The following is a 57,671-nucleotide window of genomic DNA, read 5'->3' as shown; positions in this document are numbered from 1 at the left end:
AGGGGACGAGCGGGAGGTGTCGCACCAGCCGGACCAGGTGCGCGCCGACGTGGGCTCCTGGCCGACCGGGCGACTGCTGTCGGTGGCCGCGCGGGTCGTGGAGAGCCGGTTCGACGAGGTGCTGAACGAGCTGGGCCTCACGCACGCGGGCCTGATCGTGCTGCACCACCTGGCCGACGGCCCGCTCGCCCAGCGCGAGCTGGCGGCGCTGTGCCGGGTGACCGACCAGACGATGAGCCGCACCATCGACCGCCTGGACCGCTCCGGGCACGTCACCCGCTGCCCCGACACCCGCGACCGCCGCCGCACGCTGGTCGAGATCACCCCGGCGGGCCGGGACGTGCTGGCCGTCGCCCGCCGCGAGGAGCAGGAGTCCGAGTCGCTGCTCGGCGCGGTGGAGGACTACGACCACTTCCGCCGCCAGCTGATCACCCTGATCGCGGCGGCGACCCGGACCCGCTGAGGCCGGGCCGGCGGGACCTCCCCGGGCTGGAGCAGCAGCGGCTACAGCAGCAGCGGCGTGCTCGGCTCGACGCCGCACAGCGCGCGGCCGTAGTGCTCGATGCCGGTGGTGGGGATCAGGACCGCGTGCGTCGCCAGCGCCTGGACGTCCCTGGCGATCCGGTGGATGGGCAGCGTCGTGGTGATGCCCGACGCCCCCGAACCCAGCCGCAGCGTTTCGACCGCCTCGACGCAGAGCCTCGTCGCGTAGGCCACCTGACCCCACACCCTGGCCCGGTCGTCGCGGTCGCACCCCGTGCCCGTGGCGACGCGCTCGTCGAGCAGGTCGGCGGCCTGCTCGGCCAGCAGGCGGGCGGAGTCGATCTTCATCCGGGATTCGGCCACCTGGTGGTGGGTGATCGCGGCGTCGCGGTGGAGCACGTTGCCCGAGTAGGCGATCGGCCCGCGGCGGGGCAGGCGCTCCAGGTAGAACTCGTACGCCGCCTCCGCCATGCCGATGAAGGCCGCGGCGGCGCTGGTGACCAGGTAGGCGAACGGCGGGTGGCGGAAGAAGGGCGAGGCCGCGTTGCGCTCGCTGCGGTGCTCCTGGTCGAGCAGTCGCGCCGCCCCGACCACGTGCCGGTGCGGCACGAAGACGTCCCGGGCGGACGTCGTGTTGCTGCCGGTGCCCTCCATGCCGCTGACGTGCCAGTCGTCCTCGATGGTCACCTCGCGCGCGGGGATGATGAAGTGCGCGAGCTCGCCACCCTCGACGACGGCCGGGTGGAGCAGGTAGGAGGCGTCCAGGCAACCGCTGTTGAACGGCCAGCGACCGGACACGAGGTACCCGCCGTCCACCGCCACCGCCCGCCCCGGCACGGCCAGGGTGGCGCAGTGGAAGGCCTCGGGGTCGGCGAAGACCTCATCCTGCACCTCGTCGGGGAACTTGGAGAGCAGGAAGGCGGAGTCCAGGTAGATGGTCGAGACCCAGGCGGTGGAGCCGCAGCCCCGGCTGACCTCGGCGAGCACCGAGAACTTCGTGCGCACGTCGCACTCCAGGCCGCCCCGGTGACGCGGCAGGGACATGCGGAACAGGCCCGCCTCGCGCAGCGCGTCCAGGTTCTCGCGGGGGACGCGGCGGTTCGCGGTGCAGCGCTCGGCGTTGGACCGGAGCAGGGGGACGAGGGCGCGTACTCGTTCGATGAGATCCGGCATGGTGTCCCCCCGTGCTCGTGACCTGGGCCTCGATCAAGGCCACTGTGCCACAGGAGATCATCGGTTCCGGGCGCGAGAAGGACATGCACTCGAACGGGATCGGCCCACTCACCGCCAGTGCCGCGCCGGGCCGCGTCGTTGGGCTGATCGGGCTGATGGATGCCCTGAGAGAGGGAACGGGGAACGTGCGTCGCCGCGCCGGCTCGCCGCCGCACGGCCTGCCGGCTCGCCGCCGCACGGCCTGCCGGCTCACCGCCGCACGGCCTGCCGGCTCACCGCCGCACGGGCCACCGCCGTCCACCGCCCGCACCCACCCCGGCAGGCCGTTCCGCGCGACGACCCGCCGGGAGCAGTTCCCGATCATCCCACCGGCAACGCCGTGCAAGGCGCTCCACCGCACACGTCGACCACCACCCCACCGGTCAGGAAAGCGGCCTTCTGCCGGCGCGCGTCGACCGACGAGCGCGGGTCGGAGTGCGGGTCGCGCCCGTGTTCCGGTTCGGTCGGCGGGGTGTTCGTGGTCGGCGGGGCGGGCGTTCCGCTGTCCCACACCACCATCGCCGAGCCGGCGTGCGGCAGCCGCGCCGGCTCGATCCCCCAGTGCGGCACGCGGTCCGGGCCGCGGCCTGGCGCCAGGGCGGGCGAGGCGAGGCGGGCGCCGATCGTGCGCGCCTGCACGTCCGCCGCGACGTTCGCGACCTGGTGGTCGCCGAACGCGATGTGCATCAGCACGCGGCGGTCGCGGAGCCCGTTGGCGTAGCCGTTGGTCTCGCCCCGGTCCCACAGCAGCTGCAACAGCTGGATGACCACCTGCTGGCGCAACCGGTCCGGGTAGGACAGGTCCAGCACCTGGTGGAACGGCGCGAAGTCGCTGCTGCGGTTGAGCAGCAGGCCGTAGTTCATGCCGGTGACGCCGAGGACCGCGGCGCCGATGTCCGGTGAGGCCGCGACCAGCGCGCCGCCCAGGATGCCGCCCTGGCTGTTGCCGTCGAAGACCAGCGGGCGGGTGGTGTCGACGAGCGGGCGGTCGTCGTCGGTGCGGAACGCCCGGTGCGCGACGAGGCCCTGCGGGTGCGCGAGCGCCCGGCCCAGGAACAGGGCGTTGACCATGCCCTGCTGCGAGCGCTCCGGGATCGCGGCGAACAGGGTGACGTCGGCGAGCGCGGCCAGCACGACCGGGATGTCGTCCTGCGCCATGCCGATCCAGTCGGTGGCGCAGAAGGTGAACCCGTGCTCGGCGGCCATCGCCTTCACGTTGCCCGCGCCCACCTCGGAGCGCGAACCCAGCAGCCCGTGGCCGTACAGGGCGGGCCACGACGGTTCGGTGAACGCCGATCGCGGCACCTCGCAGCGGAACTGCGCCTCGACCGGGCCGAACAGCGAGCGGCGCGGTGTGCCGTCCGCGCGGCGCCGGAGGACCGAGCCGGGCAGGCCGCCGGGCAGGGTCAGGTAGCTCGGCACGGTGACCCGGCCGGTGACCTCGCGGGCGATGCGGGCGTCCTGCTCGGGGGTGAAGTCGGTGACCCCGGTGACGGTCGACGCCGGCGCCCGCGAACCCAGGGAGCGCAGGGCGTCGTCGCGCATGGTGAACAGGTCGCGGGTGAGGCTGTGCGTGCTCGCGACCGTGAAGTCCCACGCCAGGTGCAGGGAGAGCGGGTCAACGCCGTGCGCGGCGAGCGTTCCCAAGGAAGGGCGGAGCTGCCGCTGCCGCGCGCTCAGCGGGTCGTGGTCGGGCAGGGGCGCTCCGGCGACCTTCGCGTACGCGGCGTTCGGCGGGACCGGGTCGCCGGCGGCGTCCCGCAGGTCGCGCAGCGCCACGACGTACCGGTGCCCGTCGCGGAAGTTGCGGGCGGGGTGGACCAGCAGCGCCCGGCGCTGCGGGTCGTTGGAGTCGATCTCCGCCCAGTGCGGCCACCGCTCGCCGGTCGCCGCGTCCAGCAGCACGACGGGCGAGCCCGCGTCGAGCGAGCGGCCGATGTCGGTGACCGGGGCCATGCCGCTCGCCACCGGGTCGAGGCCCGGCACGTGGGCGATCAGCGCGGAGCCGGGGGAGAAGCCGTCCGCCCGGTTCCACGCGGTCGGGTCCACCGCGCTGCCCAGGGCGTTGCGCGGCAGCACGTCCCGGGTGAACGCGAGCCGCCGCCCGGTGGGCGTGGTCGGGTCGGGCCGGGTGTGCCAGTCGCTGGGGAAGGGCAGCAGGCACTCGGAACCGCCGCCGAGCGGGTCGCAGCCACCGGCTCGGTCCGCGGCGGTCGCGGTCGGCGCGGGCGCGACGAGGGTGAGGGCGATCAGGGTGACGACCAGGGGCAGCCTCACGTCACGCCCCCAGGTGGCCGGCGATGATCCGGGCGTAGTTCGCCTCACCGCGCCGGTTGGGGTGCAGCGGCGCGGCGAGGTCGGTCGGCACGTACCCCTCGACCCACTTGTCGGTGGGGAGTTGGCACGCGTCGTGCCCGGCGCTCGGCGTCCTCAGGTCGACGTACTCCGCGCCGTGGGCCGCGCTCTGCTCGGCGATGACCAGGTTGAGCCGGTCGACGCCGCCCTGGAGGAAGTCCGCGTCCGACGGCAGGACCGGCTGGAGCGGCCAGCAGCCGCCTGCCTTGATGTAGAGGCCGTAACCGGTGGTCACCACGCGCGCCCGCGGCGACCGCGCGCGGATGCCGTCGAGGGCGGCGGCCAGCCTGGGCGCGAACTCGGCCAGGCGCTGGGCGAGGCGCGCCTCGTGCTCGCCCCGGCACGGCGTGGCCGCGGGGTCGAGCCGCACGCAGTCCTCCGCGATGCCGACCAACCCGACGTCGTTGCCGCCCATGGTCAACGTGACCAGGTCGGTGTCCGGGCGCAGCGCGTCGAACTGCGGCGGCGCGACGCCGGCGGGCAGGTCGAGCAGCGACAGCTCCTGCGGTTCGGTCAGGTGCCTGCTCGACGCGCCGCTGCACGTCACGTCGGTCAGCGACGCGCCGAGCCCGGCCGCCAGCTCGTGCGCGTAGTTGTGCGTGGACCGGCCGCAGGCCAGGGGACCGGTCGGGAGCGGGATCAGCGGCCCGGACGCCGCGGAGTCGCCGAGCGCGACGTACGACAGGGGTTCCGCCGCCGCGGCGGGCGAGCCCGGCGCCGCCACCGGCAAGACCAGGGCGACCACCCCCGTGGCGGTGGACAGGGTGCGGCGAAGGCGGGTGTTCATCGGGGACCTCCGGGTGCCGGGTGCGATCGGGGTCACTGCGCACCTCGCAGCGTGCCGGACGACAGGCGGTCCTGACCACCGCCCCGGGAAATCCCACCCCGGGCGCCGCACGCGAAAGGCGGGAAGACCACTGTCTTCCCGCCATGTTCAACATATAGCGCACAGGGGGTCTTGCGGCAAGACCCCGGTTGTGTCGCAGAATGTGCGGCCGAAGCCAGGACCTGCGAAAACGAGAAATTCGCGACGTACGCGCACCCGGCCGGAACGCGCGGAGCGACCGGCCGGAAAAAATCCAGTGAATGGGCGGTTCATGTTTGACGTGATCATCGCCGGCGGCGGGCCGACCGGCCTGATGCTGGCCGGCGAGCTGCGGCTGCACGACGTGCGGGTGCTCGTGCTGGAACGGGAGGCGGAGCCGACCCCGGTGGTCCGCTCGCTCGGCCTGCACGCGCGCAGCATCGAGGTGATGGACCAGCGCGGCCTGCTGGACCGGTTCCTCGCGCACGGCACGCAGCACCCGATCGGCGGTTTCGCCGCCATCCCCAAGCCACCGCCGGAGCGGCTGGACACCACGCACCCCTACGTCCTGGGCATCCCGCAGCCGACCACCGACCGCCTGCTGGCCGAACGCGCCACCGAGGTCGGCGCCGAGATCCGGCGCGGCCACGAGCTGGTCGGGCTGAGCCAGGACGACGACGGGGTGACCGCCGACCTGGCCGACGGCACGCGGTTGCGCGCGCGCTACCTCGTCGGCTGCGACGGCGGCCGCAGCACGGTGCGCAAGCTGGTCGGCGTCGACTTCCCCGGCGAGCCGACCACGGTCGAGACCCTGCTGGGCGAGATGGAGGTGACCACGCCGCCGGAGGAGCTGGTGGCGGTGATGACCGAGGTCCGCAAGACCGAGAAGCGGTTCGGCATCGGGCCCGTCGGCAACGGCGCGTGCCGCGTCGTCGTGCCCGCCGAGGGCGTGTCCGAGGACCGCGCCGCCCCGCCGACCCTGGAGGACTTCCGGCGCCGGCTGCGGGCGGTCGCCGGCACCGACTTCGGCGTGCACTCGCCGCGCTGGCTGTCCCGCTTCGGCAACGGCACCCGCCTGGCCGAGCGCTACCGGACCGGCCGGGTGCTGCTGGCGGGCGACGCGGCGCACATCCACCCGCCGACCGGCGGCCAGGGCCTCAACCTCGGCCTCCAGGACGCGTTCAACCTGGGCTGGAAGCTGGCCGCCGAGGTCCGCGGCTGGGCGTCGGACGGGCTGCTGGACACCTACGGCGCGGAACGGCGCCCGGTGGCCGCCGCCGTGCTCGACAACACCCGCGCGCAGATGGAGCTGATGTCCACCGAACCGGGGCCGCAGGCGGTGCGCCGGCTGCTGTCGGAGCTGATGGACTTCGAGGAGGTGCACCGGCACCTGGTCGAGAAGGTCGTCGCGATCAACGTCCGCTACGACTTCGGCGAGGGGCACGACCTGCTCGGCAGGCGGATGCGGGACGTGGGGCTGAAGCGGGGGCGCCTCTACGAGCTGACGCGCGGCGGGCGCGGCCTGCTGCTCGACCAGACCGGCGGGCTCTCGGTCGAGGGCTGGGCGGACCGGGTCGACCACGTCGTCGACGTCAGCGAGGAGCTGGACGCGCCCGCCGTGCTGCTGCGGCCGGACGGCCACGTGGCGTGGGTCGGCGACGACCAGCGCGACCTGCTCGACCACCTGCCCCGCTGGTTCGGGGCCGCCGGCTGAGCCAGGGGGTGGCGGGGCCCGCGCGGGGCTCGCACAGGGCTGTGCGGTGCCCGTGCGGTCCCCGCCACCCGGCTCAACGGCGCAGGACGGTCTCCCGCTCCATGTGCGACAGCTTCTCGGGGTTGCGCACCGCGTAGAGCCCGGTGATCAGGCCGTCGTCGACGCGCACCGCCAGGACGGTGTCGACCTCGCCGTCCAGCCGGAGGACCAGCGCCGGGTGGCCGTTGACCTGCTCCGGCCGCAGCGACCCGAGCGCGGCGAGCCTGCCCACCCCGGCGGCCAGCAGCCGGGCCACCCGGTCGGCGCCGACGACGGGCCGCGGGACGGCCTGCTTGATCCCGCCGCCGTCGCCCAGGAAGACGACGTCCGGCGCGAGGAGGTCGAGCAGGCCCCGCAGGTCACCCGTCTCGGTCGCCCGCCGGAACGCGTCGAGCGCGTCCCTGGCCTGCTCCGCGGGCACGGCGCCGCGCGGCCTGCGCGCCGCGACGTGCGCCCGCGCCCGGTGGGCGATCTGCCGGACCGCGGCCGGGCTCTTGTCGACGGCCTCGGCGATCTCGCCGTAGGCCAGGTCGAACACCTCGCGCAGCACGAACACCGCCCGCTCGGTCGGCGCGAGCGTCTCCAGCACCAGCATCATCGCCATCGAGACGCTGTCGGCCAGCTCGACGTCCTCGGCCACGTCGGGCGAGGTCAGCAGCGGCTCGGGCAGCCAGGGTCCGACGTAGGACTCCTTGCGGCGGCCGAGCGCGCGCAGCCTGCCGAGCGCCTGGCGGGTGGTCACCCGGACCAGGTACGCGCGCCGGTCCCGCACCTCGCCGAGGTCGACGCCCACCCACCGCAACCATGTCTCCTGGAGGACGTCCTCCGCGTCCGCCGCCGAACCGAGCACCTCGTAGGCGACGGTGAACAGCAGGTTGCGGTGGGCGAGGAACGCCTCGGTGGCGGGGTCGGGTCCCCGGTCGTGGTCGCCGGGCGCGGTCCGCGGCATGGGTGGCTCCTCTTCGCTCTCGGCCGTGTCGCACACCAGACACCGGCCACGGCCGCCGTGTGACACCGGGGCCCTGTGCCGCACGTCACCCGGCCGTCCTGTCACGGGAACCGCGCCGCCGGCACCTGGTGTTCGCCCGATGCGGCACGACGAGTGAGGAGCAGACCGTGAAAACCCGTTTCGCCCTGTTCGACAACGAGATCGCGGCCAGGTTCGCCAAGCGGTTCGCCAACGCGGGCACGGTGATCCACCGGTCGCCGCTGCCGAGGTCCACGCAGGAGCTGGTGTCGTTGCGCGCCAGCCAGATCAACGGCTGCGGCTGGTGCGTCGACATGCACACCAAGGAGGCGACGGCGGCCGGCGAGACCGCGCTCCGGCTCAACCTGGTCGCCGCCTGGCGCGAGTCGACGGTGTTCACCGAGGCCGAACAGGCCGCGCTGGCGCTCGCCGAGGAGGGCACCCGGCTCGCCGACGCCCACCAGGGCGTGTCCGACGAGACGTGGGCGCTGGTGCGCGAGCACTACGACGACGACCAGGTCGCCGCGCTGGTCGCGCTGGTCGCCCTGATCAACGCGGCCAACCGGCTCGCGGTGATCGTGCACCAGCGGGGCGGCTCCTACGAGACCGGCGCGTTCGCCGCCGCGCTCGACTGATCCAGGGACTGAGCGGGGAAGGAGGGGGAGGGGGCGAGCCGTCCGGTCCGGGACCACGTGGTCCCGGACCGGGCGGCTCGGTGTCGAGCGCCGGTGGCCGCCCCCGACCGCCATCGACCGCAGTCGGGCGCTGTTTCCCGCCACCCCCGCCACCCCGCTGCGCCTGCCGCGCTCCCCGCCACCCCGCTGCGCCTGCCGCGCTCCCCGCCACCCCGCCGCGCCTGCCGCGCTCCCCGCCATCGCCCGCGCACCGGCTGGGGCCGGGACGGCAGCAGTCCGGTGCCCAGAACCGGTCCCCGAATCCCTTGACTCCACCCGCCAGGTGAAGTTCTCTTCTGGGAGAGCGCTCTCCCACCGTGTCCTCGCCCCACCGCGGCCAGCGCCGCGGTGCGCACGCCCCTGCCTGGAGTCGCCATGCCCGTTGCGCTCACCCGGCAACGCCGCCGGGTCCTGCCCCTGCTCGCCGTGGTCGCCGCGCTCGTCGCCGGTCAGTTCGCCGCCACCCGCGCCGACGCCCAGAGCGCCCTGCTCTCGCAGGGCAAGCCGACCACGGCCTCGTCCGCCGAGAACGCGGGGACGCCCGCGTCCGCCGCCACCGACGGCAGCACCACCACCCGCTGGTCCAGCGCGTTCAGCGATCCCCAGTGGCTCCAGGTCGACCTGGGGGCCACCGCCGCGATCGACCGGGTCTCCCTGGTGTGGGAATCCGCCCACGCCACCGCCTTCCAGGTCCAGACCTCCGCCGACGGCGCCACGTGGAGCACGGTCCACACCGCCACCAACGGCACCGGCGGCACGCAGCACCTCGCCGTCTCCGGCTCCGGCCGGTACGTGCGGCTGCTCGGCACGGCCCGCGCCACCGGCTACGGCTACTCGCTGTGGGAGTTCCAGGTCTACGGCACCGTGGGCGGGCCGCCGCCACCGGCGACGCCGATCTCCCAGTACAAGCAGGTCGCCGCCTCCAGCTGGGAGGGCGGCAACGCGCCCGCCGCGGCCCTCGACGGCCGCACGAACTCCCGCTGGTCCAGCCAGTTCGCCGACGACCAGTGGATCCGGGTCGACTTCGGCGGCGTCGCCGCGGTCAACCAGGTCGTGCTCAACTGGGAGGGCGCGTACGCCCGCGGCTACCGGATCGAGCTGTCGAACGACGCGACCACGTGGACGCAGGTGCACGCGACCACGACCGGCGCGGGCGGCGTGGAGCGCCTGACCGTTTCCGGCTCCGGCCGGTACCTGCGGCTGTTCGCCACCGCCCGCGCCACCGGCTACGGCGTGTCGCTGTGGGAGCTCCAGGTCTTCGGCACCGTGGACTCGTCGGCCACGACCCCGCCGCTGCTGTCGCCGCCCACCAGGGCGCCGGCGAACACCGGCCGCTTCGCCCTCAGCGCACCGGCCGACAACGCGATGGTCACCAACACCCGCCGACCGGCGTTCTCGTGGGCGGCGTCGCCCGGCGCGGTCCGCTACCAGGTGTGGCTCAACCTCAGCCGCGGCGACTACGACTTCACCGCGTCCGGCAACCTGCTCGACCTCTACACGAAGGTCGCCGAGACCACCGCCACCACCTACACGCCCACGTGGGACATCGCCGACCGGTGGACCTACCGGTGGTTCGTCGTGGCGGTGGACGGCGCGGGCGCGACCAGCGCGTCGACCATCCGCACGTTCAGCCTGTACCGGCCGACCCTGTCCACCGTGGACGACGGGGTGCGGGTGGTGAACGGCAGCCGCGACCTCAACAAGAACGGCGCGATCGAGCCGTACGAGGACTGGCGGCAGCCCGTGGAGGCGCGGGTGGACGACCTCGTGGGCCGCATGACCGTCGAGGAGAAGGCGTACCAGCTGTTCTACAACGCGCAGGCGTTCCCCCGGTCGGGGTGGCACTTCGGGCCCGCCGAGGCGCAGGACCTGCACAACGCCCTGCTCGCCTCGTCCGGCACCCGCCTGGGCATCCCGTTCGTGTCGGCGGGCGACACCATCGCCGGGTACAAGACCACCTACCCGTTGCAGAGCGCGCTGGCCGCGGCGAAGAACTACCCGTTGGCGCACAGGCTGGGCGACGTGCAGCGGCGCGAGCAGCTGGAGGTCGGCACGCGCGGCGTCCTCGGGCCGCTCGCCGAGGTCGGCACGAAGGTGCTGTACCCGCGCATCCAGGAGGGCAACGGCGAGAGCGCCGACGTCGCCTCGGCGCAGGTCCGGGCGCTGGTGACGGGGTTGCAGGGCGGGCCGGAGCTGAACCCCGCGTCCGTGCTGGCCACGGTGAAGCACTGGCCGGGCGAGGGCGCGGGCGGCGAGGCGGTCATCGTGTTCGACGAGGTGACGGTCAAGTACCACACCGCGCCGTTCCGGGCCGCGATGGAGGCCGGCGCGGTGAACATCATGCCGGGCTACGCGGGCAGCACCCTGCTCGACCCGGGCGGTCCCGGCGCGGGCGACAGCGCCAAGATCCTCGCCTACCTGCGGCAGAACCTCGGGTACACGGGCCTGATCACCACCGACTGGCTGCCGTCGGGCAGCTGGATCGGCGCGGCCAAAGCGGGGTCGGACGTGATGGGCGGCGCCGACCCGGGCGCGACGGGCTTCAGCATGGCGCAGTTCACCGCGGCCGTCCCGGCGGCGCGCATCGACGACGCGGTGCGGCGCGTGCTGCGCATCAAGTTCAAGCTCGGCGTCTTCGAGAACCCCTACGGCGACCCGGTCAACGGGCCGTACCGGTTCCACAAGCCGGAGTACGCGGCGCTGGCCAACCAGGCGTCGCGGGAGGCCATGACGCTGCTGCGCAACAACGGCGTGCTGCCGCTGCGGCTCAACCGGGGCGACAACATCGTCGTGGCGGGCCCGCGCGCGGACGACACGGCCGCGTGCTGCATCTGGACCAGCTTCTTCCACCAGGAGTACGGCTCGCGGACGATGTACCAGGCGATCCGCGACCGCGCCGCCGAAGCCGGCGTGAACGTCCACAAGGACACCGGCCCGTCGCCGAAGCTGGCGGTGGTGGCGGTCGGGGAGGCGTCCTACACGCACGCGACGAACTGGGTGAAGGAGCAGCCGTACCTGCCCCCGGACCAGCTGGCGCTGATCCGGGACTTCAAGAGCCGCGGCATCCCCGTGGTGGTCGCCCTGGTGCTGCCCCGGCCGTACGTCATCACCGAGTGGCACGAGCAGGTCGACGCGATCGTCGTCACCTACCGGGGCGGCGAGGAGATGGGCCCGGCGCTGGCGTCGCTGCTGTTCGGCGACTACGCGCCGAGCGGGAAGCTGCCGTGGCAGCTGCCGCGGGCGCTGTCGGACGTGCTGCGACCGGGCGGCACGGACGTGCCCGCGGACGCCGTGGAGGCGTGGGACGTGCCGTACGACCTGGGCGCCACGGCGGCCCAGCGGCAGGAGATCAAGGCGCGGATCAACGCGGGCCTGCCCGTGCCGACCACCTACGGCAACCCGCTGTACCCGTACGGGGCCGGGCGCACCGGCTGGTGAACGCGGTGGCGGCCCCGTCCCGGCGGGGCCGCCCCGTCCGCGCACCGCGGGCCGTCAAGGGCGGAGGTCGCCGGCTCCGCGCCAGTGGGCCAGGTTGGCGCGGGTGACGCTCGTGTTCGGGTGCTCCGGGCCCAGCACGCGGAGGTGGTCGGCCAGCAGCGCCTCCAGCTCGGCGACCGCGCCGCCGACGTCGCCCGTCCGGCCCAGCCAGTGGGCGAGGTTGCCGCGGGCGATGAAGGTGTCGGGGTGGTCCGGGCCCACCACCCGGACGAAGTCGGACACCAGCTCCCGGTAGCTGCGGACCGCGCCGGCCGCGTCGCCCGCTTCGCCCCGCCGACGCGCGAGGTTGCCGCGCGTGACGAGGGTTTCGGGGTGGTCGGGCCCCATCACGCGCCGCTGGTCGGCCAGCAGCGCCTCCAGCTCCGCGACCGCGCCGGCGGTGTCACCCGCCTCGCCCCGCCAGTGGGCGAGGTTGTTGCGGGTGACGAGGGTGTGCGGGTGGTCCGGGCCCAGCACGCGCAGGCGGTCGACCAGCAGGACCTCGAACCCGGTGACCGCGCCGGCCACGTCACCGGCCTGCCCGCGCAGGTCGGCGAGGTTGTTGCGGGTCCCGAAGGTGTCGGGGTGGTCGTCGCCCAGCACGCGGAGGTGGTCGGCGAGCAGCGCCTCCAGCTCGGGGACCGCGCTGCGGGCGTCACCGGCCATGCCCCGCCAGTGGGCGAGGTTGTTGCGGGTGACCAGGGTGTCGGGGTGGTCGTCGCCCAGCACGCGCAGGCAGTCGGTCAGCAGCGCCCGGTAGTCGTCGAAGGCCCCGGCCACGTCACCGGCCTGACCCCGCCAGGACGCGAGGTTGTGGCGGACGACGAGCGTGTCGGGGTGGTCGGGGCCGAGGTGGGCGAGGGCCTGGCGGTGGAGGTCCCGGAAGTAGGCGATCACCGCGGCGACCTGACCGCTCTCGCCGAGCGACCGCCCGGCGAGGAGCAGCAGCTCGTGGGCCTGCCCGTGCCAGAGCGCCGGGGTGGTGCGGGCGTGCAGGACCTCCGCGGCCGAGCGCAGCGCCTGGGCCGTGCCCGGGGTGGTGGTGTCGATGTCGGGCCAGGTCGAGAGCAGGGCGTCGGCGGCGGTGTGCGCGAGCCGGTGGAGGTGGTCGGGGGCGAGGGTGTCGCGGACGGCGCGCTGGACCAGGGCGTGCGCGGTGACGGTCCGGGAGGGCCGGGTGCGGTCGAGGTCGATCAGGTGCAGGCGGTGCAGGCACCCGAGGGCGTCCTCCACCGTGCCGCCGTCCACCTCGCGGCCGGTGGTCGCGGCCAGGTGCGAGAGCACGGGCGGGCTGGTGAACAGCGCGCGCGGCGTGCCGTGGGGGTCGAGCAGGCTCACCAGCTCCAGCAGCGGCCGGGCCAGGCCCGCGGGCGGCAGCCGGTCGGCGCGCTCGATGGACAGCGACCACGTCGCGGCCACGGTCGCCTGGTGCTCGTCGGGCAGCTCCTCGGCCGTGGGCATGACCTCGGCCAGCGTGCGCCGCCGGTCGGCCAGCCTGCGGCGGTAGCCCCGGACGGTCAGCAGGGGCCGGTCGGAAATGAACGCGGCGGCCTGCGCCAACGCCAGCGGCAGGAAACCCAGGTCCGCCCCCAGCGCCCGCACCTGCTCCTCGCCCGCTTCGGCGACGACCTCGCCGGGCAGGGCCCGCGCCAGGTAGCGCGTCGCCTCCCGCTCCGTGTAGACCCCCAGCTCGACCACGCCGCGCCCGCGCGCGAAGAGCACGTCACGGCGGCGGGTGGTCACGACCGTCCGGCCCAGGGGGTGGCGCGGCGGCCACAGGTCGCGGAGGTCGTCCGGGTCCTGGACGTCGTCGAGCACCACCAGCCAGCGGCGTCCCGTGGTGGCCAGCCAGGACCGCAGCGACCGCGCCGCCTGCTCCGGCGTCCGCGAGGAGATGCGCGGGTCGTCCTCGCACAGCACCTTGCGCGCCGCTTCGGCGTACGCGGTCAGCACGCCGTCGCGGGTCAGCGCCGACGCCCACACGGCCAACCCCACCGAGGCGTCCGGCCACACCGACCACGCGTGGCGCGCGGCGACCTGCGACTTGCCCACACCGCCCAGGCCCAGCAGCGTCACCCCGCCGGCCCCCGACCCGTCCTCGAACACCGACTGGGCGTCCCGGGGCTGGTGGGGCTCGGCGGGCTGCGGCGGCACCCCGACCCGCACCGGCCACACCACGCGGTCGGGTCCGCCGCGCCCGCCGGTCACCAGGTCGCCGCCGATCACCGTCACGTCCCGCCCGGCCTGGAACAGGACCGCCGACCCGGAGGCCGCGCCGACCTGGTGACCACCTCCGCGCTCGCCCACCGCCACCGCCCATCCGCCCGACACCGGCACGTGACGACCGGGCCGGGTCGACCCGGCCCACCACCGGAACCAGAACCCACATCCGCCCGGGTTGCAACGCACTATTGCGGTGTGCGCGCTTGTTCGGTGTGCTGACGACTCCCGCTAGAACGCGCCGAGGTCGTCGCTCCTGCTGTCGTCCCGCACGAAGTGCGGCTCGTAGACGCCGGAACGGGCCGCGCGCCGCCACCGCCGTGCCCGGTCGTCGGGGTCGGCGTCGAGGTCGACGACCGCTATCGCGGGATTCCCGCCGGCGGGGCAGCGGGCGGCCCACTGACCCGCCGGGGAGACCACGCCGGACGGCACGCCCCGCGCGGGTCCCGCGTAGGCGACCCAGTAGCCGTTGGTGGCCGCGTGCGCCCGCGCTTCGGCGGCGAACACCCCGTCGTCGGTCGGCGTGCCCGGCCCCGCCGTGGAGAACAGGACGCAGTCGACGTCGAGCCCCTCCTGCTCCAGGAACAGCTCCGGGAAGTGGACCTCCATCCCCAGCAGGAGCCCGAACCTCAGACCGCCGAGGTCGAACGTCGCCGGGCCCGACCCGGGCGCGTACATGTGGGTGACCTTCGTGCTCGACAGCATCCGCTCGTCGTACCGCGTGACGAGCCGTCCCCGGTCGGAGATCACGTACAGGCTGTTGTGCGGTCGGTTCGGCGGTGTCAGGCGGTGCACCGAGCCGAGGACGGTCCAGAGCCCGAGTTCCCGGGACAGGTCCGCGATCGCCGTCAGCTCCTGCCGCAGCACGTCCCACTCGAACCGCTCCCAGTCCGCCGGCCCGACCACGTCGGGGCCGGCGACGGACATGACGTGCTTGTCGGGGGAGCAGGTCGCGCCCTCGGGGAAGTGCACGAGCGTGGCACCCGCCGCGTGCGCCTCGCGCATCAGCCCGCGCACGTCGTCCCCGCTGTCCCGCAACCCGTCCCCGCTCGGGTTCCCGCGGAGCGCGGTCTGCGCCACGGCCGGCCGTACGCGCCCGGTTCCCGGCACGGGGTCCACGGCCGGAGCCGGCCGGAAGTGCCGGAGCGAGGTCGTGTAGGACTGACCTGTCTTGGCCGCGCGGGCGCGAACCCTGCGCTTGAAGTTCCCGTTCGTCGTCATGAGGCCCTCCCGCTGCTCGGGCGGAGTCCCCCGGCGACCACCACGCCCGAGACGGGCGGACAACGACAGCGACCCGAGACGGGAAGTCCCTTTGCCCCCGCGAGGACCGAGCCGGGGGCGGTCGGTGGGGGTTGGGCGTGGGCCACGCCGGAACCGACGTTAGACGCCGCGGTGCGGCCGGGTCAACACTCCGCCTTCGGCGCGGGAGGCGCGCTCACCGGCACGGCCCCGCTGCTCGACCGGTCGCCCTCCGGCCGCACCGAGCCCGCTTCCCGCGCCCCACCGGGAACGGCATGATCACCACATGACCGACGCGATGTTCAGCCCCGCCTACCTCCGCGACCCCCACCCCGCGTTGAGGGCGTTGCGGGAGGACGGGCCCGTGCACCGGGTCGTGCTGCCGAACAAGCTCCCGGCGTGGGTGGTCGTGGACCACGAGGCGGCCAAGGCGGTGCTGGCCGACGAGCGCGTCGCCAAGGACTACCACCGCCTCGGCGAGATCATGTCCGCGAAGCTGGAGGCCGCCGGCGGCGACCCGCGGCTGTCGGCGCTGTACCGGGGCAACATGCTGGTGATGGACCCGCCCGACCACACCCGGCTGCGGAAGCTGCTCGCCAAGGACTTCACCTCGCGCCGGGTCGAGCAGCTGCGCCCCCGGGTCGAGCGGCTCACCGCCGACCTGCTCGACGCGATGCCCGCCCACGACGAGGTCGACCTGGTCGAGCACTTCGCTTTCCCGCTGCCCATGACGGTGATCTGCGAGCTGCTGGGCGTCCCCGAGGGCGGCCACGCGCGGATGCGGACGTGGTCGCAGCACCTGATGGGCGAGGCGAAGCCCGGCGACGCGCTCACCGCCTCCGAGGAGATCACCGCCTACCTGACCGCGCTGATCGCCGAGAAGCGCGCGAACCCCGGCGACGACCTGCTGTCGGCCCTGACCCGCGCGAGCGACGACGGGGACCGGCTCACCGAGGCCGAACTGGTCGGCACCTGCCTGCTGCTGGTGGTGGCGGGCCACGAGACCACGGTCGGCCTGATCGGCTCCGCCGCCGAGTGGCTGGTCCGCGACGAGCGCACCCGCGCGCGCCTCGTCGGTGACCCGGCCCTGATCCCCCGCGCGGTCGACGAGCTCCTCCGCCTCACCAGCCCCGTGTCCCTGACCACGCCGAGGTTCACGGAAGCGCCGGTGCGGGTGGGCGGCACCACCATCCCCGAGGGCGAGGTCGTCCTGGTCAGCCTCCCGGCGGCCAACCGCGACCCGGCCCGCTTCGACGCGCCCGACACCTTCGACGCGGACCGCGCGAACAGCCACCTCGCCTTCGGCCACGGCGTCCACTTCTGCATCGGCGCGCCCCTGGCCCGCCTGGAGGGCGAGATCGCCCTGCGCCACCTGCTGGCCCGCTTCCCCCGCTACGCCAGGGCCGTGCCCGCCGACGACCTCCGGCCGCGGCGCTCGCTGACGGTCACCGGCTGGCGCTCCCTCCCGGTGGTGCTCGACCCCGCGCGCCCGAAGGCCTGACGCGGCACCGGTGTCAGGCCCGGGTCGCGCGGGTGCTCGCTCCCGCGCGACCCGGGCCTGACGACCGGCGGGCCCCGGTCCCGGAGCCCGCCGGCCGGGACCCGGCCGGCGCCCTGCACACCGCCGGGCCCCTCGCCGGTCAGTTCACGGCGATGACCCGCTGCGCGATCACGTCCACGCTCTCGGCCTGGAGCACCCCGCCGGTCGGCAGGTTCTGGTCGTGCAGGCAGTAGATGTCGACGTAGTCGGGCGCGGTCAGGGTGACCGTGGCGCTGATCGTCAGCGTCCGGTGCCAGCCGCCCGCGCCACCCCAGTCCTGGAGCTGCCCGCCGAGGACGGCCTGGTTGCTCCACTGCTGCGCGTAGCACCGGAACGAGGTGGGCGGGTCCAGGCTGTTCGCGATCAGGACGTCGGCCGTGACGACCCACGCCCCGGCGGCCAGCACCTTGGCGTACGGCTGCGAGGCGACGAGGCGGCTGACGCCGCCGGCGCGCGGCAGCTGCGAGATCGCGCCCGTGCTCCACCGGGTGGCGGTGATCACCGTGCCGTTCCACTCGACCCGGGTTTCCGTTGCGGCACAGGCGTTGCCGGCCTGCGCGTCCACCACGCGCAGCGCGCCGGCACTGGTGTAGCAACCGGTTATGGCGCCGGTGGACGAATGGGGGATGGCGGCCACCGCCGTCGACGCCGTGGACGCCAGGACCACCGTCGCCAGCACCGCGAGCAGGGCGCCGAGGCGTTGTCGCCAGGTCAGGTCTTCCATGGGGTTCCCTTCACCGGGATCGGCCGGGGCGGCTCCGGAATGGCAGGGGGCAGCTCCGGGGAGGGGGAGTGCAGGTGCGTCCCAGTGTCGGGCGCGCCCGATCCCGCTGTCCAAGACGCAGTGACAATGACCCGATAGGCCGTGACCATCCCCGGCCCCCTCCCACTACCGTTCGGTACCGGGCCGCACCCGCAGGGGGGATGACCATGGTCGAGCTCCGTCACCTGCGCTACTTCCTGGCGGTCGTGGAGGAGAAGAGCTTCACCCGGGCCGCCGTCCGGCTGCACGTCAGCCAACCCACGCTCAGCCAGCAGATCCGCGCCCTGGAGCGCCTCGTCGGGCACCCGTTGTTCGACCGGCTGCCGGGCGGGCCCCGGCTGACCCCGGCCGGGCACGTGCTGGTCGAGCCGGCCGGTCGGGCGATCACGATCGTCACCGACGGCGTCCGCGCCGCGAGGGAGTCCGCCCGGGGCGCGACCGGGGACCTGCGCGTGGGCATGATCTACGCGGCGGCGGGCGCGATGACCCAGTCCGTGCTGAGCGCCTTCGCCGAGGCGTTCCCGGACGTGCGCCTGCACTTCCGCGCGGAACTGCCGGTCGCCCGCGCCTACACCGCGCTGTCGCGGGACGAGGTGGACGTGGCGTTCACCCGGCTGCCGCTGGACCCCGCGCGGCACGCGTGGCACGCGCTGTACCGGGAACGCCGGGTGGTGGTCGTGCACGAGGCGCACCCGCTGGCCGACGCCCGAACGGCCTCGCTGGCGGACGTCCTGCCCCTGCCGATCCTGTCCGCCCGCCCCGCGCGGACCCCGCCGGAGGTGGGGGACCACTGGCTGCTCAACGACTTCCGCAACGGCGCGCCGCCCGCGCAGTACGTCACCGAGGCGTGGACGGTGCCGGAGATAGCGCAGACCCTCGTGCACAACCCCGGCGTGGTCGCGATGTGCTCGGAGATCGCGCGGAGCCGCCCCCCGGTGCCGGACGCGCCCCTGCGGTTCCTGGACCTGCCGGAGTCGGGCCTGAGCGAAGCCGTCATCGCCCGCCGCGAGAGCGACCACCGGCCGCACGTGAAGGCGTTCTGCGAGGTGGCCGCCGCGGTCGCGCTGAGCCTGCCGGTGGCCTCACCGCGCTGATTCACGTCCAGGTGGTGGCCAACCACGCGGTGACCGCGGCGGTCACCAGCAGGACGGCGTTGAGCCAGATCTGCCCGACCTCGCCGCGGGACAGGTGGACGACGACGCCGCCGACCTGGACCAGCGCGAGCCCGACCGCCGCGGCGATGGCGAGCACGGGCGCGATCCCGGTCAGCGGCGGCAGGAGCAGGCCGACGGCGCCGAGCACCTCCAGCACCCCGATGGTCCGCACCAGCGGCATGGGCACCCGGTCGACCCAGCCCATCATCGGGCGGAGTTCTTCCTTGCCCTGGACGACCTTCTTGCCGCCGGCGTAGAGGTAGAAGAGCGCCAGCAACGCGGCGACGATCCAGTAGGCGATGTCCACGAGGTCCCCTTCGGCACCGGTGGCCGGGATGGCCACCGGAATTGAGGAGGCTCATGATGCGTCACTGTTGAAGGGCTTACAAAAGGCACACGCGTGTGCCTTACGCACAGGGAGTTGTCATGCCGCAGCAGGAGCACACCTGCATGATCCGGGGCGATGGCGGTCGCACGCTCCGGGCGATCCTCGACCGGATCTGCAACAAGTGGACGCTGCTGGTCGTGGCGACCCTCGACCAGGGCACGCTCCGCTTCGGCGACCTGCACGAGCAGGTCCCGGGCATCTCCCAGCGGATGCTGACGCTGACCCTGCGCAACCTGGAGCGCGACGGCCTGGTGGCCCGGACCGTGCACGCCGAGGTGCCGCCGAGGGTCGAGTACGCGTTGACCCCCGAGGGCAAGAGCCTCATCCCGCCCGCGCTCGCCCTGGCCGGGTGGGCCATCGAGCACGTGCCGCAGATCGAGGCCAGCCGGGCGGCGTACGAGGACCGCGCCGGCTGACGGGGCCACCGCGCCGGTGCGGGCCGAGGCCGAACAGCACCGGCGCGGGCCGACGCCGAACACCGCCGGCGCGGCGAGCCCACCCCCGTGCGCGGCTCAGGATTCCCGGCGCGCGCAGAGGAACGCCTGCGGCGCTTCCCCGCCCGGGTCGAGCAGCAGTTGGGCCTCGACCTCGAACCCGGCGTCGCGCAGCCATCCGGCCACCCGGTCGGGCGGCCGGCGGTGGACGTGGACCTTCATCGGGTGGCCGCCGTAACCGCTGGTCTTCAACCGCGTCCCGTCCCCGACGTGGAACAGCAGTTGCAGCGGGCCGCCGGGGCGCAGGACCCGGTGGAAGTGCCCGAGCACGCCCGCCACCCGCTCGTCGGGGACGTGGATCAGCGACTGCCAGGCGAGCACACCCGCCACCGAGGCGTCGGGCAGGTCCAGGTCGGTCATGGAACCCACCTCGAACCGCAGTCCGGGGTGGTCGCGCCGGGCCCGGTCGACCATGCCGGGGGACAGGTCGACGCCGAAGGCGTCGAGGCCGAGCGCGCGCAGGTGGGCGGTGATGTGCCCGGGTCCGCAGCCGATGTCGACCACCGGTCCGCCGCCCGCGTCCCGGACGCCGTCGGCGAACAGCGCCAGGGCCGCGCGGAGGTACCGGTGCCCGGCCACGGAGCCGCGCACCAGGTCGGCGTAGCCGGCCACGACGGCGTCGTAGGAGGTGCGGGTGTCGGCCAACCAGTCGTCCACGACCGGCACGGTAGTCCGCGGCCGTCGCCGCCACGTCACCTGCCCGTGGCCACGGCTCTCAGCTCGTCGAAGGACTCCCGGACGAGCCGCGGCAGGTCGTCCCGGTCGACCTCGGTGAGCCAGCGCTCGAACGCGACCTTGAACACGGCGATCCCCGCCTCCGCGGCCAGGGTGGCGGTCGGCCGCGGGACTCCGCGTGCGCGCAGCGCGCAGGCGATCGTCGAGGCGAGGGACGCGAGCTTGATCAGCTCGCGCTCCCGCAGCTCGGGGTTCGCGTCGATGACGGCCTGGCGCCGCCGCGAGCGCTCGCGGCGATCCCCCAGGGTGGCGCCGGCGGCCTCCAGTGCGGCGGACACCGCCTCGATCGGCGTCACGTCGCCCGGCGCGGCGGCGACGGTGCGTTCGAGGAGGGCGTGCAGCTCGCCCGAGCCGGCGAACAGGACCTCGCGCTTGTCGGCGAAGTGCCGGAAGAACGTCCGCTCGGTGAGCCCGGCCCGCTTGGCGATCTCCGCCACGGTGGTCTGCTCGAAGCCGCGCTCGCAGTACAGCTCCAGCGCGGCCCGTTCGAGCCGGCCGTGCGCGTTCGGCTCCCATCGACCCATGTCGGGAGCATAGTTGATGACAGTGACTGACATCGCTGCTACGTTGATGTCAGTCACTGACATAACCCGTTCCCCGATCGCCGGGGACGGGGTCACCAGGAGGTTCTCGTGCGCGTTTTCGTCACCGGCGCGTCCGGCTGGATCGGCTCCGCCGTCGTCCCCGAGCTCATCGGCGCGGGTCACCGGGTCACCGGGCTGGCGCGCTCCGACGCCTCGGCCGCCGCCCTCGTCGAGGCCGGGGCGGAGGTGCGCCGCGGCACCCTCGACGACTTCGACGACCTGGCCGCCGCGGCCGCCGAGTCGGACGGCGTGCTCCACCTGGCGTTCAAGCACGACATCGCGTTCGCCGGCGACTACCGGGGCGCGGTCGCCGCGGATCGCCGCGTCATCGAGGTGCTGGGCGAGGCGCTGGCGGGCTCCGACCGGCCGCTCGTCATCGCCTCCGGGCTGCTCGGCGTCACCACGGGGCGGGTGGCGACCGAGGAGGACGGGCTCGACCCCGCCGAGTACCCGGACGGCACGCTCCAGGGGCGGTTGGCCACCGCGCGGGCGACGCTCGACCTCGCGTCGCGCGGCGTCCGCGCGTCCGTCGTGCGCCTGGCCCCGACCGTGCACGGCGACGGCGACAACGGCTTCATCGCCGCCCTCGTCGGCATCGCCCGCGCCAAGGGCGTTTCCGGCCACCTCGGCGACGGCGCCCACCGCTGGCCCGCCGTGCACCGGCTCGACGCCGCGCACCTGTTCCGCCTGGCGCTGGAGCGGGCCGAGGCGGGATCGGTGCTGCACGCGGCCGCCGACGAGGGCGTGCCGCTCCGCGCCGTCGCCGAGGTGATCGGCCGCCACCTCGACCTGCCCGTGGCCGCCGTCCCCGCCGAGGGCGCGGGGGAGCACTTCGGCTGGCTGGCGGACTTCCTCCGGGTCGACGGCCCGGCGTCGAGCGCGCTCACCCGAGAGCGGCTGGGGTGGCGGCCGACCGGCCCCGGCCTGGTCGACGACCTCGACGAGGGCCACTACTTCCGCGCGCCGTCGGCCTGAACCCGGCGCGGTGCGGCCGGCCCCGGGACCGGCCGCACCGGTGGCCCTTGCGCCGGCGGCCCTCAAATCGTTGGACACCCGGCGATCCCGTGGGGATCGTTGAGCCCATGCGCCAAGAGGACATCTGGGACGTCGACACCGCACGCGGCTACGACACGCCGGGCACCGGGATGTTCGCGCCCGAGGTCCTGACCCCGACCGTCGACCGCCTCGCCGAGCTGGCGGGTGGCGGTCGGGCGCTGGAGTTCGCCATCGGGACCGGTCGCGTGGCCGTCCCGCTCGCCGGGCGCGGGGTGCCCGTCACCGGCATCGAGCTGTCGACCCCGATGCTCGACCGGCTGCGGGAGAAGGCGGACGAGTCGGAGATCCCGGTGGTCGTCGGCGACATGGCGAGCGCCGTCGCACCGGGCTCCTACTCGCTGGTCTACCTGGTCTACAACACGATCTCCAACCTGCTCACCCAGGCCGAGCAGGTCGCGTGCTTCCGCAACGCCGCCCGCCACCTCGAACCGGGCGGCCGGTTCTCGGTCGAGCTGTGGGTGCCGGAGCTGCGCAAGCTCCCGCCGGGTCAGCGGGCGTCGGTGTGGCACGTCGAGCCCGGCTACATCGGCCTGGACGTCTACGACGTCCTGCGCCAGCACGCCGTCTCGCACCACTTCCGGTTCGACGAGAGCGGGCGGACCCGGCTGTTCCGCAGCCCGCACCGCTACGCGTGGCCCGCCGAACTGGACCTGATGGCCCAGTTGGCGGGGTTCGGGCTGGAGAGCAGGCACGCGGACTGGAGCGGCGCCGAGTTCACCGCCGAGTCGCGCTCCCACGTGTCCGTCTACCGCCTGCCGGATCACCGCTGACCGGATCACCGCTGACCGGGCGGTCGCCGACCGGTTCCCCACCGGCCGACCCATCCCCGCCGACCGGCCCCCGTTGACCGGTCAGCGCTCGAACTGCCAGACCAGCAGCGCGGGCACCCCGTCCCCGGCGGCCCGCGCCGCGTCCGGCACCAGCCCCGCCAGGCTCCACGGCCACAACTCCCACGGCCCCGGCTCCTCGGCGGCGGCCGCCCCCTCGCCCCGCACCGGCAGCAGCGGCTCCTCGCAGCGCCGCACCTGCAACCCCGCGGGCAGGGCGGCGCGCAGGTAGTCGCCGACCAGGTGCTGGTAGGAGGCCACCCGCCGCGCCCGCCCGTCCGGGCCCCGGTGCGACGGGATCGAGCCGCGCCCCACCGACTCGGGGTGCACGTCGGCGACCACCAGCCGGCCACCGGGCCGCAGGACCCGGGCGAACTCGGCGAACACCGGTCCCAGCGCCGGCACGTGCGTCAGCGCCAGGCCGCAGGTGACCAGGTCCACCGCCGCGTCGCCCACCGGCAGCCGGCCCAGGTCGCCGAGCATGAACCGGCCCTCCGGCACGCGCGTGCGGGCCCGCGCGAGCATGTCCGGCGAGCTGTCCACGCCGACGACCCGGTGACCCCGGTCCGCGAGCATCCGCGCGTACCGGCCGGTGCCGCACGCGGCGTCCAGCGCGTCGCCCGCCGGCAGCGCGTCGAGGAGTTCGCCGACCACGGGCTCGTCGAGCGCGAACGCGCCGTTGCCCGGCTGGTCGTAGGTCCGCGACCACACCCGGTACCCCTCGACCGGGCCCACCGGGTCGACGTCCACCCCGGCGTGCGCCAGGGACTCGTCGTCGAGCAGTCGGCGCACCTCGGCCAGCCGAGCCGCGGTGAAGTCGCGGTCGTGCCGCCCGGTGAACGCCCGGAGCAGGGCGATGCCCTCGATGCCGATCAGGTAGGCCAGTGGGTGCTCGTGGTGCACGGCGCGACCGTAGCGGGGGAGCGATCCGCCCGGCCAACGGTTTCGGCTCTCGCGGAACCGGGTAAGTGTCTGTTACCGTTGGTATCAGTAACTCCGGGTAACAGCTATATGTCATCAGGGAGCCCCCATGACCAGCGTCGACACCCATGACCACGCGGGCGCGTCCGACCGCCAGGCCGTCGCGCGCCGGTTGCTGGACTCGTCCGAAGCGCTGTCCTACGACCCCGTCCAGGAGGTCGACTGGGAGACCCCGCTCGACACGGGCTACCACGGCGCCAGCCCGGAGTGGAGCACCCTCTACGGGACGGCGTACTGGGACGAGATGACCCCCGAGCAGCAGCGCGAGCTGACCCGCCAGGAGGCGGCGTCGGTGGCGAGCACCGGGATCTGGTTCGAGATGATCCTCCAGCAGATGGTGTTGCGGGACTTCTACGCCAAGGACCCGACCGACCCCGCGTTCCAGTGGGCGCTGACCGAGATCGCCGACGAGTGCCGGCACTCGATCATGTTCGCCCGCGGCGCGGCGAAGCTGCGCGCACCCGCGTACCGGCCGCGCCGCGTGGTGGTCGAGCTGGGCCGCGCGTTCAAGACCCTCGCGGTCGGCGAGGCGGCCTACGCGGCGATCCTGGTCGCCGAGGAGGTCCTCGACGTCATGCAGCGCGACTGGATGCGCGACGAGCGGGTGGTGCCCTTCGTGCGCACCATCAACAACATCCACGTGGTCGAGGAGTCCCGGCACATGAAGTTCGCCCGGGAGGAGACCCGGGAGCGGCTCAAGGGCGCGGGGTGGCTGCGCCGGCAGTTCAACGCGATCGTCGTCGCCGGCGCGTCCTACGCCATCGTCAGCAGCATGGTCAGCGACCAGGTCTACGCCAACGCCGGCCTCGACCCCGAGCGCGCCATCCGCGAGGCCCGCGCCAACGAGCACCACAGGTCCATGCTGCGCTCCAGCTGCGCGGGCCTGATGGAGTTCCTCGACTCGTGCGGCCTGCTGACCAAGGCCGCGACCCGGCTGTACCAGCGCGCGAACCTGATCTGACGCCATGGCCTTCGCGATCACGCAGACCTGCTGCAACGACGCGTCCTGCATCGCGGTCTGCCCGGTCAACTGCATCCACCCGACGCCGGACGAGCCGGACTTCGGCACCACGGAGATGCTCTACGTGGACCCGCGCACGTGCATCGACTGCGGCGCGTGCGCGGACGCGTGCCCGGTCGACGCGATCTTCCCGGTGGACGCCCTGTCCGCGCCGCTCCAGGTCTACGCGAAGATCAACGCCGACCACTACGCGGACCGCGACCCGATCGCGGAGGCGGCGGACCCCGCGCCGAACTTCCACGCCTGGGGCCCGCCGGTGTTCAGCCGCACCATCCCGGCCGACTTCGCGCCGCTGGACGTCGCGGTCGTCGGCACCGGCCCCGCCGGCATGTACGCCGTCGAGGACCTGCTGCTGCACACCAACGCCAGGGTCACCCTGATCGACCGGCTGACCGTCGCCGGTGGCCTGATCCGCTACGGCGTCGCGCCCGACCACCCGTCCACCAAGAAGATCGGCGAGTCGTTCGCCCGCTTCCACACCCACCCCCGGCTGCGCCTGCGGCTGGGCGTCGAGGTCGGTCGCGACGTCACCGCCGCGGAGCTGGCCGCGCGGCACGACGCGGTGGTCTACGCAGTCGGCATGTCCGACGCGCGCCGGCTGGGCGTCCCCGGCGAGGACCTGCCCGGCAGCCTCGCCGCGACCACCGTCGTGGCCTGGTACAACGGGCACCCGGACGTGCCCGCGGACGCCGTCGACCTGTCCGCCGAACGCGTCGTCGTGGTCGGCACCGGCAACGTGGCGCTGGACGTCGCGCGCGTCCTCACCACCGACCCGGCTGCCCTGGTGGGCACGTCCATCGCGTCGCACGCCCTGGCCCGGCTCCGGTCGGGCAAGGTCCGCGAGGTGGTGCTCCTCGCGCGCCGGGGCCCGGACGACGCCGCGTACACCCGGTCCGAGCTGCTGGCCCTGCTGGGGCGCGACGACCTGGACGTGGTGGTCGACGCGCGGGACGAGCGCACCACCCGGGCTATCGAGGACGCCGCGCCCGGCGCCAAGGCGGGCCTGCTCCGGGGCGTCGCGCGGGAGGCCGTGGACTGGTCCGCGCCGCCACCGGCCGACCGGCGGCGCATCGTGCTCCGCTTCCACTCCGCGCCCGTCGAGGTCGTCGGCGACACCGAGGTGCGCGGCCTGCGCGTCACCGGCCCCGGCGGCGACGCGGAGATCACCGCGGGCCGGGTCGTGCGGGCCGTCGGCTACCGCGGCACGCCGCTGCCCGGCCTCCCGTTCGACGAGGTCGCCGGCACCATCCCGCACACCGGTGGCCGGGTCGAGGGCCTGACCGGCGCTTACGTCGTCGGCTGGGCCAAGCGCGGCCCCAGCGGCGGCATCGGCGCGAACAGGGCGTGCTCCCGGGAGACCGTGGGCACGCTCATCGAGGACGCCGTCGCCGGGCGGCTGCCCGTGCGCCGCCGCCGCCTCCCGCGCCTGCTCCGGAGGTGGTGAGGCCGGCGCGTTTGGTGGGGCCGCGCCGAGGTACCTGCTGGTGGTGACGCGGGCGAACCGGGAGGGAACGGGCGGGTGACGGCCCCGCCCGCGTGGTCCCCGCTGCGCCGCGCCACCTACCGCGCGGTGTGGCTGGCCCAGTTCGCGTCCAACATCGGCACGTGGGCGCAGACCGTCGGCGCGCAGTGGTTCATGGGCGACCTCGGCGGCAGCGAGTTCCAGGTCGCCCTCGTGCAGGCGGCCACCACCCTGCCGGTGTTCCTGCTGGTCGTGCCCGCGGGCGCGATCGGCGACATCCTCGACCGGCGCCGGGTGCTGATCGCGGGCCAGGGCCTGATGCTGGTCGGCGCGGCGGCGCTGGTGGTGCTGACCGGCAGCGGCACGGCCACACCGGTGACCCTGCTGGCGCTGATCGCCCTCATGGGCGTGGGGCAGGCGCTGACCATGCCGTCGTTCCAGGCGATCCAGCCCGAGCTGGTGCCGCGCGAGGAGATCCCGCAGGCGGCGCTGCTCAACGGGGTGAACATGAACGTCGGCCGCGCGGTCGGGCCCGCGCTGGGCGGCGTGCTCATCGCGGCGGTCGGGCCCGAGGCGACGTTCGCGTTCAACGCCGTGTCATTCCTGGGCGTGCTGCTGGTGCTGTGGCGGTGGCGGCGGCCGTCCGACCACCGCCCGCTGGGCGCCGAGCACGTGGGCACCGCCGTCCGGACCGGCGCCCGGTACGTCCGCAGCTCGCCCCTGTTCGCCCGGGTGCTGGCGCGGTGCGTGCTGTTCGTCGTGTTCGGCAGCGGGCTGTGGGCGCTGCTGCCCGCGCTCGCCCGGGGCCCGCTGGGGCTCGACGCCGGCGGCTACGGCACGCTGCTCGGCTGCGTCGGGGCCGGTGCGATCGGCGGGGCGTTCGTGGTGCCCGGGCTGTTGCGGCGAATCGGGAAGAACCTGCTGGTCACCCTCGCGACGTGCGCGTACGCGGCGGCCACCGCCGCGGCCGGGCTCACCGCGTCCACCGCGGTGGCGGTCCCCGCCATGCTCCTCACCGGCGCGGCGTGGATCGCCGTGCTGTCCACCCTCAACGCCACGGCCCAGGTGCTGCTCCCGGCGTGGACCAGGGCCCGCGCCCTGGCCTACTACCAGCTGGTGTTCATGGGCGGCCAGGCGTTCGGCGCGGTGGTCTGGGGCGGGGTCGCCTCGGCCCTGGGCGTGCGGACCGCGCTGCTCGTCCCGGCCGTCGCGATGGTGCTCGTCGCCCTCGTCGCGGCCCGGCTGCTGCCGCTGACCGACCGCGAGCTGGACACCTCGCCCGCGAGCCTGTGGGACGCGCCGCCCGAGGTGGCCGACACCGACGCGGGCCCGGTGCTGGTGACCGTCCGGTGGCGCGTGCCCGAGGAGCGGGCGGCCGGGTTCGCCGAGGCCATGCGCAAGGTCGAGCGGTCCCGCAGGCGCACCGGCGCGACCCTGTGGGGCCTGTTCCGCGACTCCGAGGACCCCGAGCTGTTCCTGGAGACCTTCACCGTCGCCACCTGGCACGAGCACCTGCGCCAGCACCTGGAGCGCGGCACCGCCGTGGAGGTGGAGGTGGAGCGGGCCGCCCGCGCCCTGGCCGCCGGGGAACCGGTGGTCAGCCACCTGCTGTGGGCCCGGCCGGGCTGACCCGGTCAGGTCAGGGGCGGCTGCCCGCTCGCCTGCCGGAGCAGGTGGTCGGCCTGGTCCTTGGCCAGTCGGTTGGTGAAGCCGCAGAAGGTGCACTGCGTCGTGTACCTGGTCCTGACCGGGAACAGGGGCACGAAGAACAGCGAGAACTTCGTGACCGCCCGGTGCAGCGGGTGCGCCGCCGGGTTGCCGCACCGGGGGCACACCAGCGTCAGCACCGCCAGGACGAAGACCTTGGTCCGCAAGCCGAAGATCACCACGTTCGCCGCACTCCCCGTAAAATCGTCCGACTTCCAGGGTCGCACAGGGCCGGGTGGACCGCGGGCCGGCGCATGAGAGGCGCCGGTGTGGGGAAGACCACCCGGGCGAGGACCGTTCGGCGACCCCGGCGCGGTCCGTGAGGGAGGCGAAGCGGTGACCGACAGGGAACCCCGCGACCAGCAGCTGCGGGTGGAGCGCGAGCACAGGGACGACGCGGTGGTCGTGCGCGCGCACGGCGAGGTGGACGGCACGAACGTGTCGCTGCTCCGAGAGGGGGTGGTCGCGGCCTTCGCCGAGGCGAGCGCCGTCCCCGTGGTGGTCGACCTGACCGACGTGGGCTTCTTCGCCTCGATCGGCATGGCGCTGCTGGTGGAGCACCACCGACTGGGTGAGGACCGGGCCACCCCGCTGCGCGTGGTCGCCCCGGCGCGCAGCCCCCTGCGCGCCCTGCGCGCCGCCCGGCTGGACCAGGTGCTCGACCTCTACCCGGACCTGCCGGCGGCCCTGGCCGGCAGGTCCTGAGCCCCGGCGCCCTCCCCGGACCTCGGAGACGGGCCGGGGAGGGGGCTGGGAGGATCGGCGTGATCGCGGACAGGACTCGTGACGGATCCGCGGGCCGAGGGGAGACCACGGTACGTTGGCGCACGTCTTCATCAGCTACAGCCGCAGGCAGCAGCCCTACGCGCGGCGACTGGCCGGGCACCTGCGGGTGGAGCACGGCATCGACACCTGGATCGACGACGAGCTGATCACCGGCGACCGCTGGGAACGCGTCATCCACACCAGGATCGATGAGTGCGCGGCGCTGGTGGTCCTGATGAGCCCGGAGTCGGAGGCCTCCGACTGGGTCGACCTGGAGATCACCAGGGCGCAGGACCGCGGCAAACCGGTGCTGCCCCTGCCCCTGCTCCTGGCCGGGACTGTCTTCTTCCGCCTGGGCAACCTCCAGTACGAGGACGTCCGCGACGGCTCGATGCCCGGCGCCCGCTTCGTCACGGCCCTGCGCAGGATCACCGGCACTTCCCCCGCCGTCGACACCACGGTCCCTCCCGCCGCCGCGGACACCCCTCCCATCGTTGCCGGTACTCCTCCCGTCGCTGCGGCCACGCCCGGCACGGACCTCCCGACCACACCCGCGCGCCCCGGCCGCAGGGTCCTCGCGTGGAGCGCGGCCGGCGGCGTCGCGTTGCTCGCGCTGGTCGTCACGCTCCTCAACCTGCCGACCGGATCGCCGGACGCCGGCAAGGGGGTGTCGTCCACGCCGGTCGGTTCCACGACCGGCGGGACGACCCCGCCGGACCACTGCGCGATCGAGGACGTCCAGGTCGGCGACGACACCACCGCGGAGCCGACGATCACCCTGCCCACCGGCTGCGCGCCGCCGGCCGAACTCGTGGTCCGGGACCTGGCGGTCGGCGCCGGTCCGGAGATCCGGGCCGGCGCCACCACCACCGTCCACTACGCGCTCATGACGTGGTCCGACCGAACCCTGGTCGAGAGTTCATTGGGCGAACAACTGCCCTTCGAACTGGCGAACGTCGGCAACGCCCCGGTCATCGCCGGGTGGAACGAGGGCCTGATCGGCGCCCGGGAGGGAGGCCGGCGCCTGCTCGTCGTCCCGCCGGACAAGGGCTACCCGAACGGCCACGCGGGCATCCGGCCGAACGAGACGCTGGTCTTCGTGATCGACGTCCTCACCGTCACCTGACCCCGTCACCCGGCGGTTGCCCGCGGGACGTCGGTCAGCCGGTCATCAGCGGTACGGCGGCCTGCCCGACCTTCTGGAGGGTGCCCGCGGCGTCGGCGGTCTGCGGTCCGTAGAAGAAGATGCTGGAGAGGAGGTCGTCCTTGCTCACGACCAGCTGGCAGATCCGCATCAGCTCGTAGGTGTAGCAAGCGGCGAACTGGGCGTCGGCCCCCAACGGCGGGAGGGTGAGCTCCTTCTCCGGGGTGTAGGGACCCTCCTCATCGAACATGAACGGTTCGCAGTCGAGGACCTTGCGGGCGTGCTGCACGGTCTCGGCCGCGGCGGCGAACGTGTGGTAGGAGAAGCGGAACTGGTAGATCTGGGAGAACGCGGCCCTGTTGACCCAGCTGCTGTAGAGCTTGGTCGCGGACCTGGCGGCATCGGTCGGCAGCCGTTCCGGGCACATCACGACCGAGCCGGTCATCTGCTCGGAGGCCTTCCTGGGGGTGTAACCCAGGGACGCGAACAAGTCGTCCGGGATGTGCGCCTTGAGGAGGCGGGGCTCGATGAGCGCCGGGTCGGGCGTCTTCGGGGCGCTGCTGGTGGTGGTCGTGGTGGTGGTCGGCGCGGTGCTCGATGGCGGCGCGGCTTGTGATGCCGCCGTCGAGCAGCCGGTCGTGATCGTGAGCAGGGCAGCGCAAAGCGCGGCGACGGTTCTCATGGTTCCCCCCTGAAGAGCGTGGCGGGCGAACTATTAGGGGGCTGCCGACCTCGGTCGGCACGTCGGGTCGGACCGCCGCGGTCGTCGCGGGGCCCCCTCGCCGACCGGAGCGGCCCGGCGTTCATGAGGATGATTCACCCAATTGGTCGCTGCGCCGGGCGGCTCGAAGCCGCAAGATCCTTCTTCGGGTCGGGGGACTCGGGGGCTAGCCGCGCGGTGGGGCGCGGCACGGGGGGATCAGCTGATGTTGTCGCGCGTTCCTGCGCGGGGTTCGACCCTGCGCGCTTTCGTCGCGGTGCTCGTCGCGGTGGTCGTGGCAGGGGTGGCGCCGCCGGTGGTGGCGGTCGCGCAGGACGTGCCTGCCGTGGTGCCGGCTTCGGCTCCGGACGTGGCGACGGCGGCCCGGTACGCCGAGGTTGGTGGCGAGCCGGTGGTGGTGGAGTCGGCGACCACGGAGACCGATGAGGTGCGGGCCAACCCGGACGGCACGATGACGCTCATCCAGCACGTGCAGCCGGTGCGGGTGCGGCGCGGTGACGGGTGGGTGCCGGTCGACCTGACGTTGGAGCGCAGGCCGGACGGCACGTACGGGCCCAAGGCGTCGGCCGTGGACGTGGTGTTCTCGGGCGGCGGTCCCGGGTCGGCGGGGCAGCCGTTGGCGAGGATCGTGCGAGGCGGTCGGGAGCTCGGCCTCAAGTGGGACGTGGACCTGCCGGTGCCGGTGGCGGCCGGGCCCGTGCTGACCTACCCGGAGGCGTTGCCGGGGGTGGACCTGCGGCTGGAGGCGCACCTGAAGGGGTTCAGCGAGCTGCTGGTGGTCAAGACCCCGGAGGCGGCGGACAACCCGGCGCTGGAGCGGATCGCGTTCGGCACGCACGCCGAGGGCGTCGCGCTGGAGGTCGGGCCCCGGCCGGACGGCGACCTGGTCGCGGAGGACTCGGCCGGTGAGCCGGTGTTCGTCGGCGCCGCGTCGCGGATGTGGGACTCCTCGGCGAGGGCGGGTGGGGTCGCCACGGTGGAGCCGGGTGACCGGCAGGCCGGGATGGGGGTGGAGGTCACGTCGGAGGCGGTGGTGATCACGCCGGACCGCGCGTTCCTGGACGACCCGGCCACGACGTACCCGGTGGTGCTGGACCCGGAGTACCGCTGCCCGGACTGCGGCAAGGTGCACCACGTGGTGGTGCAGTCGCCGTGGCCGGCCGCGAAGAACTTCGACGCCACCGGCGGCGACCTGGCCGACCTGAAGGCCGGGTACGCGACGGCGTCGATGTTGAACGCCCCGTCGAACGGTGTCTCGCGCACCTACCTGCGGATGCACACGGCTTCGTTGGCGGGCAGGTTCATCCACCGCGCGGCGCTGCACACGCGGGTGATCAACTCCTACTCGTGCTCGCCGACCGCGCCGGCGACGGAGCTGTACCTGGCCAACTGGGTGGACGCGGGCACCACGTGGGGCAACCAGCCCGGCTGGGCGCCGGGCCTGCTGTCGAGCAACAACCGGTCCAACAACGCGCAGAACTGCCCCGGTGACGGCGGAGCGGACTTCGACGCCGTCGTCGCGGTGCGCGCGGCGGCGGCCAACAGGTGGGGTGAGACCACGCTGGTGCTCAAGTCGGCGGTGGAGAACAGCCTCGACGGGTGGCGGCGCTTCGACATCAACCCGTACCTGGAGGTCGTTTACAACAGCTACCCGGACGCGCCGAGCCACCTGGGCATGGAGGGCTGGGGTCCGCACGGGGCGGACGCGCTGCCGTGCGTCGTCGGCGCGGACCGGCCCGCGCTGTTCACCCGGACGCCGAGGTTGCGCGCGATGCTCAAGGACCCCGACCACGCCAGCCTGGACGCGGGGTTCCGGGTCATGCGCGGCACGGTGGACAGCCACACGTGGAACGGGCAGGACATCCACGTCGGCAACATCCCCTCGGGGTCGTTCGCCCAGGTGACGGTGCCCCAGGGCTGGATCACGACGGACGGCGTGCACACCTGGCACCTGTGGAGCGGCGACTACCAGCTGAGCAGCTGGTCGCAGAACTGCGAGTTCGAGGTGGACACCAGGGCGCCCAATACCCCCGCCGTGTCCTCTGCGGACTACCCGGCCACGGGCGTGCACGGCAGCGTGGGTCGCACCGGCGCGTTCACGTTCCGGGTCAACGGCAACACCGGTCTGAACGGTGGCATGGACGTCCGCCGCTACGGCTGGTCGCTCAACAACGACACGGCCACCACGCACATGGTCGACGTGGGCTCGGCGGACGGCACGGTGACGGTGCCGATCACGCCGAGGCAGGTGGGCACGAACGTGTTGTACGTCAGCGCGTTCGACAAGGCGGGCAACCGCTCGGCCACCAACGCGGTCTACGCGTTCCGCGCCGCCGAGCCTGCCGGCCCCAAGGCCTCGTGGTCGCTGGACGAGACGTCGGGAACGGCCGCTGCCGACAGCGCGGGCAACCGCCCGCTGAGCCTGGCCGGAGCCGCGTCGTTCGCCCCGGGTTACGAGGGCAACGCCCTGGCGCTGAACGGGACCAGCGGCTACGCGGCCTCGGCGTCGGCGGTGCTGGACACGTCCCGGGCGTACTCGGTGTCGGTGTGGGCGCGCCTGGACCGCGACAACGGGTTCTTCACCGCGCTGAGCCAGGACGGCAACCGGGTCACCCCGTTCTTCCTCCAGTACGCCGACGACGTGGACCGCTGGTCGTTCGCGGTCACTGATTCCGACACCGACGGCTACACCTCCGCGCGGGTGTTCTCCTCCGCGCCGCCGCGGCTGGGGGTGTGGACCCACCTGCTCGGCACCTTCGAGCCGGACACCGGGCGGACGGCGCTCTACGTCGACGGCAAGCTCCAGGGCGCCACCACGGGCACGTCGTGGGAGTCCGCCGGTGGTCTGGTGGTCGGCGCGACCAAGTGGCGGGGCGATCGGCTCGACCACTTCGCCGGCGCGCTGGACCGGGTCCGCGCGTGGGACCGGGAGCTGAGCGCGGAGCAGGCGGCGGACGAGGCGAACACGGCGGTGCCGCGGGCCCGCTTCGCGTTGGACGAGCAGGCCGGGACCACGACGGTGAACGAGGTCTCGGGGCAGCCGGGGACCCTGTCCGGTGGCGTGTCCTGGGCCGGCGCCCCGGTGGACCCGGACGACCCGGACCGGGTGATGACCAGCGAGGACAAGTGGCTGAACTTCGACGCCTCGTGGACGGGTCAGGTGGCCGCGCCGAGCCCGGCGAACCTGCGGACGGACCGGTCGTACACGGTCTCGGCCTGGGTGCGCCACTCCGGCCTCGACGCGGCCTCGCGCGCCGCCGTGGGTTTCGGCGACGCGCAGCACTCGCCGTTCATGCTCGGGTACCGCAAGGAGAGCGGGAAGTGGGGCTTCCTGATGAGCAAGGGGACCGGCGGTGACGGCTGGTTCGCCCTGTCCGACCGGGCCGCGCAGGCGAACCGGTGGGTTCACCTGGTAGGGGTCTACGACGCGCCGAAGGGGCGGATGACCCTCTACGTCAACGGCCAGGAGCAGGGCACGTTCCTGGGCACCGCGGACGGCGCGGGCGTCACGGGGTGGCACGGCTCGGGACCGCTGTGGGTGGGGCGCGGCATCTGGACCGGGCAGCACTCGGACGCCTGGAAGGGCGACGTCGACGACGTCCGCGTCCACTCCGGCGTGCTCACCACCGAACAGGTCATCCAGCAGTACTTCACCACCCTGCACTGAGCCGACGACCCGATGGAAGGCACCGCTGTGATCGTTGCGCCGCGCAAGCTCGCGAGGAAGGTCGTCTCCTTCGCCGTCGTGCTCGTGCTGACCACGTCGATGGGACAGGCCGTCGCCCTGGCACAGGAGGCCGAGCGGCAGTTCGTCGAGCTCCAGAAGGAGAAGTCGGTCCCCACCAGGGACCTGTTGTACACGCCGATCCACAACCCGCGGGACCAGGACGCCTTCACCGCCGCGGAACCGGCGTCGTTCCCCGCCGCCGCACGCGGCGAGGTGGACTTCGCCGGTCCCGGCGGGACGCCCGCGCAGGCGGCGGCGCGTGCGGCGGGCACCCCGATCCGCGCGGCGGGCACGCCGGTGGCGGTGGGCTTGGACCGGTCCGGTCAGGCGACCGCCCGGCAGGCCGCGACCGGCAAGGTGGCCGTGGAGGTGCGCGAGCCGTCGTCGAGCGCGGTGGTGTTCAGCCTGACGGATGCCGGTGGTGCGCGGGACAAGCCGTTGGAGGTGGCGTTCGACTACTCGTCGTTCGCCTCCCTCGGCGGTGACTACGCCTCCCGGCTGCGGTTGGTGAGCCTGCCGGGGTGCGCGGTGAGCACGCCGGAGAAGGCGGAGTGCCAGGTCGTCACGCCGGTGGAGGGCGCGGAGAACGACGTCGCCACCAGGTCGTTGTCGGGCAAGGCGACGCTGAAGTCGGCCGAGCCCGTGGTGCTCGCGGCGGTGGCGGCGGCGTCCGGTCCGGCGGGCTCGTTCGCGGCGACGTCGTTGGCGCCCGCCGGGTCGTGGAGCGCGGGCGGAGCGTCGGGTGACTTCGCCTACGGCTACCCGATGCGGGTGCCGCCGGCGGTCGGTGGCGCGGCGCCGTCGGTGTCGCTGGGGTATTCGGCGCAGAGCCTGGACGGGCGCACGTCCTCGACGAACAACCAGGCGTCGTGGGCGGGTGACGGGTGGGACCTGTCGCCGGCGGGGTTCATCGAGCGGCAGTACAAGCCGTGCGGCCTGGACCTGGGTGGCAACAACGGGCAGACCAAGACCGGCGACCAGTGCTGGGACGCCGACAACGCCACGATCAGCCTGGTCGGCGTGTCGGGCAGGATGATCCGCAAGGGTGACACGAACGAGTGGCGCGCGGAGTCCGACGACGGCGCGCGGATCGAAAAGCTGCCCGGTGCGGTCAACGGTGACAACAACGGTGAGCACTGGAAGGTCACCACCACCGACGGCACGCAGTACTTCCTGGGGCTCAACCGGTTGCCGGGCTGGGTCGAGGGCAAGCCGGAGACGCAGTCGACGTGGACGTTGCCGGTGCACGGCAACCACGGTGGGGAGGACTGCCACGTCCCGGGGTCGTTCGACACTTCGTGGTGCCACCAGGCCTATCGCTGGAACCTGGACTACTCGGTCGACCCGCGCGGCAACGTCACCACCTACTACTACAACCGCGAGTTCAACCACTACGGCCGCAACGGCGACGCGGCCAAGGGCACGCAGTACGTGCGCGGCGGCTGGCTGGACCGCATCGAGTACGGGCTGCGCGACGACAACGTCTTCGGCCACCCCGGTGCGAAGGTGGGCTTCCAGACCGCCGAGCGGTGCCTGCCCGGCCCGGTCACCGACTGCCACCCGGACCACTACGACGCCTCGACCGCGTCGGCGTGGCCGGACGTGCCGTTCGACCAGGTCTGCAACGCCGGCGAGCAGTGCACGCACAAGCTGACCCCGTCGTTCTTCACCCGCAAGCGGTTGACCAAGGTCGTCACCAGCGTCGACAACGGTTCGGGCGGCTTCCAGGACGTGGACTCCTGGCGGCTGGACCACCTCTTCCTGGCCACCGGCGACGGCCTGGCCCCGGCGATGAACCTGGAGAAGGTCACCCGCACCGGTCTGGTCGGGGGCAGCGTCGAGCTGCCGCCGACGGTGTTCGGGCACAAGTCGATGGCCAACCGGGTCGACTCCAGCAGCGACAACCAGCCACCGCTGACCCGGCACAGGCTGACCTCGATCACCGGGGAGGCGGGCGGCCACACCGAGATCGAGTACAGCGAGGAGGACTGCCGGCCCCACACCCGGATGCCCAGCTCGCCGGAGTCCAACCCGCTGCGCTGCTACCCGTCCTGGTGGGCGCCGGAAGGGGCGCTGGAGCCCCAGCTGCACTGGTTCCACAAGTACGTCGTCGTCAGCGTCATGGACGACGCCCGGACCGGTGGCGCGCCACGCGTGCTGACCAAGTACGAGTACGACGGTGACGCGGCCTGGCACTTCGACGAGGCGCGGTTCGCCGAGCCCAAGCGCCGCACCTGGTCGCAGTGGCGCGGCTACCAGGTGGTGCGGACCACCAAGGGCGACCCGAGCGAACCGCAGACGATCACCGAGACCGTCTACGGGCGCGGCATGGGCGGCGACAAGAGCTGGAACCCGGGCGACGACCCTAACGGACTGCCGACCGGCACCCGCGACGCGGAGCCGATCACCACCAGCGAGGGCGAGGAGATCCCGGACGACGAGCGGTTGCGCGGCTTCGTCCGGGAGAAGCGCCAGTACATCGCGAACCAGCTCATGGGCGCCTCGGTGAACGACCCCTACCTGCCGGACACGCCGACCGCGACCGACGCGGCGGGGGAGGAGGCCTTCGTCACCGGCACCGCGTCCGTGCGCGGCCGCACGTGGCTGGAGGACGACACGTGGCGGCGGACGAAGGTCGACAAGCACCAGTTCACCGCCGAGGGCATCGCCGCCGTCACCGAGGACCACGGCGACCTGGCGGTCACCGGTGACGAGAGCTGCACCCGGACCAGGTTCGCCCGCAACGAGAACGCCTGGATCCTCACCGCGGCCTCGCAGGTCGAGACCATCACGGGCACCTGCGCGACCCTGACGTCGCCGAGCACGATCCAGTCGATCGCGCGCTCGTACTACGACGGCCAAGGGCTCAACGCCCCGCCCACGCAAGGCCTGATCACCAAGGCCGAGGTGCTCGACAAGTGGGACGCCTCCGGCACGACGTGGGTGACCGCGTCCCAGGCGACCTACGACTCCTACGGCCGCCCGGAGGACGTCCACGACGCCCGTGGCGAGAAGACCATGACCCGCTACACCCCGGCCACCGGTCCGGTCAGGCAGATCACCAGCACCAACCCGCTCGGCCACGTCACCACCGAGTACCTGAACCCGGCGTGGGGCGTGTCGGTGGCCTCGGTCGACGTGAACAACCGGCGTGCCGACCTGTCCTACGACCCGTTGGGCCGGCTGACCGCCGCCTGGCTGCCCGGCCACGACAAGGGCACCGCCAAGGCCGACGCGGTGTTCGAATACCACTACCACACTGAAAAACCCAGCGTGGTGGTGTCCAAGCAGCTCCAGGAGAACGACCAGTACCTGGCCGCCTACACCCTCTACGACGGGATGCTGCGGCAGCGGCAGACCCAGGCCCCGGCGCCCGGCCCCGACGGCGGGCGGCAGATCACCGACGTCTTCTACGACTCCCGAGGCCTGCCCTACCGGACCAACGGCGTCTACTGGAACAACACCGCCCCCGCGAGCGGAACCCTGGCCGGCGCCTACGACGTCGACATCCCCAACCAGACCGTCACCCGGTACGACGGCATGGAGCGGCCGGTCAGGGCGACCTACCGCAAGTTCGCCGTCGACCAGTGGAGCACCGTCACCTCCTACGGGGGCGACCGCGTGCACACCACCCCGCCGCCGGGCGGGACCGCCACCACGGTGATCAACGACGCCCAGGGCCGCACGACCGAGAAGCGGCAGTACACCAACGGCCTGGGCAGCACCTACGACACGACCAGGTACACCTACAACGCCGCCGGCCTGCTCACCGCGCTGGTCGACCCGGCCAACAACACGTGGGGCTACACCTACGACCTGCGCGGCCGCGTCGTGGCCACCGACGACCCCGACACCGGCCACAGCACCACCACCTACGACGCCGCCGGCCAGGTGCTGACCACCACCGACTCGCAGAACCGCACCATCGCCAACGCCTACGACAAACTCGGCCGCCTGACCGCCAAGCACCAGAACTCCCTCACCGGCCCCAAGCTCGCCTCGTGGGAGTACGACACCGTCACCGGCGGCATCGGCATGGTCAAGTCGTCCAAGCGCTACGACGGCAACCTCGTCTACCACAAGTACGTCACCGGCTACGACGAAGCCGGGCGACCCACCGGGCAGAAGTTCGTCATCCCCGTCTCACCCGGCGTGCAAGCGGCCACCTACGGCATCGGCCAGACCTACACCTACACCGGCAAGCCGGAGGCCGTCCGCTACGCCGCCGTCAGCTCGGGCGGCAGGGTCATCGTCCCCGCCGAGAACGTCGGTTCGACGTACAACACGACCAACGGCGCCCTGGAGCGGACCACCGGCCAGGACATCTACGTCTCGGAGACCAACTACTCCAGCTTCGGCGAGGTCCTGCGCCTCCAGTACGGCAGCAGCGCGACCGGCGTGCAGAACGTCGCGGTGACCAACTTCTACGAAATCGGCACCCGCCGCCCGGAACGCGCCGTGGCCGAACGCCAGACCACCACCGACGGCGAGCTGGCCGACCGCGCCTACACCTACGACCCGGCCGGCAACATCACCAAGATCGCCGACACCCCGGAGAACCGCGCCGCCGACATCCAGTGCTTCGCCTACGACCACCTCAGGCGCATGACCGACGCCTGGACCCCGTCCTCGGCCAACTGCGCCACCACCAAGTCGGCTGCCACCCTGGGCGGCGCGGCCCCGTACTGGCACTCCTGGACCTTCGACAAGACCGGCAACCGCCTCACCGAAACCCAACACGCCACCGCCGGTGACACCGTCCGCACCACCACCTACCCGACCGCAGGAACGGCGCAACCGCACGCCGCTTCCTCGGTCACCACAACCGGCCCCAACGGCACCTCGCTGGACACCTTCACCTACGACACCACCGGCCGCACCAAAACCCGCAAGATCGGCGGTGACGAACAGGTCCTGGAGTACGACGCCGAGGGCCGGGTGTCGAAGATCGTCAACCCGGACGGCAAGGAATCCAGCTACGTCTACGACGCCGACGGCGCCCGACTGATCAGCCGCGAACCCTCGGCCACCACCCTGCACGTGTTCGGCCAGGAGATCCGCCTGGAAACCGGCACCACCACCCCCACCTGGACCCGCTGGTACTCCCACGGCGGCGAAACGGTGGCGGTGCGCAACAGCGTGTCGGGCTTGAAGTGGTTGGTCCCGGATCACCAGGGCACCAACCAGATCACGGTAGGCACCGACGCGAACCTGACCGACACCCAACGTCGTCAGGCTCCCTACGGCGCCTTGCGCGGCACCGCCCCACCGTCGTGGCCGGACCACCTGGGCTTCGTCGGTGGCCGCAACGACGAGTCGGGTCTGACGCAGGTCGGGGCACGCCTGTACGACAACGCCTCGGGCCGGTTCCTCTCCGTGGACCCGGTGTTGGACAACAACGACCCGCAGCAGCTCAACGGCTACGCCTACGCCAACAACAGCCCGGTCACCTTCAGCGACCCCACCGGCCTGATCATCGACAACTGCGGCCCCGACGGCGTGCTGTGCCAGTCCAAGGAGACCAGCATCCATGGGCCGATGTGGGAGGAGGAGAAGAAGACTTACCAGGCGCTCCAGCGCAGTGCCCAGCAGCAGTCGAGCATCATCGACCAGGAGACGAAGAACGCCGCAGCGGCGGAGGGCATCCCCTGGGAGGCCTACCAGCAGGCGTTGGCCGATGCGCACAGGACGAAGTGGGACGTGGTCAAGGAGGTGGCCTGGGAGGTCATCCGGGACATCTCGGGCTGGAACGACATCGTCGACTGCTTCACCAAGGGCGATATCTGGGGCTGCGCGGGGTTGGTGACCAACCTGGTGCCGTTGGCCAAGGTCGGCAAGATCCTCGAAGCCGGCTACAAGGCTGTCAAGGCCGTGGCGAACCTGTCGTCGATCGTCGACAACGCGCGGGGCGTGCTGAACCGGGTCGCGGCCATCACCGCCCGGGTGCAGCGGTCGGTGGTCGACCGCTTCCGGAAGACGGCGCCTGCCGGTGGTTGTCACAGCTTCGTGGCCGGGACCTTGGTGTTGATGGCCGACGGCTCGGCCAAGCCGATCTCCGAGGTGGAGATCGGTGACGAGGTCAAGGCCACCGACCCGGAGACGGGCGAAACCACCGATCGCGAGGTCGTCGCCACCATCGTCCACGACGACGAAGGCGACATGACCCGCCTGACCGTGCGCGCCGACAACGGCGCCACCGGCACGGTCGACGCCACTTCCTGGCACCCCGTCTGGGTCGACACCGTAGACCGCTTCGTCAACATCGGCGACCTCGAACCCGGCCAACGCCTCACCGCGGTCAACGGCATCACGCCGCAGGTTGCCGAGGTCGAGCCTTACACGCGTCTCGAACCGGTCTACGACCTGACCGTCGAAGGTGTCCACACGTACTACGTAGCGGTCGCCGGCGCGGAAGTCCTGGTTCACAACTGCGGCACCGGCAACCTCAGTAGCGAGGAAGCCTTCAGCCTGGCGACCCAGACTTTGAACGACAAGCTTGATGACATGCACGCGACCATGAGCCGGTCTAAGATCCGCAATTACTCGATGGCGTCTGCTGCGGTGGACCGGCTTACCGGTAACGTGGCTGTTGGTTTGAAGAAGACCGGTGATGGTAGGGGATTCTGTGCCGAAGACATTTGTCGAGCAGCACTGATCAAAGATGGTGCCAGACCGGAGGACATCGTCTACAGTGAACCGGTCCGTCCGCTATCCCGGGGAAAGGAAGCCGTATGCGTAAGATGTGAGGGGAAGTTCGGCCGTGATGTTTTCGCTTCTGGGACTACTTTCGAAAGTGATGGCCTGTGAATTCTCCGCAAGAGTGGAACTGGCAGGCGTTGGACACGCTAAGCGTTCCAGGAGGGGAGCTTCCGGAGTATCTTGACTGGCTGGTAGGAAATGATGCGAAAAAGCGTGCCAGGGCTCGTAAGGTGCTGTATTGTGAGGTCGCCAACCAAGGGGACCTGTACAGTGCGGCAGCTGCCTGTGTCGACGTCATCGTTGAGCACGCGAAGTCCGGGACCGTGCTAAGTCCAGAAGCCGTTGGGGTGCTGGAATCAGTGCTCAACGCTAGGAGTCCGGGGCTGAAGGTGGGCGTCGGTGGAGCCCTGGTGGATGTCGCTGACTATTGCCGAGGGCGGATTCTTGAAATCCTTCCTCAGATTCTTTACAGGGCTACCGGGAAAGATGTCGACTACTTTCGGGAGGTGTGCCACCTGATTCCGCAGTTGGCGGACTCGTCGGAAGAAGTGGTGAATTTCCTGGTCGCCACATTGGCGGAACATGATGGGCAGTTGCGGCAGTTCGCCGCAGATGCTCTGGAGGAGGCTCGGGAAGTGATGGTAGACGGGCATATGCCGTGACATGTGCCGGAACTGGAAGCGACAGCAGGGTTCCGGCGATACCGTAACGCAAGCAAACAGAAGCTCGGCTGGAGTTTCCCAGCCGAGCGCCTTGCGTGGACATTCGGTCAGCGCTGCGGCGACGGTGGACAGGTGCTCGGGGCTATGGCTGGTGAGGCTGTTCCTCGTAGCCGAGGGCAGGTTCAGGTGGTGGAGGCATCTGCTTCGAGGAGTTCGGTGAATACCTCGCCGGGTTTTTTCCAGTTGTGGATCTTATGGGGTCGGTCGTTGATCTCGGCGGCGATGGCGGCGATGGCGGCGAGGTAGCGGGGGTCGGAGGGGATGTCGACGCCCTTGGGCAGGAACTCGCGCACGATGCGGTTGAGGTTCTCGTTGCTGCCGCGTTCCCAGGGTGAGTGCGGGTGGGCGAAGAACACCGGCAGCCCGGTGGCGGTCACCTGCTGGTGCAGGGCCATCTCGGAGCCGCAGTCCCAGGTCAGGGAGCGTTTGATCGAGTCAGGCAGGTCGCCGGCCGCGGCGATGATCGCGTCGGTGACGGTGAGCGAGTCGCGTCCGCGCAGCGGGACCAGGACCAGGAAGCGGCTGGTGCGCTCGACCAGTGTGGCCACCGCGCTTGTGTCGCCTTTTCCGATCAGCAAATCCCCTTCCCAGCGTTCCGGACCGGCTCGTCGCGTGCCAATCTGCCGGCGATCGACGCCGGTGACCAGCCCGCACGTAGCAGCCCGACCACCCGTGAGCGCAGAACCGGGTTCCGGTCCACCGCCAGTGGTTTCGGCCTCGACCGGGCCGTCCCCGCGGCCCCGTCTGCGGCCACCGCCCGGTATCCGTCCCTGCCACCGTGACGATTCACCTCACGGGACACGGCCGAGGCATCACGCCCAATCGGGGCAGCGATCTCCTTGTACTGCAACAACTCCGCTACTCCTCGGGAGATCTCTTCCCGATCGGCCAAGGTCAACATCCGACGCACGGTGGGCAATCCTTCCCCACCGAACACCACGATCAGATGCTACGACCGTCTGAACCTGCCCTCGGTGGGCGTGTTGGTGAGAGCTGTCAGCGACTGGAAGCGGTCTGTCAGCCGCCGTGCGCTGGTTCATGTCATGCGTCTGGCCAGCGCGACCCCCGCGTGGCAAGAGGCGATGAGCGTCATGTCTTCAACAGGGAACGCCATCGGTGTGCGGATTGCTGAAGACCTGGAAAGCCGCCGCTTCTTGCCGAGCGGCGAGGCCTGCTGATCCCGGAAATCGGTGATGCGGGGGGCGACCGGTGTTCGGCCTGCCCCCCTGAAAGCACAACCCGGCCGTCGGTGGTGCCGGACCAACCCGGCACCACCGACAAGGGCGAGGTCAGGGGAACCCCGGCGCCGGGAACGGATCGGCCGTCACGGTGTCGTGCTCACCTTGGGCGGCACGGGTTGGACGCCCACCGCCTCCTGGTCCATCCCCTCCGGCAGCGAAGCCCGGTAGATCGGCATCGCGGCGGCCGTTGTCACGATCGCGACCGCCACCAGGATCGCGAACAACTCCGGCGTCACCATCTCGTACGCCAAGCCGATGTTGATGAACACCAGGATCATCAACCCTCGCGCGTTCATCAGTCCCCCGACCGCCGAGGCGTAGCGCCACGAGAAGCCCTGTGCCCGCACCACCGCCGCGCACCCCAGGTACTTGCCCGCGAACGCCACCGCCATGATGACGACGAGCGGCAGCCACAGGGCGCCTCCCGCGCCGAAGCCCGACACCTCCGTGTTCAAGCCGCTGAACGCGAAGAACACCGGCAGGAGCAGGATCGAGTTCAGGTCCGTGAGCCTCGTCTCCAGCTCACGGCGCACCAGCGCGGACTGCGGCATCGCCAGACCGGTGATGAAACCGCCGAACACCGAGAACACGCCGATGTAATCGGTGAACCAGCCGGCCAGCAGGACGACGAACAGGATCAGGGCCATCACGTCGCGGCTCACCCGACCGTGGCGCTCCACCCGCTGACCCAGCCTGGCGAACAGGGTGCGCCCCACCGTGAGCATCAGCAGCGCGAACACGGCCGCGCCCGCCACCGTGTCCAGCGCGTCGAGCGGGCCGTTGGCCGCGCCCACGGCGATGATCACGGCGAGCAGCACCCACGCCGCCGCGTCGTCGATCGCGGCCGCGACGAGGGTCAGGCCGCCGATCGGGGTGTTGGCGATCCCGCGTTCCTGGAGGATCCTCGCCAGCATCGGGAACGCGGTGATCGACAGGGCGCCGCCGACGAAGAGCATGAACTCCCACCTGCTCGTGCCCTCGACGGCCAGCGAGCCGAAGAACAGCGCCGCCGCGCCCGCGCCCAGGGCGAAGCTCGGCACGATGCCGGACACGGCCAGCCCGGCGGCCCGGCGCATGTTGCGGCCGGCGGCCAGGCCGTGGTCCAGCGAGGCCCCCACCAGGAACATGTAGAACGTCAGGCCGATGGTGCTCAGCACGTACAGGACGCCCTTGACGTCCTCCGGGAACAGCTGGGCCTGCGCGCCGGGCGCGACCGCGCCGAACAGGGCGGGCCCGAGCAGGACGCCGGCGACCATCTCGCCGACCACCCTGGGCTGCCTGACCAGCATGGCGAGGCGCCCGCACAGGGTGGTCACGGCGAGCACCGCCGCCAGCGCGGCGAACACGCGCAACGCGAACTCGATCTGGTTCACTCGGTGGTCTCCTGGGTGTGAGGGGGTCGGGGGCAACCCGGGGTGTCGAAGTAGCGCCCGGCCAGGCGCAGCCTGCGGGCGTGCAGGACCATGACCGTGCCGAGCACCAGCTGGACCGCGCTGAGCCACACGTCCTCCCACCGGTCCCGCGCGCGCAGCAGCGCGCCGAGCACGGCGAGGCGACGCGCCGGCAGCGGCTCGCCGACCCGGACGAGCAGGCACGGGCCCCGGCTCGGCAGCGACCGGGTGTGCGCGACGGTGGAGTGGAGCGTGAAGCGCCGCAGCACCTCACCGGTCGCCGCCCGCAGCGCGAGCGGCGACACGCGCCACGCCGGGCACGGTCGGTTGGCGGCCACGCCGAACGGGATGTGGTGCGCCTCGCGGGCCGGGACGCGCTCCCACCGGCTCGGGTCGAACACCTCCGGGCGGTCGTGGCCGGTGGCGTGGTACTCGGGGTAGTTGAAGCACAGCACCGAGCCGGCGGGCAGCGTGGTGCGCTCGTCGAGCGCGATGTCGCCGGTGGTGATGCGGTGCGCGATGCCGAACAGCGGGTAGAGCCGCATGGTCTCGTCGAGCACGTTGGCGAAGTGGCGCTCGTCGCCGGGGTCGGCGGCCAGCCGGGCCGCCTCGTCCGGGTGCTGGGCCAGCGCGAGCAGCAGGTGCGCCATCGCCTCGGACATCTGGACCACGGCCGTGTTGAAGAACGTGCCCTGGAGGTAGTGCACGCGCTCGGCGGGCGTCAGGGTCGCGGGCAGCGGCCGCCGCGCGTCGCCCGCCGCGACGCGCCGGGCCAGGTAGCGGGTCAGCCGGGCCCGCCGCCCCGGGTGGCGCAGGCCGGTGCACTTGAGCGCGGTCACCACGTCGTCGGCGTGCCCCACGACCAGCTCGCGCGCCTCGCGGGTGCACGGTTCGCCGAACACCAGCTCGTGGAAGTACTCCGCCCACACCGGCAGCATCAGGTCGCGCAGCCGCACCGCGGTGACCCGGCCGGTGACCAGCTCGTCGAGCACCCGCCCGGCGCAGCGGGCCGCCGCCTCGGACAGCGCGTCACCCGGCCCGGACAGCAGGGCGCGCGTCGTGCGGGCCACGTCGTCGTAGCGCGGGCCGGCCTCCAGGTGCTCCTGGTGCACCTCCGGGCCGGGCGCGAGCCAGTACCAGAACAGGTCCGAGAGCCCGGCGCCGCGGCTGCGGCCGTTCGCCGCGGGGTGGGCGTAGACCTCCAGGAACCGGTCCGGCCCGACCCGCGCGTTCGGGAACGTGATCGCGTCGTCCCCGTTGACCTTCTCGAACACCTTGACGCGCAGGGCCACCACCCGCGCGGGCAGCCAGCGCGGCGCGGTCAGCACCACCGCGGCGGCGAGCAACCCGGTCACCCACACCGCGCGGACACCCCCGCCCCCCGCGGCACGACCAGGTCCCGGGTGAGGTCGGCGAGGTCGCGCCCGCCGCACAGCGCGAGGACGTGGTCGACCTCGTCGCGCAGGGCGTCGAGCACCCGCGCCACCCCGGTCTCGCCGGCCGCGGCCAGGCCCCACAGCACCGGCCGGCCCACGCCGACGGCCGCCGCGCCGAGCGCGAGCGCCACGGCCACGTCGCCGCCGCCCCGGACCCCGCCGTCGAGCAGCACCGGCACCCGGCCCGCGACCGCGTCGACCACGGCGGGCAGCGCCTCGACCGCCGCGGGCACCACGTCGCACTGGCGGCCGCCGTGGTTGGACACGACCACCCCCGCCACGCCGTGCTCGACCGCGAGCACCGCGTCCCGGGGGTGCAGCACCCCCTTGAGCCACAGCGGGAGCGCCGTCAGCTCCCGCAGCCGGTCCAGGTGCGCCCACGACACCGCGGGCGACATCGCGATGTCCCGCGTGCCACCGGGCGGCGCGCCGGGCACGTCGCGCATGTTCTCCGCCGCGAGCCCCGCGGGCAGGTCGTGGAAGCCGTGCTCGGCGTCGCGGCGGTGCCTGCCGAACACCGGCGAGTCGGCGGTCACCACCAGGGCCGCGCAGCCGGCGCGCTCCGCCCGCCGCACCAGGCACGCCGTCACGTCCTCGTCGGGGTGCGGGTAGAGCTGGAACCACACGGACGCGCCCGGGTCCACGGCCCGCGCCGCCGCCACCACCTCGGCGATCGCCACCGTGGAGGCCACGCCGGACACCAGCACCGTCCCCGCCGCCGCCGCGGCCCGCGCCGTGGCCCGCTCGCCGTCGGGGTGGGCCAGCCGGTGGAAGGCGGTCGGCGAGACCAGCACCGGCAGCGCCAGGCGACCGCCGGGCAGGTCGACGGCGAGGTCCCGGGTCTCCGCGCCGCGCAGCACCCTCGGCAGCAGGGCGAGCCGCCGGAAGGCCGCCTCGTTCTCGCCGAGCACGGCCTCGTCGCCGACCCCGCCCGCGTAGTAGTCGTAGTGCGCCGGGTCGAGCACCGCGCGGGCCTCGTCGTGCAGCTCGGAGAGGACGGTGCTCACGGCGCCACCGCGGCGGTCGGCGTGAGCCGGTCGCCCAGGAACGCCAGCAGCGGCGCGCGGTGCACCTCCTCGCTGTCCCACTCGTTCTCCAGGTTCTCGGTGAGGTGGTGCTCGCCGAGCAGCTCGCCGCCGCGGAAGTGCCGCACCACCGGGTGGAGGTAGCGGCCGTCGAGCCCGCCGGCCTCGTCCTGGGAGTTGCGGCCCGCGGTGACGTCGAACGGGTTGACCCGGTCGTGGTCCTCGCCGTACTCCAGCGTCACCGCCAGGTAGGAGCCCACCTCGCCGAAGTCGCCCCGCGCGACCGCCTCGTGCAGGTGGGCGAGCGGCACCTCCTCGGCGTAGCGGGTGGACCCGTCCGGCCCGACGAGCACGGCGTCCGCCATGAACGAGAACAGCTGCCACAGCGCGGAGGTGCGGTTCACCCGGTCGATGACGGCGTCGACGACGGCCCCGGAGGTGGGCGCCAGGTCGCGGCTGGGCCAGGGCACGCCGTGGTAGCGGTGTTCGAGGACGTGGTGCAGCGCCCGCACCCCGTAGCGGAAGCCGTGGATGAACCCGCTGGTCGACTTCTTGAAGTCCCTGGCCTGGGTGATGGTGCCGGCGAAGAACAGGTCGGGCACGTTCACCGACTCCCAGGCGGCGGTCTGGGCCGGGAAGCGGTCGTTGATGGTCAGCTCCGGCCGGCACTCGGGCGCGAAGATCGACGCGTCGAACCGGAACCCGGTCGCGAGGATCACCCGGTCGTAGCGGATCTCCTTCACCCGCTCGGCGACCCGCTCGAAGCTGACCGGCACCAGGAACCCGTCGCCGTCGGGCTTGACGGCCAGCACCCGGCCGTCCAGCACCGCGTTCTGCGACTTGAGCTGGTAGGTGTCGAGGAAGTTGTTGTTGACCGCGCGCAGGTGGCCGACGAAGTGGGTCTGCCACGCCAGCTTCAGCGAGCCGGGGCCCGCGACGTGGATGACCGCCGCGGTCTCGACGAGGTTGTCGGCGGTCTCGAACGCGGAGTTGCCGCGCCCGATGATCAGCACCCGCTGCCCGGTGAAGTCGGCGGGGTCCACCGACACCTCGTCGTACCGCTCGGCGTGCTCCACCCCGTCGATCGGCGGCACGTACGACCGGGACACGCCGGTGGCGACGATGAGCCGCCGCGCCCGGTAGGTGTTGTCGTGCTGGTCGCGGACCACGAAGTCGTCCGGCCGGGTCACCGACACGACCCTCGTGCCGAAGCGGATCGGCAGCTCGTGCCGGGCGGCGAAGTCGCCCAGGTAGCGGAGCATGTCCTCGGCGGACGGGAAGTAGCGCGGCGTGTACTCGGTGAACAGCGGCGACGGCTCGTCGGTCAGCAGCGAGTTCCAGTCGGTGCGCAGGTTCAGCTCGGGGTCGTCCCAGCCGGTGTGGACCTTGTTGATGGAGATCAGGGTGCGGTGCCGGGGGAACCGGGTGAAGAACGCGCCGGGCGCGTCGCCGGCGTCGAGCACCAGGTGGTCCCGCCCGGCGCGGGAGAGCAGGTACGACGCCTGGAGCCCCGCCGGGCCGGCTCCGATGACCAGGCACTCCGTCGAAACCTCGCTGGGCACGGCTTTCTCCTCACGTCTCGGTGGACAGCAGGCGCTTGTCCGGCTTGCCGCTCGGGGCGAGCGGTGGTTCGGCGATCGCGGTCACGCGCGTCGGCGCGCACGCCGCGCCCAGGCGGTCGGCCACCAGCGCGCGCAGCGCCGCCGGGTCGGGCGACCGGCCGGCGGCCGGCACCACGAACGCGTGCACGGCCTCGCCGGTGTCCTCGTCCGGCGCCGCGACCACGTAGGCCTCGGCGACGTCCGGGTGCTCGGCGATGACCCGCTCGATCGGACCCGCGTAGTGCAGGTTCGCGTTGACGATGACCACGTCCCGGGTGCGGCCGGTCAGGTGCAGGCGGCCGTCCGGGTCGAGGTGGCCCAGGTCGCGGGTGCGCACCCAGCCGTCCGCGAACACGTCGGCCGACTGCTCCGGGTCCGCCCAGTACCCGGAGGACTGGGCGGGCGTGCGGACGAACAGCTCGCCGTCGACGCCGACCGGCGCCGGCGCGCCGCGCCCGTCGCGGACCTCGACGTCCACCGCGGCCGGCGGGACGCCCACCGAGCCGGGCGGGTCGCCCGGGGTGGCCATGGAGATCGTCCCGGTCTCGGTCTGCCCGTAGCCGTGGAACACGACGGGCCCGAGCACGTCCAGCGCCTCCCGGTGCCGGGCGGCGGTCAGGGGCGACCCGGACACCATCAGCGCGCGCAGCGACGACAGGTCGGCCGGGTCGCGGCGCTGCGCGGCGACCAGCTTCGCCAGGCGCGGCACGGTGACCACGCTCGACGTGGCCCGGTGGTGGACGATCGCGCCGGGCAGTTCGGGCCGCTCGGCGACGACGGCGGTGCCGCCCGCGGCGATGGCCATCACGGCGTACTCGAACATCACGAAGCTCGACAGCGTCCCGAACACCAGGTGGCGCTCCATCCGGGGCGCCAGCTCGCGGATCGCGGGCGGCCACCCCTCCGGGCGCGCGGCCCACCCCGCCGCCATCGCGGCGTAGGTCTGCGCGCACGCCTTGGGCACGCCCGTGCTGCCGCTGGTGTGGATCAGCCGGGCGACGTCACCGGGCCGGCCGGCCAACCGCAGGGCGCCGCTGTCGGCGCGGGCCGCGCACAGCGAGTCCACGGTGAGCGTGCGCGGCGCCGTCGCGGCAAGCGTGGGGTGCTCCACGCCGGAGTCGGTGACCACCGCGGCGATGTCGAGGCCGAGGAGGTGGCGCAGCTGCGCGTCGGGCAGCCCCGGCCGCACGCCCACCACCCTGGCGCCCACCGCGTGGGCGGCGAGGATGACGGCGAACGCCTCCGGTGTCACGCCGAGCAGGAGGGCGACGCCGTCACCCGGTCCCAGCCCCGCGCCCCGCAACCCGGCCGCGATCCGCGCGACGAGGTCGAGCACCTCCGCTCCGGCCACCGCGCGGGCGCCGTGTTCGAGCACCGGCCGGTCCGCGGCGGCGTCGAGGGCGTCGAGCACCGCGCGCGGGAACGGCTCGGCGTCACGCGCCGGCAAGGCACTCCTTCACGAACATCGCCAGCGGCCGCTGGTGCACCTCCGGCAGGTCCCACCGGTTCTCCAGGTTCTCGGCCAGGTGGTGGGTCGCGGTGAGCGCGCCGTCCCGGTAGTGGCGCACCACCGGGTGCAGGTAGCTCGCCTCGTGGGCGTTCTCCGCGTCGTTCTCGGCGACGCGCGGCACCGAGGCGTCGAACGGGTCGACGGCGTCGTGGTCCGGCCCGTACTCCAGCGTCGCGACGAACCGGTGCTCGGCCGATCCGAGGCCGCCGTCGGCGAGGTAGGCCACCGGCACCTCCTCCTGGTACCGCGCGGTCCCGCCGTCGACCGTCACCACGTCGCCCATCACCGCGAACTGCTGCCACAGCGCGGAGGACCGGTTCACCCTGGCCACGATCGCCTCGCCGATGGCCTCCGGCGACGGCGGCAGCCCGGTCGACGGCCACGGGGTGTCGTGGTGGCGGGCGGAGAGGATGCGGTGCAGGGCCCGGACCCCGTAGCGGAAGCCGTGGATGAAGCCGCTGGTGGACTTCTTGAAGTCGCGCTGCTGGGTGAGCGTGCCCGCGAAGTGCAGGCCGGGCACCGTGGTCGACTCGAACGCGGACGTCTGCTCCGGGAACCGGTCGTCGATCACCAGCGCGGGGCGGCAGCCCTCGTCGAACACCGAGGCGTCGAACCGGAACCCGGTGCACGCGATGACCCGGTCGTACTCCAGCTCCCGCAGCCCTTCCGCCGAGCGGGCGTAGCGGAGCACCACCCGGAACCCGCCGCCGGGGCGGGGCTCGATCAGCTCGACCGCGCCGTCGAGGACCGCGTTCTCCGACTTCAGCTGGTAGGTGTCGAGGAAGTTGTTGTTCACGGCGCGCAGGTGCCCGACGTAGTGCGTCCGCCAGGCCAGCTTCACCGAGTGCGGCCCGGCCACGTGGATGACCGCGGCGTGCTCCACGAGCGAGTCGGCGGTCTCGAACCCCGAGTTGCCCTTGCCGATGACCAGGACCCGCTGGTCGGTGAACGACTCCGGGTCGGTGTCGAACGCGTCGTAGCGCTCGACGTGCTCGATGCCCGGGATCGGCGGCACGTGGAGCCGGGAGACGCCGGTCGCCATGACGAGCCGCGAGGCCCGCCACGTCCGGCCGCCGTCGTCGACCACGGCGAAGCCGTCGTCGTCGCGGGAGATGCGGGTGACGTCGACGCCGTAGTGCGCCCGGACCCCGGTGGCCGCGGCGAAGTCGGCCAGGTAGCGGACCATGTCGTCGGCGTGGGGGAAGTACCGGGGGCTGTAGCGGGTGAACAGCAGCTCGGGGTCGTCGGACAGCAGCGAGTTCCAGTCCACGCGCAGCCGCCGCTCCGGGTCGGAGTGCCCGGTGTGCACCTTGTTGATCGAGATCAGCGTGCGGTGCCTCGGGTAGCGGGTGAAGAACTCGCCCGGCCCGGAGCCGCGTTCGAGGACGGCGCAGTCGCGGCCGTCGCGCTCCAGCAGGGCGGCGAGCTGGAGGCCCGCCGGCCCGGCCCCGATGATCAGGTAGTCGTGCGCCATGTCCCGGGAAGCTACGGAGTGGATCTCAGAACTCTCTGAGATCGCCCGCCTACCTTCCGTGGGGTGACCACGACCACCCCCGACGCCGCGACCGGCGCTCCCGTGGACCTCGGCGCGCCGCTGCGCGGTGACGACCTCCATCGTGCGGCACGGCCGATCCCGGTGCTCGTCGGCCCCGACGTCCAGGACCGGCTCGCCCGCGGCCGCGAGTTCCTGCGCACCGTGCTCGCCGACGACGACCGGCCCGTCTACGGCGCCAAGACCGGCTTCGGCGCGCTGATCGGCTACCCCGGCCGCGCGGACGAGGCCGACCAGTGCGACAACACCCTCGCGCACCTCGGCGCGGGCCAGGGACCCGACCTGCCCGCCGACATCGCCCGAGCCGCGCTGCTCGTGCGGACGTGGTCGCTGGCCCAGGGGTTCTCCGGGGTGTCGCCGCACGTCGTCGACGGCCTCGCCGCGATGTTCGCGACCACGTTCGCGCCGGCGGTGCCGCGGTACGGCTCGGTCGGCGCGAGCGGCGACCTCATCCCGCTGGCCTACGCGACCCAGGCGCTGCGCGGGCGCGGGCACGCCTACCTCGACGGCGAGCGGCTGCCCGCCGACGAGGCCCTGCGCCGCGCCGGGCTCACCCCGCTCACCCTCGACGGCCGCGACGCGCTGGCGCTGGTCAACGGCACGTCCGTGACGACCGCCGCCCTCGCCCTCGCGCTCGACAGCGTGCGCGCCTCCCACCGCGCCGCCCAGGACCTCACCTGCCTGCTCGTGGACGTCCTCGGCGCCGACCCGGGCTTCCTGGGCCCGCGCCTGATCGCGGCGTACGGGCACCCCGGCGCGGTCACCGTGGCCAACCGGATGCGCGGCGCGCTCGCCGGCACCGAGCCGAGCGGGACCCGGTCCCTCCAGGAGCCCTACAGCATCCGGTGCTCACCGCAGCTGCTGGGCGCGGCCGAGGACGCGCTGCGCTACGTCGACGGCGTGGTGGCCGCGGACCTGGGCGGCGTCAGCGACAACCCGCTGTTCTTCCCGGAGGAGGACCTCGTCGCGCACGGCGGCAACTTCTTCGGCCAACCGGCCGCCATCGCCGCCGACGTGCTGGCCGCGGTCACCGCGTCGCTGGGCAACCTCGTCGAGCGGCAGCTGGACCTGCTCGTCGACCCGGCCCGCAACACCGGCCTGCCGCCGATGCTGGCCGCGGGCCCGGGGCAGCAGCACGGGCTCCAGGGCGTGCAGCTCGCCACGACCGCGTTCGTCGCCGAGATCCGCCGCGCCGCCGTGCCCGCCGGCACCCAGAGCCTGCCCACCAACCTGCACAACCAGGACGTCGTGCCGTTCGGCACCCAGGCCGCGCTGCGCGCCCACGACCTCGCCGAGCTGCTGCGGCTGCTGTGCGGCTCGCTCGCGCTCGGGCTGCGGCAGGCCGTGCACGTGGGCGGCAGGCGTCCCACCGCGCCCCGCTGCGCCGCCCTGCTCGACGTCCTCGCCGACGCGATCCCGCCCGTGGACCCCGACCGACCGCTGGACGCCGACGTCCGCTTGGCCGCCGACCTGGTCACCGGGTCCCGGTGCTGACCTCCGGACCGGGGCCCGGCACGACGTCGCCCCCGACGGCGACTCCGGGCACGGGAGCGGGGATGGGCACGGGGGCGGGGCCGGGCACGGGGTCGGCGGCCGGCAGCCGCAGCGTGAACCGGGCGCCCTGGCCCGGGTGGCCGTTCGCCTCGACCGTGCCGCCGTGGCCGGCCACGACCTCCCGCAGCAGCGCGAGCCCCAGCCCGAAGCGCCGCTCCGACCCGCCCGACCGCCCGGGTCCGCTCGTCCCGCCCGGCGCCCCGGGTCCGCCCGGTCCGCGGTGGAACCGGTCGAAGAGCCGGTCCGCCTCGGCCTGGTCGAACCCCTCGCCGGTGTCCGCAACGGTCAGCTCGACGCACCCGTCCCGGCCCTGCCCGAGGCGCACGTCGACCCGGCCGCCCGCCGGGGTGTGGCGCACCGCGTTCGCCAGCAGCTCGTCGACCGCGCGCCGCAGCGCGGTCTCGACACCGGCCACCACCAGCGGGCCAGGGGGCCGCTGGACGGCCAGCGCGATCCGCAGTTCCGCCGCCCGCTCGGCCTCCGCCGCCACCGCGGCCTCCGCCACGGCGGCCAGGTCGACCGCCCGGCCGTCGAGCCGCGCCGACCGGTCGCTCAGCCGCGCCGACAGCAGCAGGTCGTCCACCACGTCGCCGAGCCCGCGGATCGAGCCGGCGAGCTTGTCGAGACCGGCGCAGTGGTCGTCGGGCAGGTGGGCCGCCGCGGCTCGGCGCGCGAGCAGCTGCACCCGCGTGTACGCCCGCGCGATCGGCGTCCGCAGCTCGTGGCTCGCGTCGGTGACGAACCGCCGCTGCCTGGCCAGCGCCTCCGCCAGCGGTGCGACCGCGCGCCTGCCGACCAGCAGCCCCGTCACCGCCGCCGCGACCAGGCCGCAGAACTCCGCGACCGCCAGCGCCAGCAGCAGGTGCCGCCGGTCGGCGAGCTGGTAGCGGGTGTCGAACACGGCCTGCACCGCGCTGTCGCCGTCGCCCGGCCGCGTGAGCACCAGGTACCGGGTGCCGTTGCGCGCGACGGCGCGCTCGATCTCCCGGCCCGTCGCCCGCGCCGCGTCGAGGTCGCCGCGCAGCGGGAACCCCCGGGGCACCCGCAGCACCCCGTCGTCGAGCACGTCGCCGACGAGGGTGAACAGCCAGGTGCACCCCGGTGGCGTCGACGGCGACCCGTACGCGGCGCTGTACCGCAGCTCGCGCGCCACCTGCGAGTCCTGGGCGTGCGTCATCACGGCGAAGGCGATGCCGCCGACGAACGCGACCAGCGCGGTGATCGCCAGGGCGACCAGCACGCTGACCCGCAGGCGGGTCCGCCGGACGACCGCGCGTTCCGCCTCGGCCCACGAACGGCTCACAACGCCCCCAAGCGGTAGCCGAGCCCCTGCACCGTGTGCACCACCGAGCGGTCGACCTTGGTCCGCAGGTAGTACACGTACGTGTCGACGATGGAGGGAGCGGACGCGTCGTGGAAGACCCTCCGCCGCAACGCTGCCCGAGTGTGCACCGTGTTCGGGTGGGTCGCGAGCACCCGCAGCAGCGCGAACTCCCGGGCCGTCAGCGGCACCCGCCCGCCGCCGGGCAGCACCACCTCCCGCTGCCGCACGTCCAGGTGCCCCGCGCCGATCCGCAGCACGTCGGTCACCTCCAGCGCGCGCCGGCACAGCGCCCGCAGCCGCGCGCTCAGCTCGTCCAGGTCGAACGGCTTCACCAGGTAGTCGTCCGCGCCCGCGTCCAGGCCGTCGATCCGGTCGTGCACGGTGCCCAGCGCGGTGAGCATCAGCGCCCGCGCCCGCACGGAACTCGCGCGCAGCCGCACCAGCAGGTCGAGCCCGTCGAGGGAGGGCAGCCCGCGGTCGATGACCACGACGTCGTAGGGGCGGGTGAGGCCGAGGTGCAGCCCGCGCTGCCCGTCCGTGGCGACGTCCACGGCGTAGCCCTCGTCACCCAGGGCACCCGAGAGCAACTCCACGAGCTCGTGGTCGTCCTCGACCAGGAGCAGTCGGAAGTGGTTGGCCTGCCAGGTTCCCGCGGCGCCTTGCACGCCATCAGAATCCCATTTCCACGTGGCCCGTCAACGTGACCGAAGCCTTGCTCTCAGTGGTCGAACGATCTTGGGCAACACGGGCACGAGGACTAGGCGAGTACGACTACCGGGCGCGTGGCCGACAGGGAACGGACAGCTTCCCGGCCGGTCGCGAGCGGAGCGACGGGTCCCGCGCGGACCGCCGGTGGTGGGATCACCCCGTCACCGGTTCGACCCTGGTGTCGGGGAACGAGCCGTCGCCGAAGAGGAGGCGCGCGGCGGCGGCCCGGCCGAGCGGTGTGCGCAGCAGCGCGAAGCCCGCCTCGACCGTGCTCGGCTTCCGCACGCCGGAGAGGCCCCGGCGCAGCAGGAGCCGCAGGCGGAACCGGGCGCGCAGCGCCGCGCCGTCGTAGTGCCGCAGCACCGAGGCGTCACCGGTGCGCAGGTAGTCCGCGGTGACGGTCGCGGCCGGCTCCGCCATGCGCAGGCACGGGTCCAGGCCGCCCGCCGTCAGGGGTGACACCGCCCCCGCCGCGTCGCCGACGAGCAACCCGTCCGGGCAGGCGATCCGGCGCAGCACACCGCCCACGGGGATCGGGCCGCCGCGGCGGCGCACCGGGCCCGCGGGCGCGGGCACGTCCGGGAACGCGGCGCGGAACGAGCGCAGCAGGCGGGGCAGCGGCGAGCCGGGGCGGCAGGCCGGCCAGGCCGAGGTGCGCGTGGTGGCCGTCGTCGACGAGCCAGGCCAGGTAGCCGGGCGCCAGGTCGGGGTCGAGCACGCAGTGGAACGCGGGGGTCGAGGCGGTGGCGACCGGGAAGACCTCCTCGACGCCGGTGGTCAGGCGCCGGTTGACGTCCAGGCCGAGTTCGCGCGCGACCGTCGAACGGGCGCCGTCCGCGCCGATGGTGAAGCGGGCCCTGACCCCCGGCGACGGGTGGGGCGCGCCCAGGCGCACCCGTGCGCCGGCGCGGGTGGCTCGGGCCAGGGCCTCCGCGTAGACGCCCGCCATGTCGGCGACGCGGAACTCGTCGCGGGGGCTGACCAGCTCGACCGGCGCGCGCAGCGACGGCGGGTAGAGCAGGACGCGGCGCACGGCCGGCCCCAGGTGGCGCCGCGGCGGCGCGAAGTCCTCCAGCGTGCGCCGCACGAAGATGCCGGTGGTGCGGATGCCGACGTCGAGGCTGCTGCGGCGCTCGCGCACGAGCACGTCGAGGCCCTGCCGCGCGAGCAGGCGCGCCGTTTCCAGGCCCGCGAGCCCCGCGCCGACGACGAGCACGTCCACGGTTTCCATGGCGGCCGAACGTAGCGCCGCCGGCGCGGGTGCGCCGTCGTCGCCACAACACCTCCACCGGACCTCCACGGCTCCTCCACGCCGGGGCGGAGGAGCCGCGCCCGGTCACGCGCCGACGTAGTCCGCGAGGTGCTGCCCGGTGAGGGTGGAGCGGGCCGCCACCAGGTCGGCGGGCGTGCCCTCGAAGACGACCCGGCCGCCGTCGTGGCCCGCGCCGGGGCCCAGGTCGACGATCCAGTCCGCGTGGGCCATGACCGCCTGGTGGTGCTCGACGACGATGACCGACTTGCCCGAGTCGACGAGCCGGTCCAGCAGGCCGAGCAGCTGCTCGACGTCGGCGAGGTGGAGGCCCGAGGTCGGCTCGTCGAGCACGTAGACGCCGCCCTTGTCGGCCATGTGGGTGGCCAGCTTGAGCCGCTGCCGCTCGCCGCCGGACAGGGTGGTGAGCGGCTGGCCGAGGCTGAGGTAGCCGAGGCCGACGTCGACGAGCCGGGTGAGGACGGCGTGCGCGGCGGGGGTGCGCGCCTCGCCCTCGCCGAAGAACCGCTCGGCCTCGGTCACCGACATCGCGAGGACCTCGCTGATGTCGCGGCCACCGAGGTGGTGCACCAGCACCGAGGCGTCGAACCGCCTGCCCTCGCACTCCTCGCACGTGGTGGTGACACCGGCCATCATCGCCAGGTCGGTGTAGACGACGCCCGCGCCGTTGCAGCCCGGGCAGGCGCCCTCGGAGTTGGCGCTGAACAGCGCCGGCTTCACCCCGTTGGCCTTGGCGAACGCCTTGCGGATCGGGTCGAGCAGCCCCGTGTACGTCGCCGGGTTGCTCCGCCGCGAGCCCTTGATGGGCGCCTGGTCGACCGACACGACGCCCGCCGAGGCGGGGATGGAGCCGTGGATCAGGGAGCTCTTGCCCGAGCCCGCGACGCCGGTGACCACGCAGAGCACCCCGAGCGGGACGTCCACGTCGACGTCGCGCAGGTTGTGGGTCGACGCGCCGCGGATCTCCAGCTCGCCCGTGGGCGTCCGAACCGACCCCTTGAGGGACGAGCGGTCGTCGAAGTGGCGGCCCGTGGTCGTGCCGCTGGTCCGCAGCCCCTCGACGTCGCCCTCGAAGCAGATCTCGCCGCCCGCCGAGCCCGCGCCGGGACCGAGGTCCACGACGTGGTCGGCGATCGCGATCACCTCCGGCTTGTGCTCCACGACGAGCACCGTGTTGCCCTTGTCCCGCAACCGCAGCAGCAGCTCGTTCATCCGCTGGATGTCGTGGGGGTGCAGGCCCGCGGTCGGCTCGTCGAAGACGTAGGTGGTGTCGGTCAGCGAGGAGCCCAGGTGGCGGATCATCTTCACGCGCTGCGCCTCGCCGCCCGACAGCGTGCCCGCGGGCCGGTCGAGCGAGAGGTAGCCCAGCCCGATCTCCACGAAC

The 57,671-nt window shown here is 73.4% G+C and carries 44 protein-coding genes and 1 pseudogene (2 of these 45 cut by a window edge); 20 read left to right on the top strand and 25 right to left on the bottom strand.

All coding sequences use genetic code 11. The features are described 5' to 3' along the window. Nucleotides 1–463: the 3' portion of a MarR family winged helix-turn-helix transcriptional regulator gene (locus tag ABD223_RS28510; RefSeq protein WP_344039658.1), read on the top strand. 8 nt of this gene lie to the left of the window's left edge; 463 of the gene's 471 nt are visible here — the last part of the coding sequence; its start codon lies beyond the left edge, outside the window; the stop codon is at nucleotides 461–463. 41 nt (nucleotides 464–504) lie between these two features. Here the strand turns inward: ABD223_RS28510 and ABD223_RS28505 are convergent, their stop codons facing one another. The 3 genes from ABD223_RS28505 to ABD223_RS28495 form a co-directional block, all read right to left on the bottom strand. Beyond that, nucleotides 505–1,656: an acyl-CoA dehydrogenase family protein gene (locus ABD223_RS28505; protein WP_344039657.1), complete on the bottom strand. Its 1,152-nt coding sequence runs from the start codon at nucleotides 1,654–1,656 to the stop codon at nucleotides 505–507. A 360-nt stretch (nucleotides 1,657–2,016) separates the two neighbouring features. Beyond that, the gene (locus ABD223_RS28500) at nucleotides 2,017–3,972 is read right to left on the bottom strand and encodes a hypothetical protein (protein WP_344039656.1); all 1,956 of its coding nucleotides are present in this window, start codon (nucleotides 3,970–3,972) and stop codon (nucleotides 2,017–2,019) included. A gap of 1 nt (nucleotide 3,973) precedes the next feature. Then, entirely contained in the window at nucleotides 3,974–4,837 is an 864-nt protein-coding gene (locus ABD223_RS28495; protein ID WP_344039655.1) for an SGNH/GDSL hydrolase family protein, read from the bottom strand. Nucleotides 4,838–5,147: 310 nt separating this feature from the next. On the opposite strand from ABD223_RS28495, the gene rox reads away from it, so the two are divergent. Beyond that, nucleotides 5,148–6,569, top strand: coding sequence for a rifampin monooxygenase (gene rox, locus ABD223_RS28490; protein ID WP_344039654.1), 1,422 nt, complete (start codon nucleotides 5,148–5,150; stop codon nucleotides 6,567–6,569). Between the two features lie 73 nt (nucleotides 6,570–6,642). On the opposite strand, the gene ABD223_RS28485 is transcribed toward rox, so the two are convergent. Beyond that, on the bottom strand, nucleotides 6,643–7,557 hold the full coding sequence (locus tag ABD223_RS28485; RefSeq protein ID WP_344039653.1) for an RNA polymerase sigma-70 factor: 915 nt from the start codon (nucleotides 7,555–7,557) through the stop codon (nucleotides 6,643–6,645). A gap of 167 nt (nucleotides 7,558–7,724) precedes the next feature. On the opposite strand from ABD223_RS28485, the gene ABD223_RS28480 reads away from it, so the two are divergent. Continuing rightward, on the top strand, nucleotides 7,725–8,210 hold the full coding sequence (locus ABD223_RS28480; protein ID WP_344039652.1) for a carboxymuconolactone decarboxylase family protein: 486 nt from the start codon (nucleotides 7,725–7,727) through the stop codon (nucleotides 8,208–8,210). A gap of 414 nt (nucleotides 8,211–8,624) precedes the next feature. Then, nucleotides 8,625–11,687, top strand: coding sequence for a discoidin domain-containing protein (locus ABD223_RS28475; RefSeq protein ID WP_344039651.1), 3,063 nt, complete (start codon nucleotides 8,625–8,627; stop codon nucleotides 11,685–11,687). Between the two features lie 54 nt (nucleotides 11,688–11,741). On the opposite strand, the gene fxsT is transcribed toward ABD223_RS28475, so the two are convergent. Next, entirely contained in the window at nucleotides 11,742–14,039 is a 2,298-nt protein-coding gene (fxsT, locus tag ABD223_RS28470) for an FxSxx-COOH system tetratricopeptide repeat protein (protein WP_344039650.1), read from the bottom strand. Nucleotides 14,040–14,177: 138 nt separating this feature from the next. Continuing rightward, nucleotides 14,178–15,167: a carbon-nitrogen hydrolase family protein gene (locus tag ABD223_RS28465; RefSeq protein ID WP_344039649.1), complete on the bottom strand. Its 990-nt coding sequence runs from the start codon at nucleotides 15,165–15,167 to the stop codon at nucleotides 14,178–14,180. Nucleotides 15,168–15,471: 304 nt separating this feature from the next. Here ABD223_RS28465 and ABD223_RS28460 point away from each other — a divergent pair, with 304 nt between their 5' ends. Further along, complete coding sequence (locus ABD223_RS28460; RefSeq protein WP_344039648.1) at nucleotides 15,472–16,686, top strand: cytochrome P450 family protein; 1,215 nt, start codon at nucleotides 15,472–15,474, stop codon at nucleotides 16,684–16,686. A 139-nt stretch (nucleotides 16,687–16,825) separates the two neighbouring features. Here ABD223_RS28460 and ABD223_RS28455 read toward each other — a convergent pair whose 3' ends face one another. Further along, nucleotides 16,826–17,449, bottom strand: a complete 624-nt coding sequence (locus tag ABD223_RS28455) for a hypothetical protein (RefSeq protein ID WP_344039647.1) — start codon at nucleotides 17,447–17,449, stop codon at nucleotides 16,826–16,828. A 206-nt stretch (nucleotides 17,450–17,655) separates the two neighbouring features. Between ABD223_RS28455 and ABD223_RS28450 the strand changes: the two genes are divergently transcribed. After that, nucleotides 17,656–18,582 (top strand): LysR family transcriptional regulator, encoded by a 927-nt coding sequence (locus tag ABD223_RS28450; RefSeq protein ID WP_344039646.1) that lies wholly within the window; start codon nucleotides 17,656–17,658, stop codon nucleotides 18,580–18,582. 1 nt (nucleotide 18,583) lies between these two features. Here the strand turns inward: ABD223_RS28450 and ABD223_RS28445 are convergent, their stop codons facing one another. Next, nucleotides 18,584–18,949: a DoxX family protein gene (locus ABD223_RS28445; RefSeq protein ID WP_344039645.1), complete on the bottom strand. Its 366-nt coding sequence runs from the start codon at nucleotides 18,947–18,949 to the stop codon at nucleotides 18,584–18,586. Between the two features lie 119 nt (nucleotides 18,950–19,068). On the opposite strand from ABD223_RS28445, the gene ABD223_RS28440 reads away from it, so the two are divergent. After that, nucleotides 19,069–19,446 carry a winged helix-turn-helix transcriptional regulator gene (locus ABD223_RS28440; RefSeq protein ID WP_344039644.1) on the top strand — a complete coding sequence of 126 codons (378 nt, stop codon included), beginning with the start codon at nucleotides 19,069–19,071 and terminating at the stop codon, nucleotides 19,444–19,446. 96 nt (nucleotides 19,447–19,542) lie between these two features. On the opposite strand, the gene ABD223_RS28435 is transcribed toward ABD223_RS28440, so the two are convergent. Together ABD223_RS28435 and ABD223_RS28430 are read right to left on the bottom strand one after the other, a co-directional pair. Then, nucleotides 19,543–20,190, bottom strand: a complete 648-nt coding sequence (locus ABD223_RS28435) for a class I SAM-dependent DNA methyltransferase (protein WP_344039643.1) — start codon at nucleotides 20,188–20,190, stop codon at nucleotides 19,543–19,545. A gap of 26 nt (nucleotides 20,191–20,216) precedes the next feature. Next, nucleotides 20,217–20,783 carry a TetR family transcriptional regulator gene (locus tag ABD223_RS28430; protein WP_344039642.1) on the bottom strand — a complete coding sequence of 189 codons (567 nt, stop codon included), beginning with the start codon at nucleotides 20,781–20,783 and terminating at the stop codon, nucleotides 20,217–20,219. Nucleotides 20,784–20,891: 108 nt separating this feature from the next. On the opposite strand from ABD223_RS28430, the gene ABD223_RS28425 reads away from it, so the two are divergent. Together ABD223_RS28425 and ABD223_RS28420 are read left to right on the top strand one after the other, a co-directional pair. Then, entirely contained in the window at nucleotides 20,892–21,818 is a 927-nt protein-coding gene (locus ABD223_RS28425; protein WP_344039641.1) for an SDR family oxidoreductase, read from the top strand. Nucleotides 21,819–21,925: 107 nt separating this feature from the next. Then, nucleotides 21,926–22,669 (top strand): class I SAM-dependent methyltransferase, encoded by a 744-nt coding sequence (locus ABD223_RS28420; protein ID WP_344039640.1) that lies wholly within the window; start codon nucleotides 21,926–21,928, stop codon nucleotides 22,667–22,669. A gap of 81 nt (nucleotides 22,670–22,750) precedes the next feature. Here ABD223_RS28420 and ABD223_RS28415 read toward each other — a convergent pair whose 3' ends face one another. Continuing rightward, entirely contained in the window at nucleotides 22,751–23,629 is an 879-nt protein-coding gene (locus tag ABD223_RS28415; RefSeq protein ID WP_344039639.1) for a class I SAM-dependent methyltransferase, read from the bottom strand. 127 nt (nucleotides 23,630–23,756) lie between these two features. Here ABD223_RS28415 and ABD223_RS28410 point away from each other — a divergent pair, with 127 nt between their 5' ends. The 3 genes from ABD223_RS28410 to ABD223_RS28400 all read left to right on the top strand — a co-directional run bounded on the left by ABD223_RS28410 (nucleotide 23,757) and on the right by ABD223_RS28400 (nucleotide 27,819). Then, nucleotides 23,757–24,668 carry an AurF N-oxygenase family protein gene (locus ABD223_RS28410; protein WP_344039638.1) on the top strand — a complete coding sequence of 304 codons (912 nt, stop codon included), beginning with the start codon at nucleotides 23,757–23,759 and terminating at the stop codon, nucleotides 24,666–24,668. A 4-nt stretch (nucleotides 24,669–24,672) separates the two neighbouring features. After that, entirely contained in the window at nucleotides 24,673–26,172 is a 1,500-nt protein-coding gene (locus ABD223_RS28405; RefSeq protein WP_344039637.1) for an FAD-dependent oxidoreductase, read from the top strand. A 75-nt stretch (nucleotides 26,173–26,247) separates the two neighbouring features. Continuing rightward, nucleotides 26,248–27,819, top strand: coding sequence for an MFS transporter (locus ABD223_RS28400; protein ID WP_344039636.1), 1,572 nt, complete (start codon nucleotides 26,248–26,250; stop codon nucleotides 27,817–27,819). 5 nt (nucleotides 27,820–27,824) lie between these two features. On the opposite strand, the gene ABD223_RS28395 is transcribed toward ABD223_RS28400, so the two are convergent. Further along, a complete protein-coding gene (locus ABD223_RS28395) occupies nucleotides 27,825–28,079 on the bottom strand; it encodes a zinc-ribbon domain-containing protein (RefSeq protein ID WP_344039635.1) in 255 nt (84 codons plus the stop codon). A 154-nt stretch (nucleotides 28,080–28,233) separates the two neighbouring features. On the opposite strand from ABD223_RS28395, the gene ABD223_RS28390 reads away from it, so the two are divergent. Both ABD223_RS28390 and ABD223_RS28385 read left to right on the top strand, forming a co-directional pair. Continuing rightward, nucleotides 28,234–28,602: an STAS domain-containing protein gene (locus ABD223_RS28390; protein ID WP_344039634.1), complete on the top strand. Its 369-nt coding sequence runs from the start codon at nucleotides 28,234–28,236 to the stop codon at nucleotides 28,600–28,602. Nucleotides 28,603–28,717: 115 nt separating this feature from the next. After that, complete coding sequence (locus ABD223_RS28385) at nucleotides 28,718–29,788, top strand: TIR domain-containing protein (RefSeq protein WP_344039633.1); 1,071 nt, start codon at nucleotides 28,718–28,720, stop codon at nucleotides 29,786–29,788. Nucleotides 29,789–29,822: 34 nt separating this feature from the next. Here the strand turns inward: ABD223_RS28385 and ABD223_RS28380 are convergent, their stop codons facing one another. Continuing rightward, nucleotides 29,823–30,296 carry a hypothetical protein gene (locus ABD223_RS28380; RefSeq protein WP_344039632.1) on the bottom strand — a complete coding sequence of 158 codons (474 nt, stop codon included), beginning with the start codon at nucleotides 30,294–30,296 and terminating at the stop codon, nucleotides 29,823–29,825. Between the two features lie 37 nt (nucleotides 30,297–30,333). Between ABD223_RS28380 and ABD223_RS28375 the strand changes: the two genes are divergently transcribed. The 4 genes from ABD223_RS28375 to ABD223_RS28360 all read left to right on the top strand — a co-directional run bounded on the left by ABD223_RS28375 (nucleotide 30,334) and on the right by ABD223_RS28360 (nucleotide 41,615). Next, on the top strand, nucleotides 30,334–30,501 hold the full coding sequence (locus tag ABD223_RS28375; RefSeq protein ID WP_344039631.1) for a hypothetical protein: 168 nt from the start codon (nucleotides 30,334–30,336) through the stop codon (nucleotides 30,499–30,501). A 231-nt stretch (nucleotides 30,502–30,732) separates the two neighbouring features. Continuing rightward, nucleotides 30,733–34,194 (top strand): LamG-like jellyroll fold domain-containing protein, encoded by a 3,462-nt coding sequence (locus tag ABD223_RS28370; protein WP_344039630.1) that lies wholly within the window; start codon nucleotides 30,733–30,735, stop codon nucleotides 34,192–34,194. 27 nt (nucleotides 34,195–34,221) lie between these two features. Further along, nucleotides 34,222–41,061, top strand: a complete 6,840-nt coding sequence (locus ABD223_RS28365) for an RHS repeat-associated core domain-containing protein (protein WP_344039629.1) — start codon at nucleotides 34,222–34,224, stop codon at nucleotides 41,059–41,061. Continuing rightward, nucleotides 41,058–41,615: a hypothetical protein gene (locus ABD223_RS28360; RefSeq protein WP_344039628.1), complete on the top strand. Its 558-nt coding sequence runs from the start codon at nucleotides 41,058–41,060 to the stop codon at nucleotides 41,613–41,615. Before ABD223_RS28365 ends, ABD223_RS28360 begins: the two co-directional genes overlap by 4 nt. Nucleotides 41,616–41,797: 182 nt before the next feature. Here ABD223_RS28360 and ABD223_RS43655 read toward each other — a convergent pair. Beyond that, nucleotides 41,798–42,576, bottom strand: a pseudogene (locus tag ABD223_RS43655) (IS30 family transposase). Nucleotides 42,577–42,649: 73 nt separating this feature from the next. Between ABD223_RS43655 and ABD223_RS28350 the strand changes: the two are divergent. Continuing rightward, nucleotides 42,650–42,853, top strand: coding sequence for a hypothetical protein (locus ABD223_RS28350; RefSeq protein ID WP_344039627.1), 204 nt, complete (start codon nucleotides 42,650–42,652; stop codon nucleotides 42,851–42,853). A gap of 146 nt (nucleotides 42,854–42,999) precedes the next feature. On the opposite strand, the gene ABD223_RS28345 is transcribed toward ABD223_RS28350, so the two are convergent. Genes ABD223_RS28345 through ABD223_RS28320 form a run of 6 tightly spaced genes read right to left on the bottom strand, consistent with a single transcriptional unit; the run spans nucleotide 43,000 to nucleotide 51,353 of the window. Beyond that, nucleotides 43,000–44,289 (bottom strand): cation:proton antiporter domain-containing protein, encoded by a 1,290-nt coding sequence (locus tag ABD223_RS28345; protein ID WP_344039626.1) that lies wholly within the window; start codon nucleotides 44,287–44,289, stop codon nucleotides 43,000–43,002. Next, nucleotides 44,286–45,662, bottom strand: coding sequence for a cytochrome P450 (locus ABD223_RS28340; protein ID WP_344039625.1), 1,377 nt, complete (start codon nucleotides 45,660–45,662; stop codon nucleotides 44,286–44,288). The genes ABD223_RS28345 and ABD223_RS28340 overlap by 4 nt, the downstream gene beginning before the upstream one ends. Continuing rightward, nucleotides 45,659–46,750 carry an alpha-hydroxy acid oxidase gene (locus tag ABD223_RS28335; RefSeq protein WP_344039624.1) on the bottom strand — a complete coding sequence of 364 codons (1,092 nt, stop codon included), beginning with the start codon at nucleotides 46,748–46,750 and terminating at the stop codon, nucleotides 45,659–45,661. Before ABD223_RS28335 ends, ABD223_RS28340 begins: the two co-directional genes overlap by 4 nt. Then, nucleotides 46,747–48,330 (bottom strand): NAD(P)-binding domain-containing protein, encoded by a 1,584-nt coding sequence (locus tag ABD223_RS28330; protein WP_344039623.1) that lies wholly within the window; start codon nucleotides 48,328–48,330, stop codon nucleotides 46,747–46,749. Before ABD223_RS28330 ends, ABD223_RS28335 begins: the two co-directional genes overlap by 4 nt. Nucleotides 48,331–48,340: 10 nt before the next feature. Beyond that, a complete protein-coding gene (locus tag ABD223_RS28325; protein WP_344039622.1) occupies nucleotides 48,341–49,816 on the bottom strand; it encodes a class I adenylate-forming enzyme family protein in 1,476 nt (491 codons plus the stop codon). Further along, nucleotides 49,803–51,353: an NAD(P)-binding domain-containing protein gene (locus tag ABD223_RS28320; protein WP_344039621.1), complete on the bottom strand. Its 1,551-nt coding sequence runs from the start codon at nucleotides 51,351–51,353 to the stop codon at nucleotides 49,803–49,805. Before ABD223_RS28320 ends, ABD223_RS28325 begins: the two co-directional genes overlap by 14 nt. A 63-nt stretch (nucleotides 51,354–51,416) precedes the next feature. On the opposite strand from ABD223_RS28320, the gene ABD223_RS28315 reads away from it, so the two are divergent. Then, nucleotides 51,417–52,925 (top strand): aromatic amino acid ammonia-lyase, encoded by a 1,509-nt coding sequence (locus tag ABD223_RS28315; RefSeq protein WP_344039620.1) that lies wholly within the window; start codon nucleotides 51,417–51,419, stop codon nucleotides 52,923–52,925. On the opposite strand, the gene ABD223_RS28310 is transcribed toward ABD223_RS28315, so the two are convergent. From ABD223_RS28310 to ABD223_RS28290, 5 genes are all read right to left on the bottom strand, one after another. Beyond that, nucleotides 52,906–54,288, bottom strand: a complete 1,383-nt coding sequence (locus tag ABD223_RS28310; RefSeq protein ID WP_344039619.1) for a sensor histidine kinase — start codon at nucleotides 54,286–54,288, stop codon at nucleotides 52,906–52,908. The two genes, ABD223_RS28315 and ABD223_RS28310, sit on opposite strands and share 20 nt — an antisense overlap. Continuing rightward, the gene (locus ABD223_RS28305; protein ID WP_344039671.1) at nucleotides 54,285–54,932 is read right to left on the bottom strand and encodes a response regulator transcription factor; all 648 of its coding nucleotides are present in this window, start codon (nucleotides 54,930–54,932) and stop codon (nucleotides 54,285–54,287) included. Before ABD223_RS28305 ends, ABD223_RS28310 begins: the two co-directional genes overlap by 4 nt. 238 nt (nucleotides 54,933–55,170) lie before the next feature. Beyond that, nucleotides 55,171–55,437, bottom strand: coding sequence for a hypothetical protein (locus ABD223_RS28300; protein ID WP_344039618.1), 267 nt, complete (start codon nucleotides 55,435–55,437; stop codon nucleotides 55,171–55,173). Then, a complete protein-coding gene (locus tag ABD223_RS28295) occupies nucleotides 55,388–56,248 on the bottom strand; it encodes an NAD(P)/FAD-dependent oxidoreductase (protein ID WP_344039617.1) in 861 nt (286 codons plus the stop codon). Before ABD223_RS28295 ends, ABD223_RS28300 begins: the two co-directional genes overlap by 50 nt. A 105-nt stretch (nucleotides 56,249–56,353) precedes the next feature. Beyond that, nucleotides 56,354–57,671: the 3' portion of an ATP-binding cassette domain-containing protein gene (locus tag ABD223_RS28290; RefSeq protein ID WP_344039616.1), read on the bottom strand. The gene runs 1,076 nt beyond the window's last position; the window shows 1,318 of its 2,394 coding nt (coding positions 1,077–2,394); its start codon lies beyond the right edge, outside the window; its stop codon occupies nucleotides 56,354–56,356.

It is taken from the genome of Saccharothrix xinjiangensis (assembly GCF_039527585.1).
GTDB classification, from domain to species: domain Bacteria; phylum Actinomycetota; class Actinomycetes; order Mycobacteriales; family Pseudonocardiaceae; genus Actinosynnema; species Actinosynnema xinjiangensis.
This window is presented reverse-complemented; position numbering and strand designations above follow the sequence as displayed.

Bases quoted from the DNA above. Each gene is read 5' to 3' on its own strand.
- ABD223_RS28505 (WP_344039657.1), bottom strand. From the start codon at position 1,656: ATGCCGGATCTCATCGAACGAGTACGCGCCCTCGTCCCCCTGCTCCGG.
- ABD223_RS28495 (WP_344039655.1), bottom strand. From the start codon at position 4,837: ATGAACACCCGCCTTCGCCGCACCCTGTCCACCGCCACGGGGGTGGTC.
- rox (WP_344039654.1), top strand. From the start codon at position 5,148: ATGTTTGACGTGATCATCGCCGGCGGCGGGCCGACCGGCCTGATGCTG.
- ABD223_RS28485 (WP_344039653.1), bottom strand. From the start codon at position 7,557: ATGCCGCGGACCGCGCCCGGCGACCACGACCGGGGACCCGACCCCGCC.
- ABD223_RS28475 (WP_344039651.1), top strand. From the start codon at position 8,625: ATGCCCGTTGCGCTCACCCGGCAACGCCGCCGGGTCCTGCCCCTGCTC.
- ABD223_RS28465 (WP_344039649.1), bottom strand. From the start codon at position 15,167: ATGACGACGAACGGGAACTTCAAGCGCAGGGTTCGCGCCCGCGCGGCC.
- ABD223_RS28460 (WP_344039648.1), top strand. From the start codon at position 15,472: ATGACCGACGCGATGTTCAGCCCCGCCTACCTCCGCGACCCCCACCCC.
- ABD223_RS28455 (WP_344039647.1), bottom strand. From the start codon at position 17,449: ATGGAAGACCTGACCTGGCGACAACGCCTCGGCGCCCTGCTCGCGGTG.
- ABD223_RS28450 (WP_344039646.1), top strand. From the start codon at position 17,656: ATGGTCGAGCTCCGTCACCTGCGCTACTTCCTGGCGGTCGTGGAGGAG.
- ABD223_RS28440 (WP_344039644.1), top strand. From the start codon at position 19,069: ATGCCGCAGCAGGAGCACACCTGCATGATCCGGGGCGATGGCGGTCGC.
- ABD223_RS28430 (WP_344039642.1), bottom strand. From the start codon at position 20,783: ATGGGTCGATGGGAGCCGAACGCGCACGGCCGGCTCGAACGGGCCGCG.
- ABD223_RS28420 (WP_344039640.1), top strand. From the start codon at position 21,926: ATGCGCCAAGAGGACATCTGGGACGTCGACACCGCACGCGGCTACGAC.
- ABD223_RS28410 (WP_344039638.1), top strand. From the start codon at position 23,757: ATGACCAGCGTCGACACCCATGACCACGCGGGCGCGTCCGACCGCCAG.
- ABD223_RS28405 (WP_344039637.1), top strand. From the start codon at position 24,673: ATGGCCTTCGCGATCACGCAGACCTGCTGCAACGACGCGTCCTGCATC.
- ABD223_RS28375 (WP_344039631.1), top strand. From the start codon at position 30,334: ATGAGCGCCGGGTCGGGCGTCTTCGGGGCGCTGCTGGTGGTGGTCGTG.
- ABD223_RS28370 (WP_344039630.1), top strand. From the start codon at position 30,733: ATGTTGTCGCGCGTTCCTGCGCGGGGTTCGACCCTGCGCGCTTTCGTC.
- ABD223_RS28320 (WP_344039621.1), bottom strand. From the start codon at position 51,353: ATGGCGCACGACTACCTGATCATCGGGGCCGGGCCGGCGGGCCTCCAG.
- ABD223_RS28300 (WP_344039618.1), bottom strand. From the start codon at position 55,437: ATGGCGGAGCCGGCCGCGACCGTCACCGCGGACTACCTGCGCACCGGT.
- ABD223_RS28295 (WP_344039617.1), bottom strand. From the start codon at position 56,248: ATGGAAACCGTGGACGTGCTCGTCGTCGGCGCGGGGCTCGCGGGCCTG.